We start from the raw sequence: 57,010 nt of genomic DNA, 5'->3' as shown, positions 1-57,010 counted from the left end.
GAGATCAGGGCCGGGAGAAAATTGGAAAATGGCTGTCTGAGGTGTAAATGACAAAGGAGAAGAAAAAACTATGAAGAGTACCGGAATCGTCCGCGGCGTTGACGGCCTGGGCCGTATCGTCCTGCCCAAGGAGCTGCGCACCAGCATGAAGCTGGACAACGATGCCAAGCTGGAGATCTTTGTGGAGGGCGATGAGATCATCCTCAAAAAATACCGCCCCACCGGCAGCTGCGATTTCTGCGGCGAGGTGGACGACAACGCCATCCAGTATGCAGGCTACTGCATCTGCACCTCCTGCCGCAAGAAGATCGGCAGCATGAAAAAATAAAGCGGAGAAGGAGGGCAGCCCATGAGCCAGATGATCGACTTTACCCTGCCGTCCTGCCAGCCGGGGCGGACGCTCCACGCGTTCCGCTGTGTGCCGGAGGGAGAGGTGCGGGCGGTGCTGCAGCTCTCCCACGGGATGGTGGAGTTCATCGACCGCTATAAGCCGCTGGCCGAGAACCTGGCCGCCCGGGGCATCCTTGTCACCGGCAACGACCACCTGGGCCACGGCGGGTCCATCCGCACCAAAGAGGATTACGGCTACTTCGGCGAACCCGACGGCAACCGCGCCCTGCTGGAGGATCTGCACGCTGTGACGACCCTGACAAAGCAGCTGTATCCCGGCGTGCCCTATTTCCTGCTGGGCCACAGCATGGGCTCGTTCTACGCGCGGCAGTACCTCTGTGAGTGGGGCGATGAGCTGGACGGTGCCATCATCATGGGCACCGGCTACCAGCCCAAAGCGCTGGTGCAGCTGGCCAGGACCATCTGCCGGGTGCTGGCCGTGTTCCATGGCTGGCACTACCGCAGCAAACTGGTGGCCAGACTTTCGTTTCTGGGGTACAACAAGGGGCTGGAGGGCCGCACGGCCCACGACTGGCTCAACCGTGACCCGGTGGAGGTGGACCGCTACCGCGCCGACGAGCGCTGTACCTTTATCTTTACCCTGAACGCCTATTACAGCATGTTCAGCGGCATCCTGCGGCTGTACGACCCGGCTCTTCTGGCTCGGGTGCCCAAGGATCTGCCCCTGCTGTTCCTGGCAGGCGATGCCGACCCGGTGGGCGAACAGGGCGCAGGTGTGAAGCGGGCGGTCAAGAGCCTGCTGGATGCCGGTGTGAAGAACATCGAGGTCAAGCTGTACCCCAGCGCCCGGCATGAGCTGCTGGTGGAGCTGAACCGCGAAGAGGTCTTTGCTGACATTGGTGACTGGCTGGAACGCCGGCTGTAAAAACACGAACACGCAAAAAAGAACCGCCGCCCGGAAATTTCGGGCGGCGGTTCTTTGCACACACGATCAAAAAGGAGAAGGGAGGAGAGTTTTTGTCAGAGCATGGGGGACAGGGGGATTACTCGCCGCGGACGGCTGCGAAGCCAGCTTCCAGATCGGCGATGATGTCATCAATGTGCTCGGTGCCGATGGACAGGCGGATGGTGTTCTGATAGATCTGCTGCTCGGCCAGCTCCTGCTCGTTCAGCTGGCTGTGGGTGGTGGAGGCCGGGTGGATGACCAGGCTCTTCACGTCCGCAACGTTTGCCAGCAGGGAGAAGATCTTCAGGTTGTCAATGAACTTGAAGGCTTCCTCACGGCCGCCCTTGATGTTGAAGGTGAAGATGGATGCGCCGCCGTTGGGGAAATACTTCTCGTACAGGGCGTGATCCGGGTGATCGGGCAGAGAGGGGTGGTTGACCTTTTCCACCTGAGGATGGTTTGCCAGGAATTCGACCACCTTCTTGGTGTTCTCCACATGGCGCTCGATGCGCAGGCTCAGGGTCTCGGTGCCCTGCAGCAGCAGGAATGCATTGAACGGGGAGATGGTGGCACCGGTATCGCGCAGCAGGATGGCGCGGATGTAGGTAACGAAGGCAGCAGGGCCTGCGGCATCGGCGAAGGAAACACCGTGGTAGCTGGGGTTGGGAGCGGCGATATTGCCGAACTTGCCGCTGGCTTTCCAGTCAAATTTGCCGCTGTCCACGATGATGCCGCCCAGGGTGGTGCCGTGGCCGCCGATGAACTTGGTGGCGGAGTGAACCACGATGTCTGCGCCGTGCTCGATGGGACGGATCAGGTACGGGGTGCCGAAGGTGTTGTCGATGACCAGCGGCAGGCCGTGCTTGTGGGCAATGGCGGCGATGGCATCAATGTCGGGGATATCGCTGTTGGGGTTGCCCAGCGTCTCCAGATAGACGGCCTTGGTGTTGGGCTGGATGGCGTTCTCCACCTCGGCCAGATCGTGAGCGTTGACAAAGGTGGTGGTCACGCCGAACTGGGTCAGGGTGTGCTCCAGCAGGTTGTAGCTGCCGCCGTAGATGGTCTTTTGTGCCACGATGTGGTCACCGGCCTGTGCCAGCGCCTCGATGGTGTAGGTGATGGCGGCAGCGCCGGAAGCAGTGGCCAGAGCAGCCACGCCGCCCTCCAAAGCAGCGATGCGCTTCTCGAACACGTCCTGCGTGGAGTTGGTCAGGCGGCCGTAGATGTTGCCTGCATCGGCCAGACCGAAACGGTCAGCGGCGTGCTGGCTGTTGCGGAACACATAGGAAGTGGTCTGGTAGATGGGCACGGCGCGGGAATCGGTTGCGGGATCGGCCTGCTCCTGGCCAACGTGAAGCTGCAGGGTCTCAAATTTATAGTTAGACATAGTAATTAACCTCTCTATCTGTACTTAAAGTATAATTCTGGCGCATAAAAAATCCCGGTCACTGACACCATTTCAGTGCACCGGGCAAAAAATTCAGGTTCTGCGCTTTGGCAGCTTTGCCATCACATTCGCACACACATTCGGTCTGCAGAGGGCAATGCACAGCGCTCGGTCCCATATTCTGCCCGGGTGGTGTACATTCGCCCACAACGGAAGTTCGCGTGGAGCAGGTTTTTCCAGATCAGCGTCATTTTGGTGCCCTCCTTTCAACGATTTTCCCAATCCTCTACGACCCCGGGAAACTTGATCTTAATTTCCCACTAGGTTGGTGGATTTGTTGTCTGGATTATATCCCTATTTACCCAGATTGTCAATAGGTTTATTGCAAAAAAGTTGGAAAGTTTGAAATCGTTGACGGCTGGCCCCCGGTGCTGTATACTAAGTCTATTCTTTATTCTTGTAAAGGAGGGCGGGCAGATGAGCATTGGGCCGAGTATGCCGCTGCGGCTGGAAAAGCCGGAGGGCATCGATCTTGCACAGGCGGCGCGGTACTTCGGGGCCCGGGGCGGCGCGGACGCGGCTACCCAGGCACTGCTGGAAAAATGCGCCGTGCCGCTGCTGGCGGCGGCCACGCCCCGGGCGGTCTGGCTGGAGGCCGACCCCGACAGCCTGACAGCGGCGGGGATCCTGGCGGGGGAAGATGTGGCAAAGCATCTGGAAGGCTGCACCGCCGCCCTGCTGCTGGCCGTGACGCTTGGCCCCGGTGTGGATGCCCAGATCCGCCGGGCCGGTGTGGGCGATATCGCCGCCGGTGTGGCATCGGATGCGCTGGGCTCCGCGCTGGCCGAACAGGCTGCCGAAGCCGCTGAGGCTGAGCTGCGCCAGTGGGCTGCCCGGCAGGGAAAGTATCTGACGGGGCGCTATTCCCCGGGCTACGGGGACTGGCCCCTTGCCGTGCAGCCGCTGTTGGCGGCCGCGCTGGACACCGCCCGCCGCGCCGGGCTCTGTGTCACGGAAAACAACCTGATGACCCCCCGCAAGAGCATCACGGCCATTCTGGGGGTCAGCGATCACCCGGTCCGGGGTCATCTGGCGGGGTGCGGGCACTGCGTGCTCTGCACCCGGTGCGAATATAGAAAGAGGGGGATCACCTGTGCAAGCGAATGAACTGTTTGACCGGCCCAATACCATCCTGCTGGATGGCGGCATGGGCACCATGCTGCAGGCTGCGGGCCTGAAACTGGGGGCCCGCCCCGAGGAGCTGAACATCACCGACCCGGCGCTCATCGAGAGCATCCATGCCCGGTACGCCGCCGCAGGCAGCCGCATCATCAATGCCAATACTTTTGGCGCTTCCGCCCACAAGCTGGCGGGCAGCGAGTACACGCTGGAGGAGATCATTGCGGCGGGTATTGCCAACTGCAAACGGGCCTGTGCCCCTTACGGCGCACTGGCCGCACTGGATGTGGGCCCCCTGGGGGAGCTGCTGGAACCCAACGGCACCCTTGCGTTTGAGGATGCCGTGGCAGAGTATGGCCGCATCGTCCGGGCAGGCGTGGCCGCCGGGGCTGACCTCGTGTTCCTTGAGACCTTTACCGATCTGTATGAGCTGAAGGCCGCCCTGCTGGCCGTCAAGGAGAACAGCAGCCTGCCCGTGCTGGCCAGCATGAGCTTTGAAGCAGGCGGCCGCACCTTTACCGGCTGCACGGTCGAGAGCTTTGCCGCCACCGCCCGGGGCCTGGGAGCCGATGCCGTGGGCATCAACTGCTCTCTTGGCCCCAAGGAGATCTTCCCCATGGCAAAGCGGCTGGCCGAGGCACTGCCCGGCAGCTTCCCGGTGTTCGTCAAGCCCAACGCGGGCCTGCCCCGCGCCGATGGCTCGGGCTACGATATCACCCCGCAGCTCTACGCCATGCAGATGAAGCCCTACCGGGAGCTGGGCCTGTTTGCTGCAGGCGGCTGCTGCGGCACCACCCCGGAGTTTATCCAGCTGCTGAACGGTGTGTTTGCCGATTGCAGGCCGGGCCGCTCCGACCACCCCATGAAGTCGGTGGTGTGCAGCCCCATGGACTGCGTGGATGTGGACGGCATTACGGTGGTGGGTGAGCGCATCAATCCCACCGGCAAAAAGCGGTTCCAGCAGGCCCTGCGGGAAGGGGATATGAACTATGTGCTGGAACAGGCCGTGAGCCAGACCGAGGCCGGGGCCCAGATCCTGGATGTGAACGTAGGTGCGCCCGGTGTGGATGAGCCTGCCCTGATGGAGCAGGTGGTCAAGGCCCTGCAGAGCGTGGTCAGCCTGCCGTTGCAGCTGGATTCCTCTCATGCCGAGGCGCTGGAACGGGGCCTGCGGGTCTACAACGGCAAGCCCATCGTCAACTCGGTGAACGGCGAGGCGGAAAAGCTGAACACCATTCTGCCCCTGTGCAAAAAGTACGGCGCGGCGGTGGTCGGCCTTGCCATTGACGAGCGGGGCATCCTGCCCAAAGCCGAGGACCGCGTGGCCATTGCCCGCCGCATCCGGGACGCGGCACTGGCGGCAGGCATCCCGCAGGAGGATATCTATATCGACTGCCTGACCCTGACGGCCAGCGCCCAGCAGGAGGATGTGCTTGCCACGGTGCAGGCCCTTCACGCCTGCAAGGAGGAGCTGGGGGTGCGCACCATTCTGGGCGTGTCCAACATCAGCTTTGGCCTGCCCTGCCGCTCCTACCTGAACACCACCTTCCTCACCATGGCCATGTATGCCGGGCTTGACCTTGCCATTATGAACCCCTCCAGCGAGGAGATGATGGCAGCGGTCTACGCTTACAACGTTCTGACCAACCGGGACCGGCAGAGCACGAAGTACATTGAGCGGTATGCCAACCGGGTGCCCGCTTCTGCCGCACTGGTGCAGGCCGTGCAGAATGCTCAGACCGCCCCGGCAGCAGGCGAAACGCCGGAGGCCGCCGGCCCCTATGCCCCCTTGATGAAGGCGGTGGAAAAGGGCTTGAAGGGCGAGGCGGCTGCCCGCACCCGGGCGCTGCTGGAGGAAAAGGAGCCGCTGGAGCTGGTGGACGAAGCCCTCATTCCGGCGCTGGATATCGTGGGCGCAAAGTATGAAAAGGGAACCCTCTTCCTGCCGCAGCTGCTGCAGGCGGCCACCGCCGCGCAGGGAGCCTTTGAGGAGATCAAGACCGCCATTGCCCAAAAGGGCGAGGGCAGCGCCAGCAAGGGACGCATCGTCATTGCCACCGTCAAGGGCGATGTCCACGACATCGGCAAGAACATCGTCCGGGTCATCCTGGAAAACTATGGCTTTGAGGTCATCGACCTGGGCCGTGACGTGCCGGTGGAAACGGTCGTGAATACCGTCCGGGAGAAGGATGTGCATCTGGTGGGGCTTTCCGCCCTGATGACCACCACCCTCAAGAGCATGGAGGAGACCATCCGGGCCCTGCACGATGCCAAACTGGACTGTAAGATCATGGTGGGCGGCGCTGTGCTGACCCCCGAATATGCAAAAAAGATCGGTGCCGACTGGTACGCCAAGGATGCCAAGCAGAGTGCCGATATTGCCAAGGAGTTCTTTGGCGTATAAGTTGGAATATTAAGAGAAAACGACCCTCTCCGCATTGCATTGCAATTCCCGGAGAGGGTCGTTTTTTGCTTACTTTTTGATCCAGTTGTCCACTGTGCTCACCAGGGCTCTGCCCCGGCGGCCCAGGAGCTTGGGCAGGAGCATCCGGGCCATGGCCCAGACACCTGCAAAGTTGAACAGGATGATGGCGGCGGTCAGGAGGCCTGTCCACAGGCCGTAGAGCGGAGGCTCGGCCAGCAGGAGCAGGGCTTCGCCCGCCAGCACGCCGAAGTTCAGCGCCACCCGGCCCGGGTGGATGGACATACCGATCATGTTGTGGGCATCCAGCGCGCGCAGCACGAACACGATGCCCAGACCGAAGAAGGAAGCCACCGTTGCGCCAATGGGCCCCCACCACTTGATGAAGAAGTAGTTCATAATGCAGTTGCTCACAGCACCGGCCAGCATGGTCCACAGGCTGTGGGTGGACTTTTTGTTGACAACGTATGCGCTGTTGAGGAACTGGTTGAAGCAGCTGCAGGTGGAAGCCAGCGTCAGGAAGGGCACAAAGTGCCAGGCGTAGTAGTAGTTGGCCTTCATCACGTGCATGACCGGGCGGCAGAGCCAGATGATGCCCGCTGCACAGCAGAACAGCACCGAGGAATAGGTGCGGAAGATCTTGGTAAAGAACCGGGCGCGGCCCTCCTCCTCGGTCACGGCGGAGAGCTGCCAGGCATCGTAGAAGATCAGACCCAGCGTAGTCAGGATGGTGGGCAGGAAGTAGCCGGTGGAAAGCAGGCCGCTCCAGGCATCGCCGCTGTGGCCGTCCAGCCCGCCGCACATCTCGCGCACGAAGAACAGGTCCGATGCGTTGATGACCCAGAAACTGATCTGGGCCGGGATCATGGGCAGGGAAAAGCGGAGCATCTGCTGCCAGAGATCCCGGTTCAGGCCCTTGAGCTCCACATAGTTCCACAGCCTGCCGGTGATGCTGAGGAAGAGCACGCTGACCAGGTCGCCGCTGATGATGGCCAGCAGGTAGCCGTTGGCACCCCAGTGGAAGCCCACAAGGTAGAGCACATAGAACATCAGGGTGGCAAAGGTGCACAGGATGCCGTCCACGGCCACCAGCTTGTTCCACTGGCGGCTGCGCACGAACTGGGTGCAGAGGGTGCGCAGGCAGCTCATCAGGACGTAGATGTAGATGAGAAGACCGTACTGCGCCATATCGGGCAGGAACTGCGCCACAGGCCAGCAGAGGATCAGGATGCCGAAGCCCCCCAGAATGGTCAGCAGGCCGTTGGTGAACACCTGCTTTTCGCTGTTGCCCTTGTCCAGGCCAAAGCGGATGATGGCGTTGGACATGCCCATCGAGACAAAGGGGATGAGCAGGTTTGCATACTGGCTCAGGATCTTCGCCAGACCCAGATCGGCGATCTCGGCCATGGCGTAGGTCAGGAACGGCTGCACCAAAAGGGTCAGCAGCTTAGACGAAAAGCTCGAAATGGCAAAGATAATGGTGTTTCCGGCCAGCTTTGAATATTTATCGCCGCCGGAGGTCTTTTTTTCACTTTCCAAGGGTCGAACCCCTCCTGTTGATTTTTATCACAAGGTTTATTTCAATAAAGCCCGCCGTTCTTTCCAGTCCGGCAGCAGCCTTTCTACCTCGGCCCAGAAAGCCGGGCTGTGGTTGGGCTGCAGGAAGTGGCAGTACTCGTGCACCACCACATAGATCTGTGCGGCGGGCGGCATATTGTAGAGCTGCAATGCAAAGGTGATCTGCCGCCGTTTCATGTAGCACACGCCCCACCTGCTGGTCATGTCCCGCACCTTGATGGTGGGTTTCTGCCCGCCCAGAACCCCGGCAAAGGCTGGGTAGACCTTGTCGCTCATGGCGGTAAAACAGGCCAGTGCCTCCGCCTGGGAGGGCAGGGGCTGGTCATCCCGGGCGTTCCGCCGCAGCTGGCGGGAGACCGCCTCCCGGATCCACTGGGCCTGCTCTGTCACAAAGGCATCGGCAAAGCCCACCGTGTAGGACCACGGGATGCTCACGGCCACGGTGCCGTCCCGCCGGATGTGCAGGTTGAGCCGCTTGACCTTTTTGCGGGTCAGCTCATAGGGGATGCCAGCGGCGGTGCGCCGGGTCACTTCCGGCTTGCGCTGCGGCATTTCAGCCAGTCCTCCACGGGCAGCTGGGCCAGAACCACCGCTGCAAAGATGAGGGTGCAGCCAAAGACCTCCCGCATGGAAAGGCTCTGGTGGAGCAGCAGCCAGCCGCCCAGCGCGCTGAACACGCTTTCCAGACACATGATGAGACTTGCAATGGCGGGGTTTACGTCCCGCTGGCCCAGGATCTGCAGGGTGTAGGCCACGCCGCTGGACATTACGCCGCAGTAGGCCAGCGGGAGCCAGTTGGCCCCGAACTCGGCCAGGGTGGGATTCTCGAACAGGAGGGCGGCAGCGGTGCTCTCTACGGCCACCACAAAGAACTGCAGCAGGCTCAGGCGGACACCGTCCACCTGCGGGGCAAAGTGGTCCACCGTCATGATCTGAAAGCTGAACAGCACGGCGCAGGAAAGCAGGATCCAATCGCTGGCCTCAATGCCGCCAAAGCCGTTTTTCATGCAGAGCAGGTAGAGCCCGCCCACGGCGATGACCATACTCAGCCAGAGCCGGGCACTGCCCCGCCGCCCCAGAAACAGCCCGAACACCGGCACCAGCACCACATACATGGCGGTCAGGAAACCGGCCTTGGCCGTGGAAGGGTTGAGCGTGATGCCGATCTGCTGGGCAGCGGAGGCCGCAAACAGCAGGGTGCCGCAGCAAAGCCCCGCCGTCAGCAGAAGTCTGCGGTCGGCAGGGGCTTTGGGCCAGCCATAGGCTGCGCCGTGCCTGCGGTGGAGGGCATCAAAGGCGCGGACGGTGGGCAGCAGCACCAGCACCGCCAGCCAGCTGCGCCCGGCCAGAAAAGAATAAGCCCCCATGCCGGAGCCTGCGCTCTGGGCCACGAACGCCGTGCCCCAGATAAAGGCGCAGAGCATCAGCATGAGAGAGTGTTTCGTTTGTGTGTTCATTTCAGCCGATGCCCTCCACTTTCATCAGACCGTAGAGGTAGTAACGGCTGGAATCGTAGGAAATGGTAACGCGGTAGCTTGCGTTGGGGTCAAGGTTGTCGATGTCGCAGTGGTAGTTCTGACCATCGGCGGTGAAATAGAAGGTGGTGTTGTCCACATACTGCGCGCCGCCGTCCACCTTTTTCCAGAGGGAGACCTTGAACTTCTGGGCACCGCCGTCGGTGGTGCCGCAGCCGTAAATGCTCAGCAGGCCGCTGGGCACGGTGAAGTATTCGGTCTGGCGGCTCCAGATGCCGTTGAACACGATGTTCAGCGCCCCGTTGGCCCGGGCTGTGGCATATTTGGCCGTGGTGTCGGCAATGCCATCGATCACCAGTGGGTCAGAGCTGAGCACGGCCCACTGGGTGGTGTCATCCTCCTGCACCTCGTTGGAAGACCCGAACACCTTTTGGGCAATGCTCTTGCAGCCGCTCAGGACGACAACGGCCAGCACAGCTGCCAGCGCAAAGGCAAGGATTCGTTTTGTTTTACTCATGTTTTTCTATCCTCAAAAACAGCAGGTGAAAAATGCGATATTTTTGCATGATACCATAGTATACCGCATTTTTTTCCTGCTTACAAGGGATTTTCTGTGTCTTAGCCGTCCAATGCCGTCAGAGCGGCACGTTCGGCGGCGGCAAGGCCGCTTTCGTCGGAGCGGAACAGGGAGCCATAGCGGTAGAGCGCCCAGCCCCCGGCACCGACGCTGCGCAGGTCGGTCACCTGCCGGGCCAGCGCGCTGCCGGTGCACCACTGGCTGACGCTGTCGGCGTTGGCTCCGCCGTCTCCCACACCAATTCGATAAGCGCCCAGCCCGAAATAAAGGGCCGTGCTTTCGGCCCGGGGCAGGGCCAGCCACTCGGCGGTGATGTTCTCAAAGGCAAAGCGGGTGCTGCCGGAGGAGAGGGTATAGCCGTAGCCCCAGTAGATCTGGGGGCAGAGGTAATCCACAACGGCATCCGCACCGGAGGCCGTCAGCCAGACGGAGAGATCGGTGTACTGCTCGTTCCGGTCGTTGTCCGGGTTGCCCTGTGGACTGACCCCGAACCGCAGGGTCGGGTCGGCGGCCTTGACGGCATCGTGGGCAGCCTTGACCAGCCGGGTCACGTTGGCCCGCCGCCATGCGGTCAGGTCGGTTTCTCCGCTGGCCGCAAACTGCGCCGCGTCAATGGAAGGATCGGTGGTGGGGTAGAAGTAGTCGTCAAAGTGGATGCCGTCTACAGCGTAATTCTGCACCAGCTCTGCCACGCCCTGCACCACATAGTCGGCAGCCTCCGGAATGGCGGGGTTCAGGTAGGCCCCCTCGTTCACGGCGCAGACCCACTCCGGGTGGGTGTTCAGCAGGCTGTTCTCTGCAATAGCGGGGGGCATGGAGGCCGAGCTCCTGAGCCGGTAGGGGTTGACCCATGCCTCCAGTGAAAGCCCCCGGGCGTGGGCCTCGGTCAGCAGCACGTCCAGCGGGTCGAAGCCCGGGTCCTGCCCCTGCACGCCGGTGCACAGGTGGCTCCACGGAAAGAGGCTGCTCCGGTAAAGCGCATCCCCGAAGGGCCGCACCTGCGCAATGACGGTGTTCAACCCAAGAGACAGGCAGTTGTCCATCAGCGCGGCGGCATCGGCCCGGAACGCGCTTTCTGAGGAAAAGTCCATCTCTGCAAATTCGAGATAGCTCACCCACACCGCCCGCCACTCGCCGCTGGGCAGGGCGGGGTTGGGGGCAGTCTGTGGCGATGGCACAGGCTCCGCGTTATTTCCTGCCGGGATAGAACGCAGCAGATAATACGTCAGGGCGGCAGATACAGAGCCGCCCAGTCCGATCAGGAAGGCGCGGCGGCCAACCTGGCGCTTGCGGTGCCGGTTCCGCCGCCGCTGGGTCATGCGTCTTCCTCCTGCATCTTGTACAGGCTCAGTGCCGCCCAGCCCCGGGCGCAGGCCAGCAGCACCCAGAGCAGATTGGCCCAGAAGCTCAGGCCTGCCATGCCGCCGTAGACCGTGAGCAGGACAAAGAGCAGGTGGAACGCCTCAGCGGCACCCACCAGCTGCAGCTGGCGCTGGATGGGCCTGCCCTTTTGGTACTCCAGTGCCAGCAAGGCGGGCCAGACCAGTGCGGAGAATAAGTAGGCTGCCCAGCCGTTCAGCACATAGCTGAGCATGAGCAGGACAAAGATCAGGAAATAGCTGCGCTTGTCCTTGGGGTCGGAGCCCTTTTCGGCGGCCAGAAACAGGATGGTGATGCCGGTGATGCAGAACGCGACCATCTCCAGAAAAGAAAAATCCATGCCGCCCAGCACGGCAAAGCCGTTGAGCATGGATGCCGCTGCCGCGCACAGCAGGAAGAAATACCAGGTCTTATGGGTGAATTTGAGCTTCATAGGGGAAGTCCTCCAGCAAAAATTTGGATTGTTTCAAATATTATAACACAATTTTCTGCAGGTTGTGTTACAATAAGGAAAACATGATTCAAAATCTGCGGAGGGACCCATGAACGTTGTATTCTCACTCATCCTGCTGGCGGCCGCCCTGGGCTGCATCGTTTTTCTGCTCACCCGGCGGGGAAACGCCCGCCGCAGCCAGTATGGCCCCAGCGGCCTTTCCGAATTCCGCACCGACCTGCCGCTGGACGACTGCTTCGACCGGCTGGACCGGCACAGCCCGGACGACGAGTTCGCCTACGAGTGCCGCCGTGAGAACGATGGCGGTTTCCTGCTCCATCTGACCCTGCACCAGCCAACCCAGCAGCCGCTGGACACCCTGTATACCCTCCGGCTTGACCCCGGGCGGCAGACCATTGCCACCCTGATCTTCATCCGGGAGGCCTTTGGCTACAAGGAGCCGCTTTTTCCGCAGGAAATGCTGGACAAGTTCATGCAGCAGAAGCTGGAAGCCCACCGCACAAAATAATTTTGCCCGAAACGCTTTTCATTTCGCGCGTTTTTTGTTATACTTACTTGTGCGCCCGGCAAACCGGGCAATGGGGGCTAGTAGCTCAGTTGGTCAGAGCTGGCGGCTCATAACCGCCAGACCTTACCGTTTCCGCCTCTTTCAAACAGCGTTTTTCCGTTGTTTTTTGGTTTGCTAGTGGCTTAAAAATCGGACTTGGGTATTTTCTGGGTACGAAAGCCACTTTACAGATCTTTGAAACAACGTCATAAGGGCCATTAGCTTAACGGTTAAAGCCGGCGGCTCATAACCGCTCCAGTGGGGGTTCGAATCCCTCATGGCCCACCAAAAAAGCACGAGATTTTGCGTCTCGTGCTTTTTCTTTTGCCTGATGGAGCAATCTCACTTGTACAGTTCTCTGCTCATCTGTTTCCGAATCTCATCACGCCGCCTATCATAGACCTGCGTGTAAATTGCAAGGGTAGTACTGGGCTGTGCGTGTCCGGCTTCTGCGGCTACTGTCGCCACGCCGATGTTCGGATTGGATAGCAGAATGCTGACGAAGGTGTGCCGGAACATATGCGGATGAATTTTTTCAATGCCCGCCTTTTTTCCAACACGGCGTACCAATGCGCCATAGCTATCCGGGTTGATAGGAAAACCATAGTCGTTGCAAATCACGAAGTCGTTCCCACGCAAATCCAAAAGGGACTGTGCGTATTTGGAGCCTTTCTTCTCCAAATTCTTCTGCCAGCTTGCACCCATCAGCTTCTTCTGGGCTTTCCACTGTGCATAATAGTCCTTCAGGAAATCCATGAACTCCGGCGCAACATCCACATCACGGATATTGCTTTCCTTCGTTGTGGTAAGCTGATAGCCATAGTTCGGAAAGACCAGCAGGGATTTTGACACATGGATCGTTCCCTCGCGGAAGTTTACGTCTTTCCATGTAAGTCCAGCCAATTCACCACGGCGGACACCTGTGTTCAGCAAGCACAAAACGATTGCTTTTTCCAGCATAGAACATTCTTGTAAGGCAGCTTGCAGAGCTTCTACCTCATCACTATGTAAGCAATCCACCGATTTTCCTTTTCGACCAGATGCCTTTATCATTGGCATTTGAAGTGATGTTCCATAGTTATCATTGGCGTAGTTCAGAACTGACCGAATGAACAGATTGTACTCTCGCATCGTCTTTTTCGTCATGGGACGGCGATCAATCTCTACTTCAAACATCTGTTCAACGGTCTTACCTAAAGCCGTTGCCACCTGTTGTGCCGAATCCAAAGATACCGTTTCGCCACGGAAGATTCGCTCAATGGTTTCCTCTCGGATGGTGCATTCCTTCGCAATTTTAGGGCAGGACACCGTTTTGAACTCTTTAGCTTCTGGTTTCAAAACTGCACGTTTGTAAACTCGTGCGTCACTGTCCTCAATGAAGCGAATCATCGAATCACAATCCTTTTTTGTAATCAACGCAATCGGCTTTTCAGAAAACTCCGGATAACACTGGATGCGCTGAAGATATTTTTCCTTTTTCAAACTCGTGTTCTCTTTATTCCTGTTGCTATCATAGTCGCCCTTCAGACGAACTGAAGGTGCCATACGAGAACGGTTTGAAGCTATGTACTCCTGCGCCACTACTGCAAAGGTCTTTCCTGCATTGCTGGCTTCCTTGTCTGCCTTTTCCTGTTCCAGCCGTTCAAATTCGGCAGCGGCAGCTTTCGCAGCGGCGTTGCGCGCACGAGCGTTTTTCAGTTCGGTGGGGTCAAAATCGAACCGACCATAACGGCGTTCAATTTTGCCGTTCACCAGAACATTTGCGATGAGTTTATAATAACGAGGCTTCTTTTTGGGTTCTCGCAATTCAAACGATGCCATATATTTACCGTCCTTTCTGTGTGGTGGTTATCTCTGTCACGATGAGTATAGCAGTTCGGGCGGTTAATTTTTAGGATGTCGCAGTTTACGCCCGCATCCTTGACAAATCACAAAGTTGTCGTTCCACCGTTGAAGTAGTCAGCCATCTTGCCAAGGTTGATGTACCACTTGATGCCTGACTGGAACGCCATGCCCGGCACCTCCCGGCAAAGGCGGCGGATGTAATATTCAGGCAAGCCCATACGCTGGCTTGCCTGCTTGATGCTGACGATCTGCGGCAAGACAACTGCTTCGCTCTGGATCTCCGGCGATACCATCACTTTTTCATTCATCGGCATTCCTCCTGTCCCATTCATTGATTTCCAAACTATTCAGAAGCGCTTCTTCGATCCGGCGCATTTCGTTCCGCGTAGTCTGCCCCAAGAAGCGTTGTATGCGGCTTTTGTCTATCGTGAAGATCTGTTCCAGTTGAACCACAGACGGCTTCTCAAAGGCTGTATTGTGGGCTATCAGAACATGCGTGGGCTGGTATTTCTTTTTCTCGGTGCGGGAAGTCACTGTCGCCACAATAAGGGTAGGCGCATAGCGGTTTCCTACATCGTTTTGCAGAACCACCACAGGTCGGTTGCCGCCCTGTTCGGAGCCGATGTGCGGCTCCATGTCTGCATAGTAAATGTCCCCTCTGAGGTATTTCCAGTCTTTTGGTATGATAGCGATCAGACCTCCTATCCTTCTATATGTAGCAAGAGCCGCCCGTTTATGGCAGGCGGCTCTTGCAGGAAAAAGGAGTATGCCGATAAAGGCGAGAGCATCAACGTTTTACAGGAAGGCTCAGAGAACGGCTGGAGCCATTGTAGATCTCCAGAATCTGCTTCATGTGGCGGTCGGCGGTGTTGCCCGTGTCCTTCCGTGCATTTTTGGTGATGGTCTTGGGGTGGACAGAACCCAGCCGCATAATCAGCCGCTCCCGGCTGTACTCATCGCGATACATTGCCACAAAGCGGGTAACGCCGTGGAGGATACCGGAGAGGAACGAATCGGAATCGCCCCACCATGCCTCCACGATAATCTTCAGGGCTTCCTGATAGATGTCAGAGCCATAGTTCTTGTAAATATAATAGGCAGAGCGGATGCAGTAGATCTTCCACTCGGCTCGGATGCCATCCAGTGCAAAAGTAGCACCAGTTGCTTCGGTGGCTGCAACAAATGCACAAGCATCCTCATCTTCTGCCACGATGTCAGCACGAAGCCGCTCACCTGCGGTCAGATCGGTGGAAATGCCCGTCTGAACAGCAAACAAAAGGGCTTCATCCTTTTTGGAAAGACCGTGAAAGACTTTGCAGAGGATCGGGAGGTCATGACCTCCGTTGCAGGCGATACGAGCTTCGATGGTGTTCTGTCCATCAAAAACATGGTAGCGACCATCACGGTAGCTGACTCTCGGTTCGTTGGCAACGTACTCCGAAAAGGTAGCAGAAATCTCCTCCACCTTTCTGGTGCGCAAAACACGCTGGTATTCCGCGCAGGGGGTCAAGAGTGCGCTGTCGATGTAGCGCATCTCGCAAACACATTCGGGCAGCTTGGCAAGGTTCAGATTAGAAATCATCATAGCACTCTCTCCTTTATCGTCTGAAGATAGGCAGAAGTGTCATCAATCAGAAAAAGAATGGCACTTCGGCAGTCGTTGTCCTCAAAAACATCGGGATAGTCTTTGAATACGAGATTCCAGCGGCGGATAAAATCCTCCTTTGCGCCCTGAACTTCGCACATCATAATTGAGCCGTTCGCAACGGCCGTTTTATGATGGCGGTTGTCAATGGATTGCCGAAGTCGTTTTCGATCTTCGTCTGTAAGACAGCGTTTGTGACCTTGGATACTCCTTTTGAAATCCGGGGGCGAATTGCTTACCGGCACAATTTCATCCTCGGTATGGACTTCATCGGAATCAGAAGCATCGTCGGCAGCAACATCGGATTTTTCCGGGCTTGTCGGCTTCTTTGCTTTCCGGTCCTTCTTGGGTTTGCGCAGCTCCTTAATGATTGCCGGGATTTCTTCTTTTGGGGTTTGCGCCAAAGCGGTGATCTCGGCATCGGTAGCCTTGATATGCCCGGTCAGTATTTCCTCCATTGCACCGGGGACGGCAGCTTCCGCCGCATCAACGCCTTTCGCATACTTTTCAGCTCGACGAACAAATATTGGGGTAACGCCGTTTTTGGCAGCAATACGTTCGCAGGTGCGTCCTTCGGCTGACCTCATGTGATCATTTTGAGCACATGAGGTGAATCTCCCAGATTCATCATGTGCTCGATGAATTGACCCACCTACAGAGAGCTTTTCGTTTTCATAGGTTTTCCCCATCAAGAACTTCCGGCGTTCCGGGTCAAGGTTTCTGCGCCCCAACTGATTCTGACAAATCCATGCCAGTGCAGCGTAACGGTCGGGCAACTGGATTTCCTTCACTTCAAAAGCGATCTCCGGGTGATGCTTGAGGATGCGATACCGGGAATGTCCATCCAGTATGTAACCGTTCCAGATGATGAGCGGATTCAGTAGCCGCCGCTCCTGAATCATGTTCTGCTCTAAGATGTGCTCCTCCTCGGCGTTCAGCGGCGGGATCTTGCCCTGAAACTCTGGGTCGATCTTAAGCGCATTCAGATTCATCATCAAACCGTCCCTTCTTAAAGTAGGTGGATTTCGGGCTGGTGGGCTGGATGTAGTAGTCGTAGCCAAAGTTGGTCTGGCAGTAGGTGCAAGGCTCCTTGGTGAGCTGGTAGGGGTCAGCACGGCGGACACGGATGCCACGGGTGTTCCGAAAGGCATTCAGGCAGCGGGGGCAGAGGGTGGTCAGGGTCGATTCATCGGTCTTGTGGGTAAAAGTACGGCTCATAATCATTACCTCCGTGTCATCAGAATGAATATTCGGTATGGAAAAAGCCCACTGCCTTGATTCAGAAGAATTCCGGTGGTGGGCTTTGAAGATTTTGTTTTAAGTGTCCCACCCTATTTGTCCTCGACGCCCGGTGGGGGTTGGAATACACCTCGGTGAGGGGGACTGCACCCTTCCTCTCATTGGCTTTTCAGCCACCCCGCCTTCTTTATGGCCGGGCCGCGAATTACGGAAGTTTCATTGTTTTGTCCGAGGGAATGATATTCAGTTTTCAAGGTACGTCTTACAGCTTCGGGTATCTCCCCGTCTGGGGTGTTGCCCTTGCTGTGACAATAGTTTATCGTAGAAACACTGTCTTTTTAAGGAACTGGTAGTTCCGGTTTTGCCACTTTTTTGAGCGGATTTTTCTCAAAAACTGGAACTGCCAGTTCCGATTTTTCGTAGATTCGTCGAAAAAATGGCGCAAAAAAAGAAGCCGAGAATCGCTTCTCGACTTCTTTATGGTGGTTATACAGATGCATCCAGTTCGTCAATAAGATTGCTCAGCTTATTTTTGATAATCTGGATTTTCTGGTGCTGCTTTTTGATCTGTGCATTAAGCTCCCTTTCCCGTGGAGTGTCCAATACGCCAAGAATCAAAAAGTCCAGAGTGGTGTTCAGTGAAATGGCTACTTCTACCAACAAATCTATGGAAGCAGTTCCTTCCCCTCGTTCGATCTTTCCCAAATGGCGGTCACTGATATTCAGCTTTGCGGCAAATTGTTCTTGCGTTAAGCCTTTGGTTTTGCGCAGCTGCTGGATGCGTTTTCCTGTAATGTAAGAGTCAAAGTACATAAGCCAGCCCTCCGACCACAGAGCAACGCAGTCGCAAGCTGCGCCATAAGGTCAGAGTGCAAAGATGCAATCGGCGGCGGACCAAGTTTTGGTTGCCGGGGTTCGGTTGGTACTCGATCAATCTCCTTTTCATGTTTCTTCGTCCTTTCTTTGTCGATGATGGCAAGGCGGGCGGAGCATGGAAAATGCGGTTGCACTTTTCCGTGATAGAGAAAAACATCCCTATACTATATAGGACAAAAAACAGGTAAAAGTTAGGGCTTGATGAACAAATTGCATTTTTCTCTGAGGTTAATTAAAGCAGATTTAATACTTCCCGAGACACTTCCTACTGTTGTGCCCTCTTTTTCGGCTATGCTTGGCATGGAAATCCCACAATAGAAGTAATCGTAGCACCGCTTTGCTTGTTTTGGAGACAAAGCTAAAATTGTATGGTTGATGTTCACAAGATGCTGTTGCCGTTCTATGATCTCCGCAGGTGTTGGAGTGGGCACAAGAAGATACGACTCAGCAGAAAAAGCGGGATCGTCTAGCGAGTGATATGCGTGGTAACGGCTCACCTGTCTGGCAAAAGCATCCTCTTTGCGTTTCATAGACAAGAGAAACTGATGGACTTCATCAGATACTTCTACAAAAAAGTCTTTTGGATGCGCAGTGGGGTAGTGTTCCTTTAAGTTGATAATCGGCATAGCTTTCCTCAAACGTAGTGTAAACAAAAAGTGCATCATACTAGGCTTAAAGTCTAGCATGATGTACTCAAAATGCGATTTCCTTGAGTCTAAGAAAGCCTCAAAATAAAAACAAAATTGATGAAGTTATCGATTTTTGGGAGGGTCAGTATCTTTAATAAGCTGTGATTTGGGACGACACGGTTGATACAACCAACCGGAACACTCAGGCGGCCAGACTTCCATATCTTTTTTCATCATTTTTTCAAGAGATTTTTTCATTAGATTTCTTACTTTCATTTCCATGGATAATCCTCCCATATATTTTCTTTAATACAAAGATTAGCAGCGTCAAGGCATCTGATAACATTGCAGCTGTTAATCCTTCCAGCTCATTAGAAAGTGTTTTTTCAATTGGTGGTGACCTTAAGATTATACATGTTAGGTTGACGAAAAAAAGCACATAGGGGATTCGTTTTTTTAGAGCAGACAATTCTGACTGCGTTAAATGTAATTGATTGTTATTAACAGGAGCAATTTTGAGAATCACAAAATCAGAGAATATCCAAACAAACCCAAAAAATTTAGTAGGGAGAGCTTTGATGAGTATCATGGAAACTGATTGGAGAATTAAAGAAAGCAATAAGCAATGGATATACGTTTTTGCATGGTACCCATTTGAATATTTTCTTAATGTAACAAAACAAACAGCAAAAGATATAGTTCGTCGAAAGCCGAAGCAGTAACTCCCCAATAAGATTAAAAGAGTCCATGTAGTGAACATTGACAGTCTTTTTTCGATTCCGTAAATGCACCACTCAAGAGATTCTTCTGCAATTAGCTCCCTCTTCAAAAACCTTTTTGCCAAGTGTGTTGCAATGAGGTTCATTCAATCCATACTCCCATGCTTGAAAGTTTATAAATTAAATACCTTGAGTTTGCAAATAAATCAACTTTTTTGTCATCAAGTAGGTTTTTTCTGTCACAAAATCGGTTATTGTGAAATTTCTCCAGTAAATTGAAACCAGTTGTCCTCATAATCCATAGTGAAATCACCATTATATTTTTCAAGGATAAGCTTCACATTGGAAAGTCCAAAACCATGAAGTTGGGGGTCAGGTTTGGTCGTTTGAATAGTGTTGTTTTCAATTCTGACAGGATTTGAGGTGTTTCGAATAGAAAATAAAAAGCTTTTTTTCCATAATGCTGTTACATGAATCTTCTTACTTCCACAGTATGATCGATTGGCTTCAATTGCATTATCTAGCAAATTTGAAAGCAGTACAACCATATCAGCTGCTTCAAATGGCAACATTGATAAATCGTTTACTCTGAAATCAATTTCAATCCCCTCTTGAATTGCCTCTGACGCTTTCGTATTAAATAATGCATCCAAAATCGAATGATGAGTATTTACCAAAAAAAGTCGTTCGGTTTGTTGCTTGGATACTGAGTTCAAATAGACTTCTGCTGGCTCGTATTCATGGTTCTGCAAAAGCACACGAAGAGTGTTGAGATGTGAGCGATAATCATGTACTTTTTTGCGTTGTTCCGAAAAAAGTTTGCTGGCAGATTCCATGCTCCGTACTTGAACCTCAAGTTGCTGTCCCAATGAAAATAGCTGTTGCTCTCGTTCCATAGCCTGCTCCATACGTTCTAGAAGAAAGATTATTGCTGCATTTGCAGCAATAATCAATCCACAAGTAAATGCTAGTATAGCTTCTGATACATTTCTTCCGGTGGATATATAGAGTAGAACAATCAATACCATAAACGAAGCACTTGGAAATAACCCGTACATAATTATTTGTGATATTCGGAGAGAATGTCGATTTTTCCCAAACCTTCTGGGGCGCATGATTTTTCGGAACATTAGTGCTAAAAATAGCTGTAAAGAATAAGCGATTATACCATAAATCATTACGCAGATAGGTGAAGCTTGAAATGTATTAGAATCCATTCCAAAAATTACACTGCATGTCATTCCAACAGTGAAAGATAAGCAATATGATAATAAATATTCAAGGCTAACAAAGAAGCAGAGTATAGCAGTTGAGATTTCTGTATATAACCTTTTGGCGATTATGAAATCGATCAGTAAAATGATTAAAATTTTTAGTGCTTGATTGTGTCCAACAATGATTGAAAGAATTAAAGGAATCCAACAACTCAGAAGTACATATTCCAATACATGGAGGTGGAATTTTAATCCGTCAAAGCGACGTTGCTCAAAAACATCTAAAAATAAAATCAAACATATTGTATCAACAGCGGTATAACAAAGACTTAAGAAAGTTCCCATCGACTTTTTCCCCTCCATTTTAAGTATAGCTGTTTCAATTCTTTATGCTTTTTTTCACTGGATGGAACACATACACCACTTTTTAGATAAACTTTTTCATATTGAAAGAGCTCAATGTATTCCATATTTACTAGGTAGCTCTTATGTATACGTAGAAAGCCTAGATTTTGAAGTTTGTCAGAAAGAACCGCCATATTTCCGTAAAAGCGATACTCAGTCCGTGCATCATTAATTAAGTGCATAACAATAATATGCTTGTCGGATTCCAGGTATAAAATGTTTTTGGTTTGAACATCTATTGACTCGCCGCTAATCGAAAAAGTAACGGTTTTACGAGAATTAATAACTTCTTGTAGCGAATTCACAAAGTATGGAATGAGCTTGTAAGGAATGTCAGACTTTAATAGATAACGAAAAGCATTTACTTCATAGCCTTCAGGGGCGTATTGAATGAAGTTTGTAACAAAAATAATAATGGAAGTCGGGTTTTTTGATCGCAATTTTCGAGCCAGCTCAATTCCATTTAGTTTCTCCATATCAATATCTAAGAACGCAATATCAAATTCACCTATATTTCCAGCACTTAGGGAATCTGTGAATGTAAAAAATGTTGCAGCGATGTTAGTGGACCGACAATATTCTTGAAGAATAGAAAGCTCTAAGTCAATCAACTTTTGCTCATCATCACAAATCAAAATTCTCATTTTGCCAATCCTCCACTGCAATTTGATGATCTTTTTGTCATTCAAAATAACGCAACTCCTTTCGCAAGTCAATGAAATTCGACATAATCGAACATTCTAATAATTATAGTACGATTATATCGAATATGCAAATAGTACACTCTAATAGGATAGGAGTGAACAGAAATGGAGCATTATCTTGGTGAAAAGCTAAAAAACTTGAGAGAAAGTCGAAACTGGTCACAATCTGAACTTGCAAAGCGGCTGAACAAGTCCATTTCTACAATTAGCGGTTATGAAAGTGACGCTCATGCTATTCCATTGGATGTTCTTGTTAGTATTTCACTTCTGTTTGGAATTTCTACTGATGAACTACTGAATTTAGAAACAGTAAATGTTCTTCCGCTTTCTGGACTTACTAAAGAGCAATGTGATCTCTTAAGGAGAATACAACAAGAATATCTAGTTCCTAGTCAGCGAGGAAAAAATTTTTCTGAGAATCAAATGAAAATCATCCATGATATTATAAAATCTTTCGGATGATTTGTTTATGAAAAAGCTACTTTTCAACATGAGGCGCAGCACCTAATGCTGCGCCTCATGTTGAAAAGTAGCTTTTTTTTGCAAAGTGTCTACTAAGCAGGGATGTGAACTGTAAGGGAGAAGCAGAGTGAAGCTCCTATATATTAGTAAATACTTTCTCAAATACATATTGACTTGAACGGAGTAAGATGATGACACGACTTGGTGCTTCCTTTTCAATGATTGGTGACAAATTTGTCGACATCGCGCTTGAAACATGCAATATATTAGATGTAGCTATGATTAGATGATAAGAATTTCGAGAATTTGTAACACCGAAAGGAAAAGTAAAATGAAAAAAATAAGCCGCAATGAGGGACTGCTAATTTTGGGGCAGTGGACATCTAAAATAGGAGATATTGTTTTTGATTATGTGAATAGTATTGCAATTGTTTCAAATTTTACAAATAGCATGTGGATTCTTGCACTTTATCAAAATTCACAAGTGGTGATAAATATTTTTTTTAATCTAATAGGTGGAGTGATTGCAGATTTGGGAAAACGGAAGAATATTATAATTGTTTCTGATTGTTTAAGTGCCATTATCTGCTTTTTTGCAAGTTTTTTCTTGAATTCGGATTGCATGGTTATTGCACTCGTCATTGCAAATGCATTATTGGCACTTGTTTTTTCATTTAGTTCACCTACATTTAAATCGATTACTAAAGAAATAGTAGATAAAAATAGGATTGGCTTTTTCAACTCAATTTCTAATGCTGGAATCGATTTAATAAAATTGGTAGGCCCGGTTGTTGGTTTTGCACTCGTGAAGGTGGTCGGTACAAGAGGGGCGTTATTAATTGATGCAATTACATTTGCAATTTCTGCTGGAACAGAGACTCTTTTAATAACGCACGAGCACAATAGTAATAGTATAGCTGAGAACACCAGAAAGCGAAAAAATATTCTTTTGTATAGTTTGGAGGGTGTGAAATATTTATTGGGTGAAAAAAAAGTTTTCCATCTAGTTGTCCTTTCGGCTTTTGTGAATTTTTTCCTCGCTGGATATGATCTTCTAGTACCCTATACAGAAATAATATATTGCGATGGATTTTATAGTAAAGTATTGATTGTAGAAGCAATGGGAGGGATTTTAGGAGCATCTATAAATGCAAAGCTTCCACATAAAGTTATGCAAAACAGTTTTGCATTAACAGTATTTTTGGGATTGACTGGATTACCATTGTTACTTATTCCAATATCCAAATCAACTGAAAATATAGCAATTTGCCTTTTGCCCTTTTTCATGTTCGGAATTTTTCTGACAATGTTTAATATCAATTTTATGACTTGTGTACAAACTTGTGTTAACGAAGATTACTTGGGTAGAGTTTTTAGCGTAATTTTTACAGTTGCCACTATGTTTATGCCAGCAGGCTCATTTGTCTTTTCCTCTATTATGAAAACACCCTCTATAACGAGTTTTACAAATGTGGGAACGGGGATTGTTTTTTTATCATTAGCAGGATTAAGAATATTTTATAAAAAAGAAACGCAGTACAAAAATCGCACTGAGTAGATATGAATACAGAAGTCAACTTATAATAATATCACCCAACACTCGAAAAATCATTACTTTACAGTGAGGAGGAATCCCATTGTTTTAATGGGGTTGAACTAAAACATGAGATGGATGTTTAACGATGTATGGATGAATGACAAGTGTACACACATTAAAGTAAACGATAATTTCAAAATAACGGCCTTACAGCAAATGGTCAATGGAAACATTTTGACAAAAAACAAGCAGAACAATTCTATAAACGGAATAATCGTAATAGGCAATAAGAAATGTTTTTATAAAGTACAGGAAATCAAGTCATATTTCATGGAGTTGCAGGGCTATTATCAAATGTATTCAAAATTTCCAATTCCCGAACTTATTTTTGCGGTGATATTCAATGATTGTGGTGCGATTATATATAAATATGAAGATAGTATTAGTCCGGGAAGAGGATTGCTAAACGACTATCTTATATCAGACGATTCTTCCGAGCCTTTCGATTTTTTGAAATGTATAAAGTCAAACTATCGTAATGTGAAAATGAGAAATTCATATCCGATGCAAAAATTTTTCGAGGGCAGAGTAGAAAGTAGATTAAAAAAATATTTGAATTACTCATGGACGGAGAAAAAAGTGGATATCGGGTTAAATAAATCATTAAAGACTAAAGATATTATTAAGGAGTGTATAAATCATTTTGAGAGCGAGAGAACATATAGATGTGTCCTATCACATGGAGACTTAAATACAATGAATATAGGAATAAAGCCTGTATTTTTTGATTTTGTCACATCGGGGTATAACTATATAGATGCAGAGGTTGCAGTGTTTTCGATCTCATTGCTATTTATTGATTTATATTACAGCCCAAAATATCATAGAGAATCATATTGTGGGCATGAAAAAATATGCGACATGATTCCCAGTATTCTACTTGATTTTTTTGATGGAAAAGATATATTGAAAATCAACAGCTATCCAAAAACCGAAAAGAAGAGGAAAGCAATCGCCAAACTCTATTTGCAGGGACTGGAATATAACAATTCCGCTTTGTTATACTATATTATAATGAGATTCCTTACGATATTCGACATTGAAAAATATGAAACAATAGATAAGATCTATACCATATATCTTGTTCACTTTTTCTATCATCAAATGAAGCAAATGGATTTTTCAGATGTTGTTGATTCAATTAAAACGATCTGATTTATTTGGTAATGCCTTGTAGAATATCATTCATAACACATTTAGAATTGTGGAGGAAAACTTATGATAATTTCATTAAATGGATTAGACGATTGCGGAAAAACAACTCAAATAAAAAACATAACAAAAAAGTATGGAGACACATGGTTCGCATATAGTACTATTAAATTATCGAGAGAAATTGAGTGTCTAAGTCCATGTTGTTTTCATGAATGGTGGTTCAATACTTCAAAATGCGAAGAATTCTGCGATGAAATATATTCTTCGATAAAAGCGGGATTTTCAAATTTAAGAAACGATACAATATTAGACAAGGGAATCGCTACATTTGATGCTAGAGTTTGGGCGACTTTAGTTATCAAAGGACTATCCAAGAAGGATGCATATGAGCTACTTCAGAAAAAAAAGAAGCAGCACGGAATTCAGATATTGGAACAAGAACGAATCCTTCTAGTCAAAAACGAGAGATACAACTATAAAAGGAATAATAGTGACTACTCACCCGATGAAGTTGCTCTATATCAACGATATCAAATATTACAAAAAACATTTCTGAAATGGCTATATAATATCGGCTATTTTACGCATAAAATTAGTACAAGCTGCTCCATAGATGAAACAACAAGAGCAATAATAGATTCTATTCAATGGAAAGATAAGAGATTCTCAGGAAATTCAACATGCATACAACTGGAACAACTTAAGTTGCCGAAGAAAGAACTCCAACAACTCGATAAAATTTTGAATTATGTAAGATGTTTATTTGGAGACGACTTGATAGCATTGTTAGTAGGGGGAAGCATCAGTAGAAATCAATATATACAAAATTGGAGTGATATGGATATATTACTATTGGTGCGATACTATAGTTTTGAACAAAATCAGCAGTTAAGTGGATTTTTAAAGCAATTTGATATTAAGACTGGATATACCATTTTTTCCGAGTATGAAGTAGAGAACAGATTGATCGATGCGAAATCGCTATATTCAATATATGCCTATAATTCTGGGAGAATCACTTCTCTACTATATGGTGCAGTGCCATCTAGTTTATCCATTTCATTTGAAAATTTGAAGCAAAAAAACAAGATGGTGATTCCGGAAACCATACATAAACTGAAGAGATTACTGGATGATGGTATTACAGAGCAAAGCCAGAAAGAGATATTTAAGTTAACGGTACTTGTTATGAAGGTCTATCTAATAGATACATATAACATTATTCCGCAATCATATAGATCTGTTATGGAATTGTTTGATTACCTAACTGGGGTGAATACTATTGAAGCAAATGTTGTTACGCATGAATACAACTTTTCAAGCGTCAAAGAATTCTCGATAAAAGTAATTAGCTATGTTAGTAACCAAAAATAGTAAAATTTATTGATGTAGCAACACTAAAAGAGATTTGAACTAATTTTTACCGACCAAACATTTTAGAAAACGAATGAAACTTATTGATATAGAATACAAGGAAAAAAACTTATAATGAATTATTTAGATGGAAAAAATTTTTCAGAGGAAAAAAAGTATCTCGATGCAATCTTTACGCTTTCAGGATTGAGTGAATGTGGCAAATCATCTGCAGGAATCAGAATGGCATCTAGTCCATTTGAAATTAAACGGTATAAAATAATTGAAATCGAAAAAGAGATGATGAGTGCAAGAGGCATAGATATATCTTCTGGTTTAAAGGACGAGCATTTTATTAAGTTATATCAAGATAAAAGCGAAGACGTATTTAAGGAATTCGTTTTAAGATTAATTGCACATTTAAAAGAAGATAATATAAAACGTGTATCTATAGAAAGTCTTTATAGAGCCCCGTTTGGTAGTTTCCTAAAAAGGGAATTTGGAAATAAGTGTGCAAATATTTATATTGAGGCCCCAATTGAGATTAGAGCCAGAAGAGAGTATAATAAAAAATGTTATGAGGCTTTTGAGAAAGGCATTTCGGGGATATCATATAAGGAGGTATTAGAAAGCGTGAAGATGAAAGATGCATTTAAAGAAAGTCATAAGGCATCAAATTGCAAGGAAATAGCAGACTATGTGATCATAAATGATGAAAAAAAAGATTTGGAGGACTTCTTACATGATGTAGATGTAATTGTATCAGATACTATTAAAGGAGCGCAAGTTTCAACATGCCAAGTTATGAGAAGTTCAACTAAATAAGTGAACAACCGTAAAAAGTGAATTTTAACAGTTAAGATACTAGTAATTGACGCGATGGAAATGCTAAAGTGAAAATTCTACGGAGGAAGCATTATGAAAATAATCTTTGTAAGACACGGAAAAGATGATAGCAACTATAGAGGTGGCTGGAGCACGATGGATTTGACAGAAGAAGGAAAAATCCAAGCGATGAGATTGGCTGAATTTTTGTATTCTCAGAAAGGGACTTTTGATATATCTAAAATTGTGTCAAGTGACTTGCCAAGAACAGTATCAACTGCAAAAGCAATATCGTATAAATTGAAAATTCCTTTTCATGTAGATGCGCGACTAAGAGAAATGAATAATGGTGAATTAGCAGGAATGAAAAATGAAGTGGCTTCCATAAAGTATCCGGGATTGTATTTTAACACACTAAGAATGGATGAAAAGTATCCTAATGGAGAATCTCCAAGGGAGTTTTTTGATAGAATTCAGAAGTGGTTTTTCGATTTCACCAAAATGTATGAAGATTTTGAAAGCAACATTATAGTGGTGACGCATAGTGGAGTTATAAATATTATCTATTATATTATAAACAATATGGCATGGACAAATAGGGAAAAACCGTTCAAGGTTTCAAATTGTAGTCTTCATATTCTAAATTCAAAGACCATGAAATTTGAAGAAAAAAACATCACGTACTTCTTGAATTGATTATAGAATATGAAAAGAATTCTAAAGAATTTTCGAAAAAGGATGGATAGTTTATGATTGAATTTAATGGGAATATTGGAGTAGAGTTTAGAAAATTGGCTCAAAATAAAAATTCCGAAGTCATGATATATGGATTAGATAGAGATTATTCATATAGTGATGTAGATGTTTACTCGGATGCAATCGCGAAAAAAATAGTTAATAAATGCAAAAAAAGACATATTCGAGTAGGACTATACTTGAATCATTCACCTTTAGTAATCATTTCGATTATAGCTGTATTAAAGGCTGGTTGTAGCTATGTTCCCATATCAAAGAAGCTAATGCCCAATAATAAGAAAATCATAGTTGAAGAAGCAAACGTAGAATTGATTATTACAGATGAACCTTGGAAATACACACCCACCGACTCTTTGGACGTTGAGCAGTGCATGTCTTATACCAGCAGTTCAAAAATAGAGTGTAGAACATATGATAACACATCGGAAGTTTATGTTCTTTTTACATCTGGAAGCACGGGAAAACCAAAAGGCTGTTCTGTAAACTATGGAAATCTAGTATACATTTTGTCGGGTTTACAAAAAATATGTCCAGTTTCTGATACATCGGTATATATGTTTTCTACACCATATAATTTTGATGTTTCAACAAGTGAAATATATGGATGGATAAATGGAGGAAAAATACTTGCAATAGATCTTACACTAGTAGAAAATTTGAAAAATTTCCCACAGTATGTACGTATGTATCACGTATCTCATTATGCGACCTCTCCATCTGTATTCTTAAATATGCTAAACAATTATAGTAATCAGGAGCTAGAATCAATAGCCTCAGAATTAAAATATGTAATGATTGCAGGTGAATCATTTAAGAGAAAAATTTACGAGATATGGAGAGAGAGACAGTGGGATTTCGGATTATTCAATCTATATGGGCCCACAGAAGCTACCGTTTATGCAACATATTATCGATTTGAAAAAAATCTAGAATTACAGGAAATTCCGATTGGAACTTGCATCGAGGGCTGCAAGTATGAAATTATAAATAAGGACAAAGATGGTAAAGGCGAACTGGTATTAAAGGGAAACGGAATTACAGATGGATATGTAAATAATGCCGAAGAATGCAAGAAAAGATTTTATAAAGAAAAAAGCACAAATTGCTATTGTACAGGAGATATAGTAGCAATGCACAATGGTATGTTGTATTTTTATGGGCGAAATGATGACCAAGTTCAAATACATGGAATACGATTAGAATTGAACGAAATTGAAAACACATTACGGGATATTGAAGGAGTAATGGACGTTGCTGTTGTGTACAATGAAAACCTGTTGGTTGGAAATTTCGTGGTAAAAAAAGGAGTAACAAAAGTTGAGTTGCTCAAGTACATGAATGAGAATATTCCTAAATATATGATTCCAAATTATTTTGAATTTGTTGATGAATTGGCAAGAACCATAAACAACAAAATTGATCGCAACATTATTTGGAGGCGATATAAAGAAAAGCAGAATATTGAAGTAAATAAAAATGAACAAAATGAAAATAAGGCCGTTCAAGACAAAATCATCTCGATTATGAAAGAGGCCTTAGGAAACAACGAAATCAATATAGGCTATAATTCCGATTTTTTTGAATCAGGTGGAGATTCTTTATCCGTGGTGAACCTACTTGTTGGAATTGAGCGGGAATTCGATATAGAATGCAATATTGATATGATTTATACTGCGAGAACTCCTTATAAACTATCCGAATATGTGCTCAAATCAAATGAAAATTTAGCGACGCACAAACAGCACAATTCGATGGAGATTCAGTTTGTGCTGAATGAAGTACAGCGATGCAACCAGAAAGTCTTCGATTTTCTAATTAATACCAACTCTTCTCCGGAAAGAGAATATCCCTGTTGCCATAACCAGTATATAATATACAACAATAAAATCAATCGATGCATAGCTTTCTCTTATTCTGTTTCAAAGCAATATAAAAGAGAAGATTTGAATTCAAAAATCGTAAAACTGCTCATTCAAAATCCTATTTTGCGTTCTAAAATTTTAAAACGCAATGAAAAATTATTTTTCACAGAATATACGGTTTCAGATAAGCTTGAAATTCCATATCTGAATTTGCAAAGTTGGAATTGTAAATTTGATGTAGTTGAGGATTATTTTTTAGAAGGATTCGAAAAATTGATTACAAATTTACGATATCAAAATGGCTTTTTGGCTTTGTTTGTTCTTTTAGAGGATGTTGAAAACTATCATATCGTATCCGTTTTAGATCATTGTATAGCTGATGCATCTAGTGTTTCAATTATAAAAAAGAAAATATCCGGTCTGCTCAATAATAAAAATGATGACACCAAGTATACATACTTTGATTATTGTACTTTTCTGAAAAAGAATAATTCTTTTTTGAAAATACTAAAATCTGATTATTTACAGGAAAGAATGGAATGCATGGTATGTAATGTTGATGACTTTATCAGCAATATACAAGATTTCAATACGACAATAGTTGTAAACCATGTCGAGGCATATTCAAGCATTGAAATTAGCATATTGATTTCTTATCTTATCGGCAGAATGGTACTTCAATGTACAAGCTTAAAAGCAGTTTCAATTAAAACTATATTGAACTTAAGGGAGTATGATGGATTTTCGTTTAAAGATACACTGGGGGATATGCATAGCAATGTTTCTTTTTTACTGCACAGAGAAATGAATTTTGAAAGTTTTAGAAAAAAAGCATATGATACCATAAAAATATATACTATCGACTTCATCAATTTTTCTTATGTGCATTTATACCAAGATGAACCTCGTTATGGAGAAGTTAAAGAGATTCTAGATAGGAGTGGACTTTTTTCTATTAATTACTTAGGAGATATTATGGGAAAGAAAAAGGAACTTTTCGATAACGAAATAAGAAAAGCTCAAAAAGAACTATATGATATAGAAAAAAAGATTTTTGCAACAGCCTATCGAGACAATAACAAAGTGTATATTTTAGCAAATAAAAATATTTCAAGATTAACTAATGAGGTATCTTCTTCGGAAATAGAGAACATGTGATAAGTTTGAATTGATTGAAGAGAATGCGATTGAAAATATTATAATCGCTTTGCTGCAAAGTAGGTCGAATGATTATTTGTTGGCTCTTTAAAACACTTGTGTCTATAATACGGATGATGAGCAGCCGGCACTTTTTGAATTATTCCTTGTACTTGAGAGCAGATAAATAAAAAGATTGTACATTTAGGCGGCTAGTGTTATACTGAAGCTATCAAAATATCGGAGGCTATTCTATGTCCAGACCTAAGGGAAGCAAAAACAAAGCTAAAACCGCAACAACGACTACCGATTTCTCTGCACAGATTGCTGAGAAGCAGTCTGCAAAGGAAGCCGTCACTGCTGAAATCGCATCCATTACCACTAATATCGATGCACTGAAAGCTGATCTGAAAGCCAAGAAGGTAGAGCTGAAGTCCATCGACAAGGAAATTGTCAAGATTGAAGCCAAAAAGATTAAGGCCGAAGCCAAAGCTGCGGAATTCGCTAAAAAAGCTGAAGCAGAAGATATCCTGAAAAAATTGCTGGCTAGTGGCATGAGCGCAGACGAGATTCTTGCGAAATTGAAGTGACTTGAAAATTTCAGACGCAGGAGTTGACAGGAGCAGCTACTCTGCAAGCAGGGCGAGCTGGTACCAACTCGCGATTTTTGAATCAGATTTTTCAAATCCAAATTCAAAATGCTTGTTGGGCTGTGCCCAATCCCCTATCGTTCCGCATCGTGCGATGCAGGCTGCGCGTTTGTTCCAAACACTTTTATAACAAAAAAGATAGCCTAGGGCTCTTCCATGAGGGAAGGGTCCTAGGCTATCTTCGTTTATCGGGACTTCGTTTTTTCGGTGCTGCTCTTTTCCTCTGCAAAGAACAGTTCTACGTTTCTCTTTGCACGAAGAAGCTCCTGCATTTCTTCTTTCGCTTTACGATAGTCCGGGTAGAGTGCTTTCTTTTCCGTCAGCAGCTTGGAATATTCCGTATCCAGTTCTTTCACCTTGGGGAGCTTTTTCAGGTTAGCTTCATCGAATGCCGCTTTCGCCGCCTTGTGCAGTGTGATCTCTGCACGATGACCTTCCAGAAAGTGCTTGCTGTATCCGGTCTTTCGGTAGGCATCATAGACTGGTCGCGTCTTGGCATAGTTGATGATGTGCGCTTTCAGCACCGCAATTTCTGCCAACCGCTTCTCAGCCGCTTTAATGGAATCGCCCAGTTCGTGATAGTGAGCAGTAGCGGCATCCACACGCTCCTGCATTTCTTCGATGCTGCCGATTTTATTTTCCTGCAAAAAAATCAGGGTCTTGGACATCTCTTTCAAATTGTAGCGTTTCGCCCACCGTGCATAGCCTTCGCTTTTGCCCTCAGAGAGCTTTGCCTGAATGTCCACCAACAGGTGGAACGGCTGCTCTTTCGGTGGCTGCTTCTGATGCGGGCGGTGTTCGGCTTCTCCGGCAATGACCGCCTTGATTTCATCTTCACTGTATCCTGCGCCCAGTCTCCGAAAACGGATAAAGCGTTTCTGCCGTGTTCCTTTGGCCGAAGTGTACTTTCCCCGTTTGATTTCGTAGCCCTGCTGTTCCAGCTTTTGAAGGAAGCTCTCGAAACTTGCAGGTTTCTCGTTCAGCAGGATGTTGTCAATTACGGCACACAACTTATCTCGATTGCTTTCTTTGGGTGGATAAAGTGTGCGCTTTTGCCGCTCCCGGTACGGCTTGATTTCAATAACGGACAACTGATGTTCCAGACAAATCAAATCGCTCAACCGCTGCACCGCCAGCCCGGACAATAAAAAATCCCGGAATTTCCGTGTGCTGTCCAGCGCAGTGGAGTTATAAATAATGTGGTTGTGGATGTGCTCCCGGTCCGTGTGGGTGGCAACGATAAACGCATACTTGCCTTTGGTGAAACGCATTGCCAGTTCGTAGCCCACCTTGTTGGCTTCCTCTGCGGTGATCTCTCCGGGCTTGAACGATTGACGAATCTGATAGGCGATCACATCACTTTTCTGCCTGCGCCCGGTGGCAAATTCGTATTGGCGTTTGGAAAGCATAAATTCTTCATCTACGGTTAGGGGACTGCATTCGTAACTGCTGACCAGTTCGCCCTGCTGTGTCTTGTCCGGGTTCTGGGCGTAATCCGTGCGGCTTTTCAGGCAGGCCGCAACGGATTTCCCCTTGTTTTTGTGCAGTGCAATCAATCTTGTTGCAGCCAGTTTGACCACCTCCCGGCAAAAAGAAAATGCCGCACAGTGGCGGCATAAATATTTTATAATCCTGCAATCCAGCCATTAAAACGCTCCGCTGCCTCTACGATCAAAGCACCCATGAAGATCAGCGTAAAACAGCCAAACTCCGCCACCAGCAAAATCAAAAACTGCAGCCATTCCCGGCAGTACAGCGTATAAAGGCCGCAGCCAAAAATATACAGCATGGGCAGAGCCAGCACAAACGCCGACAAGTTCAGCGCCCATTTCAGCATCAGCGCAAGGAAAGCCGTAAGCAGCCAAAACGGGAAAACGATCATCTTAAAAACGAACCTCATATCCAGCACCTGCCTTTCTTTCGCCCCTATTATAAAGGTGTCAACCATTGCGTTGCAAGGATGTCAACCCTTATGTATCTCCGCAGTCCTCCAACTGCGGAGAAAATTTTAGAGTTCAGCCAGCCGGGAGAGAATCTGCCGACCAATGTCGATCAGCTCATCCAGCCGCTGCCGCAGGTCCTCCATGTCGGTGGCGTAGATTTTGCCGCTCTCATTGGCACGTTTGGCGTACTGGTTCAGGTTGTTGCTGCACATCTGCAAAAGATACGCCATGCGGCGCAGCTGTGGCAGATCCAGATGCAAACAATATCCGTCCAGCGCCATCTTGCGCAGATAGGAGCCGATGCTCAGAATGCCGCTGGATTCCATTTTGTTCCGGATCCGTTCCAACTCCGGCTTGCTGACCCGGAAATGGAGCTGCTGGTCGCGACGGTCGTTCACCGGGCATCACCGTCCTTGTCCAGATAGCTTTTGAAGGGCTTCACCGGCTCCGGCTTGTCCGATTTTTCTTCCAGCGCCGCCAGCACCGAGGGGCGGCGAGGGGCATCCTCCTGTTCTTCCTCGTCCTGTTCTGGCTCGTGGCTTTTTTCGTCCACATCCAACTGGGCGTTCAGCTCCGCAAGCCGTGCGGATTTCTCTGCCAACTCTTCCTCCTGCGGGAAAGGCTTTTCCACCTCGATCTGCGCCGCCGCCTGCTGCTGATGCAGGGTAGTCAGCTCGTTTTCTGTGGCGGTGATACGCTCTGAGAAGTTGTTCAGCGAATTGTCCAGACGGATGATGTTGCCCAGCGGGTCGTTGCCCAAAGGTACCGTGTACTTTCGCTGCCCCTTCAAAAGAGCCTGATACTCCGTGCGGAAAGCATCGAACCGCAGGGACAGTTCAAAGCCCCGGTAACTGCCGATGACTTTTTCCTCAGCGTTTGGCAGTTCCGAGCAGGCAAGCACCAGACGCTCACCGGCGGTCTTTTTCTCGTCGTAGGCAACGCCCTTGATGACCATGCCGCAGAACTCCTCCTTGCCCTGCGGATGGGCGGCGGCGAGCTGTGCGTCCGCTTTCAGCCCGGTAATATAGGCGTTCGTTTCCTGAATGTCAGCCGGGAACTTGGTCAGCAGCTTGTCTTGCAAGCGGAATTTCTGGCTCTGGTGGTCAGCTTTCAGCACCTTCAGCTTTGCCACCTGCACATCCAAATCCATCTTCTCCTTGATGAGCGGATTTCCGGCACACAGTGCCTTGATCTCCGCATAGGAAAGTGCCTGTTCGTCCACATCCTCGCAGGAGCGCACCGGGGATTTGGAAGTCATGATTTGGCTGATGAATCGTTGTTTATTCTCAAGGGTCTGAAAGAGGTAGCTGTCAAATGTCCCTTCTGTGACGTAATTGAACACCTTGACTTCCTTATTCATATTGCCCTGTCGGATGATGCGCCCGTTGCGCTGGGTCATGTCGCTGGGCTTCCAGCCAACATCCAAGTGATGCACCGCTACAAGCCGGGACTGCACGTTGGTGCCTGCTCCCATTTTCGCTGTACTTCCGAGCAAAACTCGCACATCGCCGGAGCGCACTTTGGAGAACAAAGCTGCCTTTTTCGCTTCGGTATCGGCGTTGTGGATAAACTCGATCTCGTTTTCCGGCACACCGGCGGCAACCAACTTCTTACGAATATCCTCATACACGTTAAAGTTACCGTCATTTTTCGGCGTGGAGAGGTCGCAGAACAAAAGTTGAGTCAGCTTCTGGTCTTTGCCCTCCTCCCAGATCTTCAGCACGTTCCGTACACAGACGTTCAGCTTGCTGTTGGGGTCATCCGGCAGCGTGGGGTTCATCAGGCGCACATCCAGACCGATTTTTCTGCCGTCGTTTGTGACGCAGAGCATATTGTCCACAGACGCATCCACGGTGCCGGAGTGGATGCGGGCGGCACGCTTGCTCAGCTCCTGCACCATCTCCTTTTGGAGGTCGGACGGCTTTGCCACCACCGTTTCAAACTTTGCCTCCGGCACAGGCAGATGAAGCTGGTCGGCAGTCTTGATGTCTGCAACCTCCTTGAACATGGACATCAGTTCCGGCAGATTAAAGAACTTGGCGAATCGGGTGCGGGCACGGTAGCCTGTACCTTCGGGAGCTAATTCGATGGCTGTGGTAGTCTCGCCAAAGGTGGATGCCCAGCAGTCGAAGTGGGTCAGCTTTTTCTGCTGGAGGGTGCTGTATTGGAGGTACCGCATGACCGTGTACAGTTCGGTCATGGAGTTGCTCACAGGCGTACCCGTGGCAAACACCACGCCACGTCCGCCGGTGATCTCGTCCAGATAGCGGCATTTGCCAAACATATCGCTGGATTTTTGCGCTTCGCTGGTGGATAATCCTGCGACATTCCGCATTTTTGTGGTTAAAAAGAGGTTCTTGTAAAAATGGCTCTCGTCCACAAAAAGTCTGTCAACGCCCAGTTGTTCAAAGGTAATTACATCGTCTTTACGCTCATCGGAGCGCAGTTTTTCCAGCTTGGTTTCCAGCGTTTTCCGGGTCTTTTCCATCTGTTTGATGGAGAAATTCTCGCCTGCGTGGACTTTCAGCTCATTGATAGCGGCAAGCGTTTCATAAATTTGCTCCTGAATGATACGCTCCTGCCGCTCAAAGGACAGCGGAATGCGCTCAAATTGCGAATGGCCGATGATGACGGCATCGTAGTCGCCGGTGGCGATGCGGGCGCAGAATTTTTTGCGGTTGGCAGTTTCAAAGTCCTTGCGCCGTGCCACCAACAGCTTGGCATTCGGGTAGAGGTTCAGAAACTCCGAAGCCCACTGTTCTGTCAAATGGTTGGGCACTACGAAAAGGCTTTTCTGGCACAAGCCAAGGCGTTTTGCTTCCATGGCAGACGCAGCCATCTCGTAGGTCTTCCCAGCCCCAACTTCGTGTGCAAGCAACGTATTACCGCCATAAAGCACATGAGCGATGGCGTTGCGCTGGTGTTCCCGGAGGGTGATCTCCGGGTTCATGCCAACAAAGTGAATGTGGGAGCCATCGTATTCACGAGGGCGGGTAGAGTTGAACAGTTCGTTATACTGTTTTACCAGCGAGATGCGCCGCTGGGGGTCCTGCCAGACCCAGTTGGCGAAAGCATCCTTGATGACCTGCTGTTTTTGCTGTGCCAGCATGGTTTCCCGCTTGTTCAGCACACGTTTGGGTTTGCCCTCGGCATCCTCGATGGTGTCGTAGATGCGGACATCTTTCAGGTTCAGGGTCTCCTCCAGAATCTTATAGGCATTGGCACGGCTGGTGCCGTAGGTCTCGGAGGAAATAATGTCGCTCCGCCCGGTGGCAGTCTTGCCCTCCACACGCCACTCGGCGGTATACGGAGAATATCTCACTTTGACAGCATGACGCAGATAGTAGGGGATCTGGAAGGTCTCGGTCATAAACTTCTGGATAATACTGGGGTCGATCCACGTTGCACCCAAGCGCACATCAATTTCGGAGGCTTCCAGCTCTCTGGGCTGCGCCTTGGTCAGTGCCTCCACATTGACGGAAAACTCCGGGTTGGTCTCGGCGGCAAACTGCGCCATCCGCAGCTTTGCCCGGACATCGCCGGACAGGTACTCGTCTGCCATCTGCCAGCCCGCTTCCGGGTCGGTGGGGTCGGCGGCAGGGTCTTTGAAGATCACGCCGGAGAGTTCGGTGGTAATGCGCCCGTACTCGCCGGGTGTGCCCAGCAGCTCCGCCATATAGGGCAAGTCCACCTTGCCATGCTCTCCGATGGACACCGCCAATGCTTCGCTGGGGGTATCCACGCTGGTGACGGTGCGCTCCGGGCGAATGGTGCGTTTCGTAAACATCGCCGCTTTGGATTTAAGCTGCCCCTGCTCGTCCAGATTTTCCAAAGAGCAGAGCAGATAGTAAGAGGAATCCTGCTCAAACAGCCGCCCATTTTTGCGGTCGTTCAACAGCCCGTATTTGGCAGTAAAGGCATCGTAGGCGGCATTCAAATGCTCCTGCGTTGCCTTGATGTCCTCGTCCGGGTAATCCTCCAACTGCTGCTGAATCAGCTCGTTGACGATCTGCCGCAGTTCCACCATGCCGGTGACACGCCCCTTGGCAGTGTCGGACAGTTCTACCTGCGTCATCACGGAATTTTCCCGGTAGAAAACTTCGCCGTCCACCACCGTGTAGGAGAAGTTTTTGACCTCCGGGTCAGCCGGGAGAATATGCTTCTCGTTTTCGGCATCCGCAATATCTAGTGTTTCTACCTCAATTTCGGTGTATTGTCCCTCAATATGCTGCACCGCTTCTGCAAGCTGGTCGGCAAGGCTGGCGCCCTCGATGGGAGCAACGGTCAATTCCTCTCGTCCGTATTGGGTGCTTTCGATGGTCAGTTCGCCCAGCACCATCTCCGGGTGGTCTACGAAATACTGGTTGATGGCAAAGCCATCCTCGGTTTTGCCCAACTGCACCCAGTCCGGCTCATGGTCGATGGGGCGGTCACGCTTCTGCAGGAAGATAATGTCGCTGACAACATCCGTGCCAGCATTGGCGCGAAACGCATTATTCGGTAGACGGATAGCCCCCAACAGGTCAGCACGCTCTGCCATGTGCTTGCGGGCGGTGCTGTCCTTGCTGTCCATGGTATAGCGGCTGGTGACAAACGCCACGATGCCGCCCGGACGCACTTGGTCGATGGCCTTGGCGAAAAAGTAGTTGTGGATACTAAATCCCAACTTGTTGTACGCCTTATCGTTGACCTTGTACTGACCGAAAGGTACGTTTCCCACGGCAAGATCATAAAAGTCACGCCTGTCGGTGGTTTCAAAGCCAGCCACGGTAATGTCAGCCTGCGGGTACAGTTTTTTCGCAATGCGCCCGGTGATGCTGTCCAGCTCCACGCCGTACAAACGGCTGTCCGCCATGCTGTCCGGCAGCATTCCAAAGAAGTTGCCTACACCCATGGACGGCTCCAGAATGTTGCCAGACTGGAAGCCCACCTTTTCGACCGCATCATAAATAGAGCGAATCACCACCGGGGAGGTGTAGTGGGCGTTCAGAGTGCTGGAACGGGCGGCGGCGTATTCATCCTCAGAGAGCAGCCCTTTCAGTTCTGCGTATTCCTTTGCCCAGTTATCCTTATCCGGGTCAAAGGCATCTGCCAGACCGCCCCAGCCCACATACTGGGAAAGCACCTGCTGTTCCTCGGCAGTGGCACCCCGGTGCTCCTGTTCCAGCTTGACTAGGGTACGGATGGCTTCAATGTTCCGCGCGTACTTCTGCTTAGGACCTCCGACACCCAAATCATCATCCGTGATGTGGAAGTTCCCGGCAGATTCTGGCGCAGGTTCAGCATTCAGGGCTTCATCCAAGGTTGCGGCATCCGGGAAGGTCTGCACTTTTCCGTCCATCACAGTAGAGATGGGCAGTTCGTCCAGTTCTTCGTCCGATAGTTCCGGCTCAACTTGCCGCAGACCGTCCTCGAATTGTCGTTTGTTGATAACTTCGTTATCCCACGACTGCCCCTGTGCGCTGGTGTCGATGCGCACATCGGTATCACCGATATAGCCTACTGTTCCTTCAATCGTTCTGGTGGGAAGGTCTACTACAACTTCGTCCCCGACCTTATAGCTGACCTCTTTTTCGGGAACCAGATCAATGGCTGCGGCCTGCTGTTCTTCGTACAGTTCTCTGATGTGCGGAAGATGCTCATTGCGGAAAATGGGCAGTCTGTTTTTCGTCAGCTCCATGTCCTGCAAACTGACGGATTTGAACGTAAAATTAACGTGTTCCACCCGAAAATCCCGGCCATCCAGCTTGATGATGCTGCCGATTGGCAGATAATCCGCTTCCCGGAGATATTTTGTCTGGTGGTGGGAGCCATCTTCGTTCAAGCCAGCCAGATAGACGTTGTTGCCCGCTGCCCACAGCTTTTTAGATTCTGCTGCCCACTGCTCACTCGGAAAACCAGTTACTTTGACTTTGCCAAACACATTTTCCTGTGACAGAAGATTGGTGCGCAGAATCCGCTCCACAGCAACGGCATCTTTGTCATAGAACAGATAGTTACCGTTCAGTTCAAAGCCCACGAGGGTGTTGGGATACTGTTCTTTCAGAGCAGTGTACTCTGCGGCAACAGTGCCATCCAGCATCGGAAGCTGACACTCAGCTTCCTGTCTGGCAGTACGCTGCTCTTTTTCCTCATCGGTCAGGTAGCGGTCGGATTGGATCATCAGGTCGATATACTTTTCCACCTGCGCCCATTTCAGGGTGATTTTCTGGTGGTCGGGGTAACGAACAAATTCCAACCCCTTTCCATCATGGTTCACAAAACCGCTACTGCCATCCAGATAATCGTGAGAATGCCCACCGATGCCATACTCCTTTGCCAACGCCTTGGCACGGAGGTTGCGGTCAGGCTGGGTTTGGTACAGTGCCATAATGCGCTGCTTGCCACCTGCAAACCCAGAACCATGCTTACGCAGTTCGTTCTCAATTTCAGCCTGCGACAAAATAAAAGCGGAGGGCGTTTTTTCGCTCTCCGCTCGGTCGATTTTTTCGATTTGCTGGGCTTCGGTGGGGAGGACGGCATCCAGAAAACTTAGCTGTAGATCAGCTCCGTCATCACCAGTTCCTCTGCCTGCGCTTTCAGACTGTTCATGTGCTGCACCCACATCAGTTGGTTCTGCGCTTTGTCCGGGGCTGGGTTCTGCTTCAGCAGTTCGGCCATCAGATGCTCCTTCATCGCTACTGCGTTCTGCTCCACCTCCGTCAGGTGCGGGTACAGGCTCCCCGACAAGAGCATCGTGTGGTACAGCACCGGGCGATGCTCCTTCAGGTAGGTCCGGCGCAGCCTGCCGTACTTGCCCAGCGGCTTCCGGGGCTGGTTCAGGATCAGGTTCGGGAGCTGGTAGTCCCCGACGGTCGAGTAGGTCACGTTCCTGCTGTTCGTATTCATATTGGCTCCTTTCTGCATTGTGGCGGCGAATGGTAGTTTTCACGGTGCGCTCAATATTCCGCAGCACCTCCCGGCTCATGTCGCTGACGGCTGCGCCGAGGGCGTAGACACTATCCGGGGTGGAAAAATCGTGGATTGCTTGGAAGTCGTCCTTGTCGAACCACCCGGCAGGCTCAAAGCCGCAGCGTTCCAGCAGCGTGTAGGTGACGCTGATGGCGGCAGCGGACTTGAACTGCATCTCCACCCCGGCTTCATCATAATCCATCAGCAGCGAACCGTCAACGATGGCACGGATGTCGCCGCCATTGTTGTCCCAGTAATCTGCTACCAGTTTTCCGGCAATATCTGCAAGCTGCTGGCTGACACGCTCCCCGCCGATGCCATAGGTCTTACTCAACATTTCCGAAACAGGCTGTTTCAGGTCATCGTTGAACTGCCACACCTCCGGGTCACGGGAATTGCGGCGCACCCCGGTGTCCGACACATCGAAAACGTAGTGCAGCCGGGGGAATCCGCTGGATTCGTCCAGCAGGGCGATGCCCTTGGCACCCCGGCGCACATAGCGGTTCATCCGATTGTTCCAGATGTCAAAGTCGGCGCAGGCGGTGGCATCCGGGCGCTGGGCGTAGATCATGAGCTGGTCGGCAAAGGGGTACTTGTACAGCCGGGATGCAGTGGTCAGGTAGTCCGTCCAGCTTTCCCAATACCGGGTCAAGCCGTTGGCTGTGCGCTGGGCAAGGGCGAGATATTCTTCGGTTTTGCTTGGCATAGCGTTCCTCCCTTCAAGTTCATGGTAAACAAAAAAGCGAGCGGCCTTTTCAGGTCACTCGCTTATGGAATCTATGGTGTTTTATTCGTGTTTTGCGGCAAACTTTTCTGCCATCTCCAGCAGACGGTCAAAGGTCTGCTTTTCTTCCGGCTCCTCGATCAGCTTTGCAAGGAGCGCACGGAACACATCGGTGCTGTCCTGCCCCAGTGCGGCGGCAACTTTGTCGATGCAGTCGTGCAGTTTCTTGACCGCATCATCGGAAGGCTTGGATTTGGCAAGCAGGTCGGACAGGTAGCTGATGAAGGGATAGGTGGAATCATCGTTGATGATCTCGTTGGTTTCCTCGATGATCTTCTGGTTATCTTCGGGGGTCATATCGCCCTTTTCTTCCCATACATCACGGGAAGGAGTGCGGCCTTTCAGAAAGGTTGCAAAAAGCAGGCGGTCGATGGGTGATCTTTTTTTGTTATCCATTGGCTATCCTCCGCTTTCTATTTTGAATCTGAAATGATAAAGTAGCCTTAGTATAGCATGAATCCAATTGTGTTATCAAGACCATATTTTTGAGAGTTTCAAAAACTGGAACCGTCGCAAAGTTTCGATTTTAACGTAAGGACATTCTGACGAATCTGCTCCATGACTGCCTTGAATTCATCATCGCTTTTCCCGGTAGGGTCATCCAGACCCCAATTCTCATCAAAAGGTCTGCCAATGAAAGGGCAGCTGACGTTGCAGCCCATGGAAATAGCGATATCCGGCTTTGGAATTGCAGAAATCAGCTTGGAATACTGTGTCTTTTCCATGTCGATGCCATATAGTTCTTTCATTAGGCGCACAGCATCCTGATTGATCTGCGGTTTGGTTTCGGTTCCAGCCGAGTAGCTTTCAAACACATCCGCGGCCAGTACCTTGCCAAAGGCCTCGGCAATCTGGCTACGGCAGGAATTATGGACACATATAAAGGCGATTTTGGTTTTTGACATATAGGTATTCCTTCCCCACAAACTGGAATTTATCTAACTTTTCCTTGAAAGCCTAAATTCTTCAAAGCATCTTCTCCAAACTTTGCAAAGTCACCTTCTGCACCAAAAGAAAAGAAAGCTTCTTTACCACCAGTGGCAATAATATCTGCACTCTGATACCCCTGATACTCGGATAACATAATTACTAAACTGGCATAACTTCCTGTTCGTAAAAACCAGTTTTCAAAAATTAATAGTAGTGTTTTGGTGTCTCCCAATTCACGTATAATTTCGTCTTTGAATTCCACATCGGAGAACTTACGTTTATCAAATTCTTCTTTGATTTTATTTTTGATTTCATCTAATTCATATCGTTTTTTAGCATACATTTCGACTTTCTTGCTTGCCATTGAAAACGCTCCTTTCAAATTCCGATTTGTCGAGTTCAGTATACCACACCGAACCCCATTGTAAAAGAGCTCATGTACGCCGCCAATCGGCGGCAAAAGTCAGTCCGGGGGAAATTCCAGTTCGGCAAACTCCGCATCGGTCAGCAGTTTCAGCTTCTCGATGACCTGTTCGGACAGTTCCCGCAGAGCAGTCTCATCGGGCATCAGGTAGCACTGCATGAGCCGCAGTTCGTGGATAAGCCCCAGCAGGGTGCCGGTGTTGTAGAGCATCATCAGCATCAGTTCCTCATGGTCAAAGTTCATGGGCATCCCTCGTTTTCCGGCAGACGGTGGGGTTGCACTCCGGGGCATCGCACTTCTCTTTTGTGCCAGCCAGTTCCGCCAGCTTTTCCAATGTGGAAGGACGGTTGGACAGCCCCAGTTCTTCGGCTTCCGCAACCTTGTCCATGATAAGGTCATAGTCCTTCAGCAACCGCCGCCCCTTTTCCATGTGGTGCGCTTCCAGAATCTGCTCCCGGACTTCCTGAATCGTCAATTCAGGTGCGTCGATCTGCCCACTATCTATCACAGAATAATCGCTGTGATAGAGAGTATAATCCCAGCCATCCTCGCAGGACTGGATAGCAAGATAGCCCTTGCCGCCCAGCTCCCATGCGCCTTGCTCGTCCTGTGTCTGGATTTCAGGATAGGCGGTCGAACTGTTACGCTCCATCATCTCGCCAAACTGGGCGATATGATAGACGTTTCCGTACTCGCCCAGATCAAAATGATAATCGTCCAGATGCTCGACCCGTGCCGTGTAACTGCTGCCATCGGAACGGTCAACCTGAATCACACCATGATTCAGCACACGGTAGAGATCATCATAGTGGCTGTTGATAAGCCGGACATCATCTCTGGGAATTGTAGGATCATCCCAGATGCGCCGCCTGCGAACACCAGACTGCGGAATGGTATCAAGGTGCTGCAAGCTGACCTCCTGAATCGCCTTGCGGTCATCGCTGGAAAGCTCAAACAGATACCAGTTCCGGGCGGCAGGAATGGCGTTGCGGCCATCCGGTGGCAGATTTTGCTTGGAAATCTGACCGCTTTCCAGCGGCGCACCGGTGGCACAATCGTAGGTGGCAAAACCGACCCCGGCACCGTTTTCCCGCAGATGCAGGAATCTGTCCCCATTGATGAGGTAGAGCGCTTCGGTTTTCTGCTCCATCAGCAGCCCCCATTCTCAAATTCCAGAGAAAACTTGCTGCGGCCATCGGTTTCACAGGACAGCAGCACGGTGGCGTTGTAGGTCTTGCCCTTGGCACTCTTGCAGTCCTTCAGACGCACACGACCATCCCGCAGCAGCTTGTCCGCCACATGAGCGTCCAGCCGCTTGCCCAAACGCTTGAAGAACGCATTGTCCTTCCACAGCACGAAGCGGCACTCCCGGTTCTCGCAGAACCAGCCCTTTTCACGCTCCACAACATTTGCACCACAGTTGGGACAGACACCAATGATTTTGTTTTTCATAAGCGCATTCGCTCCTTTCGCAGCCTCGGTGGTCGTTACCAGCGAGGAGATTATCTCTTTAATTTCAGTCATAAAAGTTTCCGGTTCCATTTCGCTGCGCTCGATTTGCAGCAGCTTTGTTTCCCAATCGGCGGTCATTTCCGGGGATTGGATTTCTTCGGGCATCACGGTGATGAGGGCTTTGCCCTTATCGGTGGGCAGCAGCACCTTGGTTTTCTTGATGCCCTTGCGCTCCAGAAAGCCCTTCTGCACCAGCTTTTCGATGGTGGCGGCTCTGGTTGCAGGGGTGCCGATGCCCTGACGCTCCACGCCCTCCGGCATACTGTCTGCACTGGCGGTTTCCATAGCGTGCAGCAGGGTGTCCTCGGTAAAGTGCTTCGGCGGGGACGTTTGCCCCTCTTTCAGTTCGGCACCGGCAATGCTGCACTGGCTCTGCTCCTGTACATCTGGCAGAGCAGCCTGTTCTTTCTGCTTGCCCAACAGTTCGCCCAGCATTTTCCGATCCATGGCTTTCCATCCCTCCGACAGAACCACCTTGCCTTTGACGGTAAATTCCTCCCCGGCACAGATGGTGGTGAGCGTGGTTTCTGCATAGCGGTGCGGCTCGCCTACGGCGCAGAGCAGCCGTGCGGCAATCAACCGCAGGACATTCCGCTCCCCCGCAGGGAGGGCGGCAAGGTCCGCTTTTGCCATACTTTTCGTGGGCAGCAGCGCATGGTGGTCGGTGACCTTGCTGCCATTGATGACCTGCTGCACATTGATGGGAAGCGGTTCCTCCACGGCAAACGCCTTGCCCGTATCCGTCACCAGCCCCGGCAGAGATGCCGCCATATCCTCAGTCAAAAAGCGGCTGTCCGTGCGGGGATAGGTGATGAGCCGTTTTTCGTAAAGACTTTGGGCATAATCCAAGGTCTGCTGTGCCGTAAACCCCAGCAAGCGGTTGGCTTCTCGCTGGAGTGTTGTCAGGTCATAGAGCTGCGGTGGCTTTTCAGTTTTCTCTTTACGTTCTACTTTCTGTACCACTGTGCTGACCTCCTTTCGGCAGTTGGCAAGCAGAGTTTCCGCATCCGCTTTCTGTGAGAATCGCTTGCTGGATGCTGTACCGCCATCGGCAAATGCTAACGAAACCGTGTAGAACTTTTCTGGGGTAAAAGCAGAAATGGCAGCTTCTCTCTGTACAGCCATTGCCAGCGTAGGGGTCATGACGCGCCCAACTGCTAAAGGGCGACCATACAAGCATGAAAAAAGCCGGGACGAATTAATACCGACTATCCAATCGGCACGTTCCCGGCAGAGTGCAGCCTGATACAGTGCATCATATTCAGTTGACGGTTTCAGACTTGCAAAGCCTTCCCGGATGGCGTTTTCCTCCATGCTGGACAGCCACAGGCGGGTAAAGGGCTTTTTGCATCCCGCTTGCTGGCACACCAAGCGGAAGATCAGTTCTCCCTCGCGCCCTGCGTCCGTAGCACAGATCATGCTGTCCACATCCGGGCGGTGCATAAGTTTTTGCAGGATGCCAAACTGCTTTTTGGTGCTGGCAGACACCAGATACTGCCACTTCTGCGGTAGGATGGGCAAGTCTGCAATGCTCCACTTGACGTATTTGGCATCATAAACATTGGGCGGTGCCAGTTCCACCAGATGACCAACGCACCAGCTGACGAGATAACCGTTGCCCTCCCAATAACCATCCTGTCGATTGGTCGCACCGAGGACCTTTGCGTAAGCTGCCCCGACAGAGGGCTTTTCCGCCACTACCAAGCAATAAGACAATAAGCATCAACTCCTTTTTATAAATGGTGTCATCTTGTAAAAAAGATTGGATTATGGTACTATGTTCTTGAAAGAAGAAAGAAAGCGGGTGAACCAATGTCTGAAAACAAAACACAGCAAGAACTGGATTTTGAACGTAAACACGAGCAGGATTTACAACGTCTGAGAGGCCTGCGCCTGATTGATGACGATTTCATGGCGGCGGTTTTTGAAGACCCTGCTTGTGCAGAATTTTTGCTTCAAATCATTCTCAAACGAGCGGATTTGAAGGTTCGTGAAGTGCATGGTCAGTACAGTATCAAGAATTTGCAGGGACGCTCCGTTCGTCTGGATATTCTGGCTGTTGATGAGCAGAATCGGGCATATAATATCGAGGTGCAACGCAGTGACCGTGGGGCAAGCGAAAAACGCGCCCGCTACAACAGCAGCCTGCTGGATGCAAACCTCACTCATTCTGGCAGCAATTATGATGCCTTGAACGAAACATATATTATCTTCATCACGGAGAACGATGTGTTAAAGGCTGGATTGCCGATTTACCATATTCATCGTATGGTAGAAGAAACCGGTGCAGTTTTCAACGACCAGTCACATATCATCTATGTGAACTCTCAAATCAAGGATGAAACTGCCCTCGGAAAACTGATGCATGACTTTTTCTGTACCGATGCAAAAGATATGTTCTATTCGGTGCTTGCAAATCGGGTACAATACTTTAAGCACGATGCGAAGGGAGTGGCAACTATGTGCAGAGCAATGGAAGAAATGCGTAAGGATGAACGAATCGAGTGTGCTTTGGAGATGCTCGCAGATGGAATGCCTTATGAAAAGGTGGCAAAGTATTCTAAATTGTCTATTGAAGAAGTCAAAGAACTTGCCAGCAAGAAATCTGCCTGATAAAATAAAATACTGTTATGTGCCGAGTAATGGAAGAAATGCGTGGAGATGAACAAATCGAGTGCGCTCTCGCCGATGGGGTGCTTTGTGAAAAGGCGGCAAGGTATTCTAAAATGCCTTTTGGTAAGACATTTTATATGATGCATTTGATAATATAAACGTTCTATGGCAACATAAGATATAATTATCTAGATTTTAGAGCGATTATTTTATGTGAAGAAAGCGACGAATGTATTACTCTATTAGCAGACAGACACTCATTTATGTGAGCGTAGGGTGGGTGCCATGATGCATTGACTTACGGTTGTTGTTCACTTCGGGTAGGCGTCAGTTCGTCTATTTGATTCTCTGTTTTGAATGCTGAGTTCCTATTTGAATCCACAGTGACAAATAGGAGGTCTAGTATGAACATCGTAAACATTATCTCTTTCTTATGCGGTTTATTTGGCGTGTTTGCATTTTTCTTTGATCACAGTGATTTGAAAATCACTGTGGGATGGAAGGCATTATGCATTGTTATTCTCGTCATTTTTATCGTAATTGGGGTGGTTTTCGGGCAAAACAGGCGTTAATGCATCTGGCAAGTGGGTCTTTTCAACTGGATGACTTTCAGTTTGTTTTAATATTAGAATGGGGTGCTATTTTTATGGCATCCCGTTTTTTAGTATGTAAGGCGGCAAACGCCGCCATAAAATTATTCTTCTGTGTTATCCTCCTTGCCGGTGTCCTCCGGCTCGTCCTCGGTCGGAATCTCAAAATCGCCCTTGTCCTCGGTGTAGTTTGCATCGGGGTCAAGGGCTTCTTTTTCGGCTTTTTTCTTCTGCATCTGCTGGCGATAGAAATAGAAGCCGCCGCCTGCCGCCAGTGCGATCAGCACCACCACGCCCAGAAAGCCGGATGCGATCTTTGTGACCTTATTCTCCTTGGACTGCTCCGTGCCGGATGCCGCCGCTTCCTCGGCAGCTTTCTTGGCTTCCTCCTCGGCTTTCAGCCTGTCCTGTTCAGCCTGCGCCGCCGCTTCTTTTTCGGCGGTATAGGCATCGGCATCTTCTTCCTCCATCAGAGCCAGCAGGTCGGCTTCGTCCACAAGGTTCATAAAGTGGACGGTCTGCTGTCCCTTGGCGTTGCGATCAATGACCAGATAGAAGGTGTTGCCCGACTTGCTGACCAGCGTAATGAACTGCTGTCCGCTGCCATCGGAATAATTGGTGTGGTAATCGTCCACCAGCGTCAGGTTGCCCTCCGGGGTAAGGGCACCAGATGTTTCGTCCGTGACGGTGATAACATCCTCCACCGTCTCCGGCAGAACAGGCTGCTCCACCGGGGTGGAATCATCGCCATAGGCAAAGGCAGGAGCTGCCATGCCAGCGCACAGCGCCGCCGATACCAGCAGCGCGCCCAGTTTCTTAATCTTCATCTGCATCGATCTCCTTCTCGAAAGTTGCACCCACGGCAGACAGCGCAGCCGGGTTCGGGGTGGCGGTAGCCGACTGCCGCAGCAGAGCAGCAAGCTGTTCCGGCGTGACTTTTGCAGTCCGCACCATCTCGTTGACCTCGGCGGAATCCTCCTCCTGAATGCGCCGCTCCAAAATCTCGATACGATTGTTCAGTTTGATGCGGCGTTCTTTCTCTTTTGCCAGCATCGCCCGCAGTTTATCCGATTTTTCGCTCATAGTAACTTCTCCAATCATTTTGAAAGCCGTCCGAACCCGGCGAGATGCTTCTCCCAGTAGGACGAGTGAATGTTTGCGTACTTGATGGGGTCGCCGGCACTGACCATCATGCCGTTGCCCAGATAGATTCCGGTATGGCTCATGCCGGGGGTGTCGTAGGTTCCTTTGAAAAAGACCAGATCTCCGGGCTTTGCTTCGGCTTCGGAAATGTGCTGGCTTTTCTGCCACAAGCCGTTGGCGGTGGTGCGCCCCACATCGTAGCCGTTCTGGTTGTACACCCAGCAGACGTAGCCCGAACAGTCAAAGCCTGTTTCCGGGGTAGAGCCGCCCCAGACGTAGGGCGTACCCACATACTTTTGGGCTTCCTTGTAGATGGCGGCAAATTCGCTGTCGGTCAGGGCTTCTGCCGGAACGGTATAGTCGATGCCCGGTGCGCCGGAGCCATCGGAGCCACCGGGCGGTAGACCGCCGTTGAACAGGTAGGGTCTGCCACCCAAGGTGTCTTGGAAAATCTCGTAGCGTTTCCACTGGTCGTTGTCCAGCTCCTCCCGGATGACCACCTCCAAGCCACGGTTCACCAGCTTGGTGTGGAAGATGCGATACTCATAGGGCACCTGCGTGGGAACCGGGATTCCTGCCGGGCTGATGACCCAGACCGTCTTATACCGAATCTGCACCTCCACCCATGTGGTCAGCTTGTACTGCTTTTTGAAGGTCTCCTTCAGCTTGCCCTGCACTTCCGACCGGGTGTAATCATCATACAGAGTGGTCAGGAATGAAGTGAGCTGCCACGGGTCGTGTTCAATGGGGTCAAGGTGGTACTGGTACTCGTTGTAGCCGGGGTGGTCGGTAGGGGTGCGCTTGATTTTTTTATCCAGTTCCTTTTCCAGCTTCTTGTAGTCCTGCTCTGCACCCCGGATGTCCCTGTCCTCGGCAGAATACATGGTCTGCCCGGACACCTGTGTGCCGCCTGAAAAGAGGATGCCGCAGGAGGAAAAGCCCGACATCACCATGAGGATGAGCAAAAGAAAAACGCCCACGATCACCAGAACGTGCGCGTTGCCTTTGGCGGCATTCACCAGCCCCTTTACGGCGGTGCTGACGGCAGTTTTGCCCTTTTCTACCGCCTGTTCCACGCCGGACCGGGCGGCAGATGCACCGTTGGATGCCGCCTTACCGCCTGCGGTCTGCGCCGCTGTACCCGAATGGGCGGCGGCATAGTAGCTTTTGTGGATTTCTTGCCGCTGTTTCCAGCGTGAAAGCCAGTTGGAGCCGCCCTCGCCGGTGCCGGATGCGCCTGCATCTTGTGCCGAGGTCGGCTTCTGCACGGAAGATTTTGCGGTTTTGGCACCCTTTTTGCCCTGCATCTTGGCTTTCTTCTTGAGTTTGCGGGCGTATCTGCTCTTGGAAATATCCCTGATATTGCCAGCCGCCTTTTCGCCCTCGCTCAACGCCTGCACACCGACGTTTTCATCCTCGTACTGGTCAACCTCCCGATGCACCGCAGACCGGGCGGCATGGGCGGCGTACATCTCCCGCTTCTGCGCCTTGCTCAACCGGCTCAGTTCGTCCGGGGTCAGTTCGGCTTTGCCAAAGCGGAGGTGCTGCGCCTTTTCCTTGGCTTTGTCCGTGTCCAGCTTCAGCTTTTTCTTTTTGGGCTGTGTTTGCTCGACCTTTGCTTTCTCCGGGGGCGAACGGGTCTTTTTTGCGGACGTTTCCTCTTTGAAGTTCAGCTTCGGATTACTCATTTCTGCGCACCCTCCGAAACCTCGCCCAGCTTGGTGGTCATAATGCGGTACAGTTCCAAGTCAGTCGGGAAGCGGTCTACGAAAGGCAGAATCACATTACCGAAGAACAACAGCCCTTCGCCCTCGCCGGAATGGGTCACATAGGAAAGCTGGTGCGGCGAAATGTTGAGCTGTTTTGCGAGGATTTGCCTATCGCCAGCCGCCTGATTCAGCATGATAATCATGTCGGAATTTTCAAAAATATTCTCGACCTCACGCGAAGAAAGAAGGTCTTTTACGTTCTGGGTCAACCCTGTCGGGATGCCGCCCCACTTGCGGAAACGCTTCCAAATCTCCACGGAATACGCCGCAGTCTGTTCCTCTTTCAAAAGCAAATGGAACTCGTCTGCATAGTACCGGGTAGATTTTCCTGCGGTACGGTTGGCGGTCACTCTGCCCCAGACCTGATCCTGAATGACAAGCATACCGAGCTTTTTCATCTGCTTGCCCAGCTCTTTGATGTCATAACAAACGATGCGGTTATTGACGTTCACGTTGGTGCGGTGGTTGAACAGGTTCAAACTGCCCTTGACGTAGATTTCCAACGCCGTGGCAACATGGTGGGCTTCTTTTTCGTCCTGTTGGAGCAGGGCGTTGTACAAGTCCTCAAGGATGGGCATATTCTCCGGGCAGGGGTCGGCAAAATACTTGCGGTAAATCAGATGCACACAGCGGTCAATGACCGTCTTTTCTACCGGCAGCAGACCCTCCTTTCCACCCACCACCAGTTCGCAGAGAGAAAGGATAAAGTCAGCTTTCAGGGAAAGTGGGTTATCCTCCTCGGAGTAGTTGGCGTTGATGTCCATAGGGTTGACAAATTGGGTGCTGTTGGGGCTGATTTTGATGACCTGACCTTTCAGCCGGTTCACCAGCGGCGAGTATTCGCCTTCGGGATCATTGATAATAATATCATCGTCCGTCACCAAAAAAGCGTTGGTGATTTCACGCTTTGCTGAGAAACTTTTGCCGCTTCCCGGAGTGCCGAGAATCAGACCGTTGGGGTTTTTCAGCTTTTTACGGTCCACCATGATGAGGTTGTTGGACAGGGCATTCAAGCCGTAGTACAGCGATTCTTTTCCGCTCTGGTACAATTCCTGCGTGGTAAAGGGGATGAAGATAGCCGTGCTGCTGGTGGTCAGTCCCCGCTGAATTTCGATCTGGCAGTCTGCCAGCGGCAGGCTGCTCATCAAGCCCTGCTCCTGCTGGAAATCCAACCGGCACAGATTGCAGTTGTGCTTCTGGGCAATGGAGCTGGCCTGAAAGACGTTGTTTTCCAGCTCCTGCTCCGTGCGCCCGGTGTTCAGCACCAGAAAAGTGACAAGGAACATCCGCTCGTTCTGGCTCTGCAATTCTTTGAGCAGGGCTTTGGCATCTCTGCCGTAGGTCGCCAAATCCGACGGAATGATGTCAATATCATATCCGGCACGGATGGCTTTCTTCTGCTCCTCGATCTTGCTGCGATCCAGTTCCGTGATGGTGCGCTTGACCGTCTTGATGGCACGATTCTGATCGACACTCTGAATGTGCATGGTAACAATCTGCGAGGAATCCATATCCAGAAAGTCCTTCAAAAGCTGGTCGCTGATGTCGGATGCCGTGATGCTCAGAAAGCTGGCGGCGCAAAAGATGCCGCCCATCTGGAAGGTGCGGCTGTTCTTAAACGCAAAGGCAGTCGGCGCAATGGCATCCTTCACGGAAAGGCCGCTTTTCACAAGGTCTTTCCAGTCAAAGTGAAACTTGCTGGCACCGTCCATGTTGAACATATCGTGCATGAGTTTCAGCCGCTGGACACCATTCAGGGGCTTTGCCTGCACACCCAGCCGGTGGAAGTTGTTCAGCAGATCGTTCTGGATGTGGTCGAGCCGGGGCTTGACTTGCGCCATGCTCTCGCCCTCCACGCCAAAGGTGATGAACTTGGTCTTGGTCAGACCATTATTGCCCTTGGCAAGCTGCTGGCGCAGCATCTGGGAATACTCGGCACGAACATCGTCGAAACCGTCCTTCTGGAACGGAATGCGGATGCTTTTTTCAAACTCGGTGCTGTCGGTTGCCATGTTCACAAAGGACAGTTCAAATTTGATGGAGCTGTCGAAAAAGTTGAGGAAACTGCACCATTCCTCAAAAATCGCAGTCTTATCCTCCTGCTGTGCCAACTGATAGTTGATGTCCTGATACTGGATGGTGCGGGTGTAGTAGTTTGCTTTCACCCGGCAGGTGCCATCCTCAAACATCCGCTGCATGGGGATAGATTGCTGGGCGGTCCGGGGCACAGCAGGCTTCGGCGGCTTTTTCTTGCCGCTTTTATCGGTCTTTTTCCAAAACGGAATCATCGGTCATGCCTCCCTTCATCAAAATCGCATAGTAGTTGTCGGTCTTGTAGGGGCGAATCTTCGGGCGGACAAACCGGGACTGCACATAGTACGACAGCAGCTTTTCCAAGGGCTGTCCGTTTTTCTCGTACATTCCAAGGAAGAACGCCGGCAGCATCACCGCCATCATGCCGAGGGTGGCGGTAGTGTTGCCGCCGGAATCCCGGAGAACAAAAAACAGCGGCACTCCAATGAGAGCCGCTGTGCCGAAACAAAGCAGTTGCCGTTTCGTCAGGTTGAATGCGACCTTCGATTTCACTTTCGTCAGGTCACGGGGAACGGAAATATACGCAGCCAATAAAGCACCTCCTTTAATGCGCTCCGAGAATGGATTTGGTTACGGAGCTGGTCTTGAACAGGCTGAAACAGAGCAGGACGGTGTAGCCCACAATGCTCCAAATGGAGTTAATAGCATCCCCGGAAATCGCCACGCTCTGGATCAGCACGGCGTAAATCGCCACGCAGATGAGGATGAGAAAGCCTTGAAAGCCCAATGCGAACAGGCATTTCAGGTAGTTCTGCCCCATGTGGCTCTGCTCGTGGTTGCCGAAGGTCGCCATGGGGATGGGCGCAAGGCTCACCATGCAGTAGATTTCAATCATACGCCCGTAGACGATGACAAAAATGATGATGCTCAATATCCGCATGGTGATGCCGATGAAGAAACTTTGCAGGAAAAGCCCGAACAGGGGTCCTACATCCATCTGCATCAGGCTGGCTTCCAGCATCGACAAGCCAATGTCGTTGACACGGGTGTTTCCGGCAATGATGCCGCTGGAATCAGACACCACCTTCTGTGTCAGGTCAAAGACCGCCATCACGATGTCGAAAGTATTGCTGATGAGCCACACCGACACCGCCGTTTTGAAGATCCAACGCATGATGAGTGCAGGCTCAAATTGTGCCATGTTGTTGTGCTGGGTGATCATCTCAATCAATTCATAACAGGCGATGAAGGTCAGGATGATGCCTGCTATGGGTAACACCACGTTCCGGGACAACGCCTCAATCATTGCGAAAACGCGCGGCTCAAAGCTGGAGGGCTTGGTGCCCACCTGCTGGGCGATATTGCCGACCTGCGTGTTCACATCGTCGAATAACCCGCTGAGATTTGACATAATGCCTGCCGTCAGGATACCTTTGATCCAGTCGGCAATGGCTTTGAGAACGGTTTCCATTCAGCAGTCACCGTCCTTAGCTGAAGTGGTTGATGATGTTTTTCAGGACGTTCAGGAGAAAAATAATGTGGGTCAGAAGCTGCATAATAGCACCGCCTTTCGTGGATGAGTGGATAAAAGACACGGCTTGGAGCACGGACATTCAATAAAACTGCAAACCACAGAGGGCTTTCCGTTGCTGCTCAAGCCGCCGTATGGAATAATCGCCTCAGAAGCCGATGAAAACAAAAATGCCGACTGCTTTTGGCAATCGGCAATGGCAACAATATTTATATAAGTTCTTCCCAAGGCTCCAGGCCCATTTCTTCCCATGTGACACCATAAGGAGCACCGCCAGAAGTATAACCAGCAATAAAGAAGAAATCATCATTCTGTTCCACGAGTGGCTCGAACACCTGTTTCTTTTTCTTCTTTCTGTGGGGCTTTGTCATTTTTACAGCAGGACGATTCAGTTTTTCCTGTCTGCGTTCCTCACGATGAAGCAGATGTTCCGGCATTCCTTTCTCTGCAAGACGCTGTTCAATAGCGGAATGCTTTTTATTATATACGGCATAGAACTCGTCAAAGGAAACATGGTATGGAATGTGCGAAAAAATTTGACGAGCAAGCAACTCATGTTCATCCGGGGTATCAGGAAACCGTTGGTTATCGGAAAAGAACTGATGCAGTTCTTTATATATCCGCTCTACAACTTTAGCTTTCTGTTTCTGCTTGAGCTGTTTGTAAGGCTTGTAATCGTTCATTTGCGATGCTCCTAGCGGTAAGAAAGTGGAAATCAAGCAAGCATCTTGCCCTCCAGATAGGAGCAGCGGAGATAATCAGGATTGGTGTAGTATACGTTGGAATTGAAATCGGAGATCTCATCCGTGATAAACGACGAAAAAACATCCAGAATTGCCTGTGCAGCATCCTCATCCTTCATGGTGGACAGCACCAGCCCCTGGTACAGCATTCCGATGGAGGTTGCAGAAGGAACCGTATAGCGGCACTCTGCGGCGGTATCAAAATCCCCATCCGGGATGTTGAGATCTTCAATCAGCTCATCCGAAACCTGCTCAAAGGACAGGCAATGGTTTACTTCTGCCAGCCGGAGCTGCCGTTCGATGTCGGCTTTTGTAAAGTGACGGATCACATCCTGCCGATGATTTTTGGTCTTGCGGGCAATGGTCTCGATCAGGCTGCAAACATAGAGAACATCATTTTTCTGCTTTTCGGTCATGGATGGGTTCACTCCTCTCAAAGGTCAGGCAGTGCAAAGCGTTTACGGTATGAAAGCTGATTTGATGTGTTGGATGCTTGAATTTCGCCAAGGCCCAAAATGCTTCACGGCTGATTTGCCCGGACGTAAATCCGTTGACATAGTCCCAGATGGTGTCATCTGCCATGGGACCCTCCACAATATCGTAGGGATGGGTTTTGCCTGCACGACATTTTGCGATGAAATCCAGCCATTCGTCCGACATTTCAGGGAAACGCAGGATCTTCAGGTCGGGATTTTCTACATAGCGATAGACGTTCACAAGGCCATCGGCAGAACGGCGGTCTGCCCAGCGGTAGGCTTGCTGATAGTTGTTCGTGCAGTAGAATCCCCAAGAAAAGTCCTTTGTATACCGTGTGATGCGGATTTCGGGATAGACAACTTCTTCTTTACTGCCATGATACAATAAAATCTCGCTCATCTGCTTCACCTTCTGTATGAGAGATCGTTACTATGGCTTTCCTTATTATAATATGTACCGGGCGGCAATCGCCGCCCACTGTTCTTAACCGAACAGACCGCTCAGCAGGGGAATCAGGGTGATGCCCACCAGAGCGACACCGCCGCCAGCCATGAGCTGCTTCATGCCCTGACTCTTACTGCCGGGGTTGTCGTTACCATAACCTTCCAGCAGGTTGATGGCACCCCACACGCCGAGACCGGCACCCAGAGCCACGACCAGAGTCTGAAGAACTTCGATAGCAGAGTTGAAGAATTCCATAGTCTTTTCTCCTTTATTATAAAGCGTTTCCGGTCATTTGTACACACCCGAAATCTTGTAGTTTTACGCTGCATAACCGCAGCAAGGCTGATTTTCTGGTGCACCTTTCTAGCCGGGATAAAAATAAAACCGCCTACCGGGTCAGGCAGACGGGAGCGAATCAGCGTCCACCACGATGAACTCATCACCGGGGTGGATTTTTGTTTTTCGGTTCAGATACTTTTCAATATCGAAGATGTTTTTGGGGTCGTAGTCCGAGGTCAGCTTGTAGTTAGGGTGCTGGGTCAGATCGTACTTGTCAGAAAGAAACGGTCTGACACCACGCAACTGCAAAATGCACTTGCCGCCGTCCAGCACCGCCAGCTCGTCCCGACTCAACAATTCATGCCCCATCTTCTGGAACGTAGTGCCGTAACTGGGGCTGTTGCCACGGGTATCCGAGGTGTTGAATGCGTCGATGGTCTCTTTTCCCAGCATTTCCGACAGGTCTTTCAGGGTGGTGGGTTCGGAGCCGCCCAGAAAAATTTGAGAATCCATGTTGCCCACAATGGTATCCGCGTTATCCTTGTAAATGGCTTTCAACTGGCTTCTCGCCTGCAAAACAAGGCAGGCGGAGATCTCACGGCTGCGGATAGTCGCCACCAGCTTTTCCAGATTGGGAATCTGCCCGATGTTGGCGCACTCGTCAATCAGGCACCGCACATGGATGGGTAGCTTGCCGCCGTACACATCGTCTGCTTTGTCGCACAGCAGATTGAAAAGCTGGGTGTAGACCATGCTGATGAGGAAGTTGAAGGTGGAATCCGTGTCCGACATAATGAGGAACAATGCTGTTTTCTTATCGCCCAGCGTGTCCAGTTGCAGCTCATCGTACATCGTTAAATCACGCAGCTCTTGGATGTCGAAGGGGGCTAATCTGGCACCACAGGAAATAAGGATGGATTTTGCGGTCTTGCCGGCAGCTAATTTGTAGAGCTTGTACTGCCGCCCGGCAAAGCTGTTGGGCTTCTCCTTCGCCAGTTCTTCAAACAGCAAGTCCACCGGATTCTGGTATTCCTCGTCGTCCTCCAGCACCTGCATAGTGTTGAGCATTTCCAGCAGCGTAGCGAAGTTTTGCTCTTCCACCGGGGCTTCGTAGTGAAGGTAGGCAATCAGTGCCGTCAGCAAAAGCCGTTCGCTTTTTTCCCAAAATGGATCGCCACCGGACCCTTCACCCTTGGTGTTGGTCATCAGGGTCGTGACCAGTTTCAGAATATCCTTTTCGCTGTGGACATAGGCGAAGGGATTGTAGTGCATACTCTTGGAAAAGTTAATGGTATTCAGGATTTTCAGCTTGTAGCCGTTCTTCAGGAGGGCGTTCCCGCACTCGACCACGATACTACCTTTCGGAAGCGTTTCGTCAAGACAGAATGTGCATTTTATTTGCAAACATTTTATGAACAACACACATCCTGCCTTGACGGTGGTTTTATCCGCACATGGCGGCGTTGCGAATGTC

At 49.6% G+C, this 57,010-nt stretch carries 54 protein-coding genes, 1 tRNA gene and 1 pseudogene; 16 read left to right on the top strand and 40 right to left on the bottom strand.

Translation table 11 applies throughout. The features are described from left to right. Window positions 1-70: 70 nt before the first annotated feature. Together D3F01_RS06455 and D3F01_RS06450 are read left to right on the top strand one after the other, a co-directional pair. Entirely contained in the window at window positions 71-328 is a 258-nt protein-coding gene (locus D3F01_RS06455) for an AbrB/MazE/SpoVT family DNA-binding domain-containing protein (protein ID WP_097771333.1), read from the top strand. A gap of 21 nt (window positions 329-349) precedes the next feature. Beyond that, window positions 350-1,276 (top strand): alpha/beta fold hydrolase, encoded by a 927-nt coding sequence (locus tag D3F01_RS06450; protein ID WP_097771332.1) that lies wholly within the window; start codon window positions 350-352, stop codon window positions 1,274-1,276. Between the two features lie 118 nt (window positions 1,277-1,394). On the opposite strand, the gene D3F01_RS06445 is transcribed toward D3F01_RS06450, so the two are convergent. Further along, a complete protein-coding gene (locus D3F01_RS06445; protein ID WP_242887107.1) occupies window positions 1,395-2,684 on the bottom strand; it encodes an O-acetylhomoserine aminocarboxypropyltransferase/cysteine synthase family protein in 1,290 nt (429 codons plus the stop codon). A 477-nt stretch (window positions 2,685-3,161) separates the two neighbouring features. Between D3F01_RS06445 and D3F01_RS06440 the strand changes: the two genes are divergently transcribed. Further along, window positions 3,162-3,851: a vitamin B12 dependent-methionine synthase activation domain-containing protein gene (locus tag D3F01_RS06440; RefSeq protein ID WP_242887104.1), complete on the top strand. Its 690-nt coding sequence runs from the start codon at window positions 3,162-3,164 to the stop codon at window positions 3,849-3,851. Then, window positions 3,838-6,267 carry a homocysteine S-methyltransferase family protein gene (locus D3F01_RS06435; protein WP_242887101.1) on the top strand — a complete coding sequence of 810 codons (2,430 nt, stop codon included), beginning with the start codon at window positions 3,838-3,840 and terminating at the stop codon, window positions 6,265-6,267. Before D3F01_RS06440 ends, D3F01_RS06435 begins: the two co-directional genes overlap by 14 nt. 69 nt (window positions 6,268-6,336) lie before the next feature. Here D3F01_RS06435 and D3F01_RS06430 read toward each other — a convergent pair whose 3' ends face one another. The 6 genes from D3F01_RS06430 to D3F01_RS06405 all read right to left on the bottom strand — a co-directional run bounded on the left by D3F01_RS06430 (window position 6,337) and on the right by D3F01_RS06405 (window position 11,728). Then, complete coding sequence (locus D3F01_RS06430; protein ID WP_242887098.1) at window positions 6,337-7,824, bottom strand: lipopolysaccharide biosynthesis protein; 1,488 nt, start codon at window positions 7,822-7,824, stop codon at window positions 6,337-6,339. Window positions 7,825-7,860: 36 nt separating this feature from the next. Then, window positions 7,861-8,415: a M48 family metallopeptidase gene (locus D3F01_RS06425; RefSeq protein ID WP_242887095.1), complete on the bottom strand. Its 555-nt coding sequence runs from the start codon at window positions 8,413-8,415 to the stop codon at window positions 7,861-7,863. Next, window positions 8,391-9,320, bottom strand: a complete 930-nt coding sequence (locus tag D3F01_RS06420; RefSeq protein ID WP_156076309.1) for a DMT family transporter — start codon at window positions 9,318-9,320, stop codon at window positions 8,391-8,393. Before D3F01_RS06420 ends, D3F01_RS06425 begins: the two co-directional genes overlap by 25 nt. A gap of 1 nt (window position 9,321) precedes the next feature. Next, entirely contained in the window at window positions 9,322-9,855 is a 534-nt protein-coding gene (locus tag D3F01_RS06415; RefSeq protein WP_156069410.1) for a hypothetical protein, read from the bottom strand. 101 nt (window positions 9,856-9,956) lie between these two features. After that, window positions 9,957-11,234 (bottom strand): family 10 glycosylhydrolase, encoded by a 1,278-nt coding sequence (locus D3F01_RS06410; protein WP_242887092.1) that lies wholly within the window; start codon window positions 11,232-11,234, stop codon window positions 9,957-9,959. Then, window positions 11,231-11,728 (bottom strand): hypothetical protein, encoded by a 498-nt coding sequence (locus D3F01_RS06405; protein WP_005934562.1) that lies wholly within the window; start codon window positions 11,726-11,728, stop codon window positions 11,231-11,233. Before D3F01_RS06405 ends, D3F01_RS06410 begins: the two co-directional genes overlap by 4 nt. Window positions 11,729-11,837: 109 nt before the next feature. On the opposite strand from D3F01_RS06405, the gene D3F01_RS06400 reads away from it, so the two are divergent. Together D3F01_RS06400 and D3F01_RS06395 are read left to right on the top strand one after the other, a co-directional pair. After that, the gene (locus D3F01_RS06400; RefSeq protein ID WP_242887090.1) at window positions 11,838-12,257 is read left to right on the top strand and encodes a hypothetical protein; all 420 of its coding nucleotides are present in this window, start codon (window positions 11,838-11,840) and stop codon (window positions 12,255-12,257) included. A gap of 251 nt (window positions 12,258-12,508) precedes the next feature. Beyond that, window positions 12,509-12,584 (top strand) — tRNA-Ile (locus D3F01_RS06395). A gap of 54 nt (window positions 12,585-12,638) precedes the next feature. Here D3F01_RS06395 and D3F01_RS06390 read toward each other — a convergent pair. From D3F01_RS06390 to D3F01_RS06340, 11 genes are all read right to left on the bottom strand, one after another. Then, complete coding sequence (locus D3F01_RS06390; RefSeq protein WP_055185979.1) at window positions 12,639-14,117, bottom strand: site-specific integrase; 1,479 nt, start codon at window positions 14,115-14,117, stop codon at window positions 12,639-12,641. A gap of 107 nt (window positions 14,118-14,224) precedes the next feature. Then, entirely contained in the window at window positions 14,225-14,449 is a 225-nt protein-coding gene (locus tag D3F01_RS06385) for a hypothetical protein (RefSeq protein WP_242887087.1), read from the bottom strand. Further along, on the bottom strand, window positions 14,442-14,828 hold the full coding sequence (locus D3F01_RS06380; RefSeq protein WP_347567994.1) for a type II toxin-antitoxin system PemK/MazF family toxin: 387 nt from the start codon (window positions 14,826-14,828) through the stop codon (window positions 14,442-14,444). Before D3F01_RS06380 ends, D3F01_RS06385 begins: the two co-directional genes overlap by 8 nt. Window positions 14,829-14,928: 100 nt before the next feature. Then, complete coding sequence (locus tag D3F01_RS06375; protein WP_242887080.1) at window positions 14,929-15,726, bottom strand: DUF6551 family protein; 798 nt, start codon at window positions 15,724-15,726, stop codon at window positions 14,929-14,931. Then, window positions 15,723-16,781, bottom strand: coding sequence for a hypothetical protein (locus D3F01_RS06370; RefSeq protein WP_242887077.1), 1,059 nt, complete (start codon window positions 16,779-16,781; stop codon window positions 15,723-15,725). Before D3F01_RS06370 ends, D3F01_RS06375 begins: the two co-directional genes overlap by 4 nt. Beyond that, window positions 16,759-17,004 (bottom strand): hypothetical protein, encoded by a 246-nt coding sequence (locus D3F01_RS06365; RefSeq protein ID WP_005942348.1) that lies wholly within the window; start codon window positions 17,002-17,004, stop codon window positions 16,759-16,761. Before D3F01_RS06365 ends, D3F01_RS06370 begins: the two co-directional genes overlap by 23 nt. A gap of 507 nt (window positions 17,005-17,511) precedes the next feature. Beyond that, window positions 17,512-17,838 (bottom strand): helix-turn-helix transcriptional regulator, encoded by a 327-nt coding sequence (locus D3F01_RS06360; protein WP_207676741.1) that lies wholly within the window; start codon window positions 17,836-17,838, stop codon window positions 17,512-17,514. Between the two features lie 254 nt (window positions 17,839-18,092). Continuing rightward, window positions 18,093-18,527 carry a sigma-70 family RNA polymerase sigma factor gene (locus D3F01_RS06355; RefSeq protein WP_207676742.1) on the bottom strand — a complete coding sequence of 145 codons (435 nt, stop codon included), beginning with the start codon at window positions 18,525-18,527 and terminating at the stop codon, window positions 18,093-18,095. A 244-nt stretch (window positions 18,528-18,771) separates the two neighbouring features. After that, entirely contained in the window at window positions 18,772-19,395 is a 624-nt protein-coding gene (locus tag D3F01_RS06350; RefSeq protein ID WP_242887074.1) for an accessory gene regulator B family protein, read from the bottom strand. Window positions 19,396-19,500: 105 nt separating this feature from the next. Next, complete coding sequence (locus tag D3F01_RS06345; protein ID WP_242887071.1) at window positions 19,501-20,808, bottom strand: sensor histidine kinase; 1,308 nt, start codon at window positions 20,806-20,808, stop codon at window positions 19,501-19,503. Beyond that, window positions 20,793-21,557 carry a LytTR family DNA-binding domain-containing protein gene (locus tag D3F01_RS06340; protein WP_242887068.1) on the bottom strand — a complete coding sequence of 255 codons (765 nt, stop codon included), beginning with the start codon at window positions 21,555-21,557 and terminating at the stop codon, window positions 20,793-20,795. The genes D3F01_RS06345 and D3F01_RS06340 overlap by 16 nt, the downstream gene beginning before the upstream one ends. Before the next feature lie 120 nt (window positions 21,558-21,677). On the opposite strand from D3F01_RS06340, the gene D3F01_RS06335 reads away from it, so the two are divergent. The 8 genes from D3F01_RS06335 (at window position 21,678) to D3F01_RS06300 (ending at window position 31,309) form a co-directional block, all read left to right on the top strand. Beyond that, the gene (locus D3F01_RS06335; protein ID WP_242887065.1) at window positions 21,678-22,034 is read left to right on the top strand and encodes a helix-turn-helix transcriptional regulator; all 357 of its coding nucleotides are present in this window, start codon (window positions 21,678-21,680) and stop codon (window positions 22,032-22,034) included. 331 nt (window positions 22,035-22,365) lie between these two features. Then, window positions 22,366-23,592, top strand: a complete 1,227-nt coding sequence (locus D3F01_RS06330; RefSeq protein ID WP_242887060.1) for an MFS transporter — start codon at window positions 22,366-22,368, stop codon at window positions 23,590-23,592. Between the two features lie 105 nt (window positions 23,593-23,697). Further along, window positions 23,698-24,786, top strand: coding sequence for a hypothetical protein (locus tag D3F01_RS06325; RefSeq protein ID WP_242887057.1), 1,089 nt, complete (start codon window positions 23,698-23,700; stop codon window positions 24,784-24,786). Window positions 24,787-24,849: 63 nt separating this feature from the next. Beyond that, window positions 24,850-26,160, top strand: coding sequence for a hypothetical protein (locus tag D3F01_RS06320; RefSeq protein ID WP_242887054.1), 1,311 nt, complete (start codon window positions 24,850-24,852; stop codon window positions 26,158-26,160). A 114-nt stretch (window positions 26,161-26,274) separates the two neighbouring features. Beyond that, window positions 26,275-26,964: a hypothetical protein gene (locus D3F01_RS06315; protein WP_242887051.1), complete on the top strand. Its 690-nt coding sequence runs from the start codon at window positions 26,275-26,277 to the stop codon at window positions 26,962-26,964. A 93-nt stretch (window positions 26,965-27,057) separates the two neighbouring features. Beyond that, window positions 27,058-27,660 (top strand): histidine phosphatase family protein, encoded by a 603-nt coding sequence (locus D3F01_RS06310; RefSeq protein ID WP_242887048.1) that lies wholly within the window; start codon window positions 27,058-27,060, stop codon window positions 27,658-27,660. 53 nt (window positions 27,661-27,713) lie between these two features. Next, window positions 27,714-30,740 (top strand): non-ribosomal peptide synthetase, encoded by a 3,027-nt coding sequence (locus D3F01_RS06305; protein WP_242887045.1) that lies wholly within the window; start codon window positions 27,714-27,716, stop codon window positions 30,738-30,740. Between the two features lie 233 nt (window positions 30,741-30,973). Next, a complete protein-coding gene (locus tag D3F01_RS06300; protein WP_242887042.1) occupies window positions 30,974-31,309 on the top strand; it encodes a hypothetical protein in 336 nt (111 codons plus the stop codon). A gap of 245 nt (window positions 31,310-31,554) precedes the next feature. Here the strand turns inward: D3F01_RS06300 and D3F01_RS06295 are convergent, their stop codons facing one another. The 11 genes from D3F01_RS06295 to D3F01_RS06245 all read right to left on the bottom strand — a co-directional run bounded on the left by D3F01_RS06295 (window position 31,555) and on the right by D3F01_RS06245 (window position 45,629). After that, window positions 31,555-32,940, bottom strand: coding sequence for a relaxase/mobilization nuclease domain-containing protein (locus D3F01_RS06295; RefSeq protein ID WP_242887471.1), 1,386 nt, complete (start codon window positions 32,938-32,940; stop codon window positions 31,555-31,557). A gap of 53 nt (window positions 32,941-32,993) precedes the next feature. After that, window positions 32,994-33,269 carry a hypothetical protein gene (locus tag D3F01_RS06290; RefSeq protein ID WP_242887469.1) on the bottom strand — a complete coding sequence of 92 codons (276 nt, stop codon included), beginning with the start codon at window positions 33,267-33,269 and terminating at the stop codon, window positions 32,994-32,996. Window positions 33,270-33,377: 108 nt separating this feature from the next. Then, entirely contained in the window at window positions 33,378-33,710 is a 333-nt protein-coding gene (gene mobC / locus D3F01_RS06285) for a plasmid mobilization relaxosome protein MobC (RefSeq protein ID WP_242887024.1), read from the bottom strand. Further along, window positions 33,707-39,475, bottom strand: coding sequence for a DEAD/DEAH box helicase family protein (locus tag D3F01_RS06280; RefSeq protein WP_242887466.1), 5,769 nt, complete (start codon window positions 39,473-39,475; stop codon window positions 33,707-33,709). Before D3F01_RS06280 ends, mobC begins: the two co-directional genes overlap by 4 nt. Before the next feature lie 368 nt (window positions 39,476-39,843). Further along, entirely contained in the window at window positions 39,844-40,200 is a 357-nt protein-coding gene (locus D3F01_RS06275; RefSeq protein ID WP_242887021.1) for a TnpV protein, read from the bottom strand. An 850-nt stretch (window positions 40,201-41,050) separates the two neighbouring features. After that, the gene (locus D3F01_RS06270) at window positions 41,051-41,443 is read right to left on the bottom strand and encodes a hypothetical protein (RefSeq protein WP_242887018.1); all 393 of its coding nucleotides are present in this window, start codon (window positions 41,441-41,443) and stop codon (window positions 41,051-41,053) included. A 98-nt stretch (window positions 41,444-41,541) separates the two neighbouring features. Continuing rightward, window positions 41,542-41,952 carry an arsenate reductase ArsC gene (locus tag D3F01_RS06265; RefSeq protein ID WP_242887015.1) on the bottom strand — a complete coding sequence of 137 codons (411 nt, stop codon included), beginning with the start codon at window positions 41,950-41,952 and terminating at the stop codon, window positions 41,542-41,544. 29 nt (window positions 41,953-41,981) lie between these two features. Then, window positions 41,982-42,341, bottom strand: coding sequence for a DUF6054 family protein (locus D3F01_RS06260; RefSeq protein ID WP_149793979.1), 360 nt, complete (start codon window positions 42,339-42,341; stop codon window positions 41,982-41,984). Window positions 42,342-42,440: 99 nt separating this feature from the next. After that, a complete protein-coding gene (locus D3F01_RS06255) occupies window positions 42,441-42,644 on the bottom strand; it encodes a transposon-transfer assisting family protein (RefSeq protein WP_242887012.1) in 204 nt (67 codons plus the stop codon). Continuing rightward, window positions 42,634-43,551 carry an LPD16 domain-containing protein gene (locus D3F01_RS06250; protein WP_242887009.1) on the bottom strand — a complete coding sequence of 306 codons (918 nt, stop codon included), beginning with the start codon at window positions 43,549-43,551 and terminating at the stop codon, window positions 42,634-42,636. Before D3F01_RS06250 ends, D3F01_RS06255 begins: the two co-directional genes overlap by 11 nt. Beyond that, a complete protein-coding gene (locus tag D3F01_RS06245; RefSeq protein ID WP_242887006.1) occupies window positions 43,551-45,629 on the bottom strand; it encodes a DNA topoisomerase 3 in 2,079 nt (692 codons plus the stop codon). The genes D3F01_RS06250 and D3F01_RS06245 overlap by 1 nt, the downstream gene beginning before the upstream one ends. Window positions 45,630-45,725: 96 nt before the next feature. Between D3F01_RS06245 and D3F01_RS06240 the strand changes: the two genes are divergently transcribed. Then, window positions 45,726-46,526 carry a PD-(D/E)XK nuclease family transposase gene (locus D3F01_RS06240; RefSeq protein WP_242887003.1) on the top strand — a complete coding sequence of 267 codons (801 nt, stop codon included), beginning with the start codon at window positions 45,726-45,728 and terminating at the stop codon, window positions 46,524-46,526. 404 nt (window positions 46,527-46,930) lie between these two features. Beyond that, window positions 46,931-47,098 (top strand): hypothetical protein, encoded by a 168-nt coding sequence (locus tag D3F01_RS06235; RefSeq protein ID WP_242887000.1) that lies wholly within the window; start codon window positions 46,931-46,933, stop codon window positions 47,096-47,098. 122 nt (window positions 47,099-47,220) lie between these two features. Here D3F01_RS06235 and D3F01_RS06230 read toward each other — a convergent pair whose 3' ends face one another. From D3F01_RS06230 to D3F01_RS06180, 11 genes and pseudogenes are all read right to left on the bottom strand, one after another. Beyond that, window positions 47,221-47,949, bottom strand: coding sequence for a DUF4366 domain-containing protein (locus D3F01_RS06230; protein ID WP_242886997.1), 729 nt, complete (start codon window positions 47,947-47,949; stop codon window positions 47,221-47,223). Beyond that, complete coding sequence (locus D3F01_RS06225; protein WP_242886994.1) at window positions 47,933-48,199, bottom strand: DUF4315 family protein; 267 nt, start codon at window positions 48,197-48,199, stop codon at window positions 47,933-47,935. The genes D3F01_RS06230 and D3F01_RS06225 overlap by 17 nt, the downstream gene beginning before the upstream one ends. Before the next feature lie 14 nt (window positions 48,200-48,213). Beyond that, window positions 48,214-49,947, bottom strand: a complete 1,734-nt coding sequence (locus D3F01_RS06220; RefSeq protein WP_242886991.1) for a CD1108 family mobile element protein — start codon at window positions 49,945-49,947, stop codon at window positions 48,214-48,216. After that, window positions 49,944-52,316, bottom strand: coding sequence for a VirB4-like conjugal transfer ATPase, CD1110 family (locus tag D3F01_RS06215; RefSeq protein ID WP_242886976.1), 2,373 nt, complete (start codon window positions 52,314-52,316; stop codon window positions 49,944-49,946). The genes D3F01_RS06220 and D3F01_RS06215 overlap by 4 nt, the downstream gene beginning before the upstream one ends. After that, window positions 52,288-52,653 carry a PrgI family protein gene (locus D3F01_RS06210; RefSeq protein WP_242886972.1) on the bottom strand — a complete coding sequence of 122 codons (366 nt, stop codon included), beginning with the start codon at window positions 52,651-52,653 and terminating at the stop codon, window positions 52,288-52,290. Before D3F01_RS06210 ends, D3F01_RS06215 begins: the two co-directional genes overlap by 29 nt. Window positions 52,654-52,666: 13 nt before the next feature. Then, window positions 52,667-53,533 carry a VirB6/TrbL-like conjugal transfer protein, CD1112 family gene (locus D3F01_RS06205; RefSeq protein ID WP_117535993.1) on the bottom strand — a complete coding sequence of 289 codons (867 nt, stop codon included), beginning with the start codon at window positions 53,531-53,533 and terminating at the stop codon, window positions 52,667-52,669. Window positions 53,534-53,802: 269 nt separating this feature from the next. Beyond that, window positions 53,803-54,276 (bottom strand): hypothetical protein, encoded by a 474-nt coding sequence (locus D3F01_RS06200; protein WP_158403945.1) that lies wholly within the window; start codon window positions 54,274-54,276, stop codon window positions 53,803-53,805. Window positions 54,277-54,308: 32 nt separating this feature from the next. Then, window positions 54,309-54,752, bottom strand: a complete 444-nt coding sequence (locus tag D3F01_RS06195; RefSeq protein WP_223452135.1) for a hypothetical protein — start codon at window positions 54,750-54,752, stop codon at window positions 54,309-54,311. Then, window positions 54,730-55,212 carry a DUF3990 domain-containing protein gene (locus D3F01_RS06190; protein WP_223452136.1) on the bottom strand — a complete coding sequence of 161 codons (483 nt, stop codon included), beginning with the start codon at window positions 55,210-55,212 and terminating at the stop codon, window positions 54,730-54,732. The genes D3F01_RS06195 and D3F01_RS06190 overlap by 23 nt, the downstream gene beginning before the upstream one ends. Before the next feature lie 84 nt (window positions 55,213-55,296). After that, window positions 55,297-55,512, bottom strand: a complete 216-nt coding sequence (locus D3F01_RS06185; RefSeq protein ID WP_055186938.1) for a Maff2 family mobile element protein — start codon at window positions 55,510-55,512, stop codon at window positions 55,297-55,299. Between the two features lie 141 nt (window positions 55,513-55,653). Further along, window positions 55,654-56,928 (bottom strand): annotated as a pseudogene (locus D3F01_RS06180) (type IV secretory system conjugative DNA transfer family protein); the annotation flags it as partial. Window positions 56,929-57,010 lie beyond the last annotated feature (82 nt).

The organism is Faecalibacterium sp. BCRC 81149 (genome assembly GCF_022750605.1).
GTDB classification, from domain to species: domain Bacteria; phylum Bacillota; class Clostridia; order Oscillospirales; family Ruminococcaceae; genus Faecalibacterium; species Faecalibacterium duncaniae.
Note: the sequence above shows the minus strand (reverse complement) of the source record. Positions and strands in the feature narration are given on the sequence as shown.

Excerpts from the sequence above, each read along its gene's own strand:
- D3F01_RS06250 (WP_242887009.1), bottom strand. The coding sequence starts at position 43,551 with ATGGAGCAGAAAACCGAAGCGCTCTACCTCATCAATGGGGACAGATTC.
- D3F01_RS06215 (WP_242886976.1), bottom strand. The coding sequence starts at position 52,316 with ATGATTCCGTTTTGGAAAAAGACCGATAAAAGCGGCAAGAAAAAGCCG.
- D3F01_RS06335 (WP_242887065.1), top strand. The coding sequence starts at position 21,678 with ATGGAGCATTATCTTGGTGAAAAGCTAAAAAACTTGAGAGAAAGTCGA.
- D3F01_RS06410 (WP_242887092.1), bottom strand. The coding sequence starts at position 11,234 with ATGACCCAGCGGCGGCGGAACCGGCACCGCAAGCGCCAGGTTGGCCGC.
- D3F01_RS06290 (WP_242887469.1), bottom strand. The coding sequence starts at position 33,269 with ATGAGGTTCGTTTTTAAGATGATCGTTTTCCCGTTTTGGCTGCTTACG.
- D3F01_RS06400 (WP_242887090.1), top strand. The coding sequence starts at position 11,838 with ATGAACGTTGTATTCTCACTCATCCTGCTGGCGGCCGCCCTGGGCTGC.
- D3F01_RS06225 (WP_242886994.1), bottom strand. The coding sequence starts at position 48,199 with ATGAGCGAAAAATCGGATAAACTGCGGGCGATGCTGGCAAAAGAGAAA.
- D3F01_RS06240 (WP_242887003.1), top strand. The coding sequence starts at position 45,726 with ATGTCTGAAAACAAAACACAGCAAGAACTGGATTTTGAACGTAAACAC.
- D3F01_RS06200 (WP_158403945.1), bottom strand. The coding sequence starts at position 54,276 with ATGAACGATTACAAGCCTTACAAACAGCTCAAGCAGAAACAGAAAGCT.
- D3F01_RS06370 (WP_242887077.1), bottom strand. The coding sequence starts at position 16,781 with ATGATGAATCTGAATGCGCTTAAGATCGACCCAGAGTTTCAGGGCAAG.
- D3F01_RS06255 (WP_242887012.1), bottom strand. The coding sequence starts at position 42,644 with ATGAACTTTGACCATGAGGAACTGATGCTGATGATGCTCTACAACACC.
- D3F01_RS06375 (WP_242887080.1), bottom strand. The coding sequence starts at position 15,726 with ATGATGATTTCTAATCTGAACCTTGCCAAGCTGCCCGAATGTGTTTGC.
- D3F01_RS06355 (WP_207676742.1), bottom strand. The coding sequence starts at position 18,527 with ATGCCGATTATCAACTTAAAGGAACACTACCCCACTGCGCATCCAAAA.
- D3F01_RS06420 (WP_156076309.1), bottom strand. The coding sequence starts at position 9,320 with ATGAACACACAAACGAAACACTCTCTCATGCTGATGCTCTGCGCCTTT.
- D3F01_RS06425 (WP_242887095.1), bottom strand. The coding sequence starts at position 8,415 with ATGCCGCAGCGCAAGCCGGAAGTGACCCGGCGCACCGCCGCTGGCATC.
- D3F01_RS06220 (WP_242886991.1), bottom strand. The coding sequence starts at position 49,947 with ATGAGTAATCCGAAGCTGAACTTCAAAGAGGAAACGTCCGCAAAAAAG.
- D3F01_RS06270 (WP_242887018.1), bottom strand. The coding sequence starts at position 41,443 with ATGGATAACAAAAAAAGATCACCCATCGACCGCCTGCTTTTTGCAACC.
- D3F01_RS06390 (WP_055185979.1), bottom strand. The coding sequence starts at position 14,117 with ATGGCATCGTTTGAATTGCGAGAACCCAAAAAGAAGCCTCGTTATTAT.
- D3F01_RS06195 (WP_223452135.1), bottom strand. The coding sequence starts at position 54,752 with ATGACCGAAAAGCAGAAAAATGATGTTCTCTATGTTTGCAGCCTGATC.
- D3F01_RS06445 (WP_242887107.1), bottom strand. The coding sequence starts at position 2,684 with ATGTCTAACTATAAATTTGAGACCCTGCAGCTTCACGTTGGCCAGGAG.
- D3F01_RS06440 (WP_242887104.1), top strand. The coding sequence starts at position 3,162 with ATGAGCATTGGGCCGAGTATGCCGCTGCGGCTGGAAAAGCCGGAGGGC.
- D3F01_RS06260 (WP_149793979.1), bottom strand. The coding sequence starts at position 42,341 with ATGGCAAGCAAGAAAGTCGAAATGTATGCTAAAAAACGATATGAATTA.
- D3F01_RS06345 (WP_242887071.1), bottom strand. The coding sequence starts at position 20,808 with ATGGGAACTTTCTTAAGTCTTTGTTATACCGCTGTTGATACAATATGT.
- D3F01_RS06300 (WP_242887042.1), top strand. The coding sequence starts at position 30,974 with ATGTCCAGACCTAAGGGAAGCAAAAACAAAGCTAAAACCGCAACAACG.
- D3F01_RS06275 (WP_242887021.1), bottom strand. The coding sequence starts at position 40,200 with ATGAATACGAACAGCAGGAACGTGACCTACTCGACCGTCGGGGACTAC.
- D3F01_RS06350 (WP_242887074.1), bottom strand. The coding sequence starts at position 19,395 with ATGAACCTCATTGCAACACACTTGGCAAAAAGGTTTTTGAAGAGGGAG.
- D3F01_RS06450 (WP_097771332.1), top strand. The coding sequence starts at position 350 with ATGAGCCAGATGATCGACTTTACCCTGCCGTCCTGCCAGCCGGGGCGG.
- D3F01_RS06360 (WP_207676741.1), bottom strand. The coding sequence starts at position 17,838 with ATGTACTTTGACTCTTACATTACAGGAAAACGCATCCAGCAGCTGCGC.
- D3F01_RS06280 (WP_242887466.1), bottom strand. The coding sequence starts at position 39,475 with ATGATCCAATCCGACCGCTACCTGACCGATGAGGAAAAAGAGCAGCGT.
- D3F01_RS06405 (WP_005934562.1), bottom strand. The coding sequence starts at position 11,728 with ATGAAGCTCAAATTCACCCATAAGACCTGGTATTTCTTCCTGCTGTGC.
- D3F01_RS06235 (WP_242887000.1), top strand. The coding sequence starts at position 46,931 with ATGAACATCGTAAACATTATCTCTTTCTTATGCGGTTTATTTGGCGTG.
- D3F01_RS06455 (WP_097771333.1), top strand. The coding sequence starts at position 71 with ATGAAGAGTACCGGAATCGTCCGCGGCGTTGACGGCCTGGGCCGTATC.
- D3F01_RS06315 (WP_242887051.1), top strand. The coding sequence starts at position 26,275 with ATGAATTATTTAGATGGAAAAAATTTTTCAGAGGAAAAAAAGTATCTC.
- D3F01_RS06205 (WP_117535993.1), bottom strand. The coding sequence starts at position 53,533 with ATGGAAACCGTTCTCAAAGCCATTGCCGACTGGATCAAAGGTATCCTG.
- D3F01_RS06190 (WP_223452136.1), bottom strand. The coding sequence starts at position 55,212 with ATGAGCGAGATTTTATTGTATCATGGCAGTAAAGAAGAAGTTGTCTAT.
- D3F01_RS06320 (WP_242887054.1), top strand. The coding sequence starts at position 24,850 with ATGATAATTTCATTAAATGGATTAGACGATTGCGGAAAAACAACTCAA.
- D3F01_RS06310 (WP_242887048.1), top strand. The coding sequence starts at position 27,058 with ATGAAAATAATCTTTGTAAGACACGGAAAAGATGATAGCAACTATAGA.
- D3F01_RS06365 (WP_005942348.1), bottom strand. The coding sequence starts at position 17,004 with ATGAGCCGTACTTTTACCCACAAGACCGATGAATCGACCCTGACCACC.
- D3F01_RS06230 (WP_242886997.1), bottom strand. The coding sequence starts at position 47,949 with ATGCAGATGAAGATTAAGAAACTGGGCGCGCTGCTGGTATCGGCGGCG.
- D3F01_RS06305 (WP_242887045.1), top strand. The coding sequence starts at position 27,714 with ATGATTGAATTTAATGGGAATATTGGAGTAGAGTTTAGAAAATTGGCT.
- D3F01_RS06185 (WP_055186938.1), bottom strand. The coding sequence starts at position 55,512 with ATGGAATTCTTCAACTCTGCTATCGAAGTTCTTCAGACTCTGGTCGTG.
- D3F01_RS06415 (WP_156069410.1), bottom strand. The coding sequence starts at position 9,855 with ATGAGTAAAACAAAACGAATCCTTGCCTTTGCGCTGGCAGCTGTGCTG.
- D3F01_RS06325 (WP_242887057.1), top strand. The coding sequence starts at position 23,698 with ATGAGATGGATGTTTAACGATGTATGGATGAATGACAAGTGTACACAC.
- D3F01_RS06385 (WP_242887087.1), bottom strand. The coding sequence starts at position 14,449 with ATGAATGAAAAAGTGATGGTATCGCCGGAGATCCAGAGCGAAGCAGTT.
- D3F01_RS06330 (WP_242887060.1), top strand. The coding sequence starts at position 22,366 with ATGAAAAAAATAAGCCGCAATGAGGGACTGCTAATTTTGGGGCAGTGG.
- D3F01_RS06265 (WP_242887015.1), bottom strand. The coding sequence starts at position 41,952 with ATGTCAAAAACCAAAATCGCCTTTATATGTGTCCATAATTCCTGCCGT.